Source organism: Bacillus sp. 95MFCvi2.1, assembly GCF_000374965.1.
Classification (GTDB): Bacteria; Bacillota; Bacilli; order Bacillales; family Bacillaceae_G; genus Bacillus_A; species Bacillus_A pseudomycoides.
Window position 1 is genome coordinate 173015 of record NZ_KB895693.1, and the last position, 57671, is coordinate 230685.

At 37.6% G+C, this 57671-nt stretch carries 51 protein-coding genes, 1 pseudogene and 1 riboswitch (1 of these 53 cut by a window edge); of the genes and pseudogenes, 34 read left to right on the forward strand and 18 right to left on the reverse strand.

Annotation, left to right across the window (positions count from 1 at the left end; all coding sequences use genetic code 11):
- Positions 1 to 3: 3 nt before the first annotated feature.
- Positions 4 to 1215 (reverse strand): NupC/NupG family nucleoside CNT transporter, encoded by a 1212-nt coding sequence (locus C568_RS0108465; RefSeq protein WP_006097494.1) that lies wholly within the window; start codon positions 1213 to 1215, stop codon positions 4 to 6.
- A 338-nt stretch (positions 1216 to 1553) separates the two neighbouring features.
- Between C568_RS0108465 and C568_RS34150 the strand changes: the two genes are divergently transcribed.
- Entirely contained in the window at positions 1554 to 1718 is a 165-nt protein-coding gene (locus tag C568_RS34150) for a hypothetical protein (RefSeq protein WP_018781252.1), read from the forward strand.
- A 366-nt stretch (positions 1719 to 2084) separates the two neighbouring features.
- Here C568_RS34150 and C568_RS0108480 read toward each other — a convergent pair whose 3' ends face one another.
- From C568_RS0108480 to C568_RS35255, 4 genes are all read right to left on the reverse strand, one after another.
- Complete coding sequence (locus C568_RS0108480) at positions 2085 to 3797, reverse strand: C40 family peptidase (protein WP_018781254.1); 1713 nt, start codon at positions 3795 to 3797, stop codon at positions 2085 to 2087.
- A gap of 210 nt (positions 3798 to 4007) precedes the next feature.
- Complete coding sequence (locus C568_RS0108485) at positions 4008 to 4892, reverse strand: D-amino-acid transaminase (protein WP_033794465.1); 885 nt, start codon at positions 4890 to 4892, stop codon at positions 4008 to 4010.
- 430 nt (positions 4893 to 5322) lie between these two features.
- The gene (locus tag C568_RS0108490) at positions 5323 to 7251 is read right to left on the reverse strand and encodes an LTA synthase family protein (RefSeq protein ID WP_018781256.1); all 1929 of its coding nucleotides are present in this window, start codon (positions 7249 to 7251) and stop codon (positions 5323 to 5325) included.
- Entirely contained in the window at positions 7220 to 7360 is a 141-nt protein-coding gene (locus C568_RS35255; RefSeq protein WP_003205072.1) for a hypothetical protein, read from the reverse strand. Before C568_RS35255 ends, C568_RS0108490 begins: the two co-directional genes overlap by 32 nt.
- Positions 7361 to 7574: 214 nt before the next feature.
- Between C568_RS35255 and C568_RS35260 the strand changes: the two genes are divergently transcribed.
- The 4 genes from C568_RS35260 (at position 7575) to lldP (ending at position 11009) form a co-directional block, all read left to right on the forward strand.
- A complete protein-coding gene (locus tag C568_RS35260; protein ID WP_018781257.1) occupies positions 7575 to 7838 on the forward strand; it encodes a hypothetical protein in 264 nt (87 codons plus the stop codon).
- Between the two features lie 216 nt (positions 7839 to 8054).
- Positions 8055 to 8420: a YkvA family protein gene (locus tag C568_RS0108505; protein ID WP_018781258.1), complete on the forward strand. Its 366-nt coding sequence runs from the start codon at positions 8055 to 8057 to the stop codon at positions 8418 to 8420.
- A 50-nt stretch (positions 8421 to 8470) separates the two neighbouring features.
- Positions 8471 to 8965 carry a metal-binding protein gene (locus C568_RS0108510; RefSeq protein WP_003209033.1) on the forward strand — a complete coding sequence of 165 codons (495 nt, stop codon included), beginning with the start codon at positions 8471 to 8473 and terminating at the stop codon, positions 8963 to 8965.
- Positions 8966 to 9347: 382 nt separating this feature from the next.
- Entirely contained in the window at positions 9348 to 11009 is a 1662-nt protein-coding gene (gene lldP / locus C568_RS0108520; protein ID WP_003205078.1) for an L-lactate permease, read from the forward strand.
- A 115-nt stretch (positions 11010 to 11124) separates the two neighbouring features.
- Here the strand turns inward: lldP and C568_RS0108525 are convergent, their stop codons facing one another.
- Positions 11125 to 11307, reverse strand: a complete 183-nt coding sequence (locus C568_RS0108525) for a hypothetical protein (RefSeq protein WP_003205080.1) — start codon at positions 11305 to 11307, stop codon at positions 11125 to 11127.
- A 426-nt stretch (positions 11308 to 11733) separates the two neighbouring features.
- Positions 11734 to 11849, forward strand: a riboswitch (TPP riboswitch).
- 266 nt (positions 11850 to 12115) lie between these two features.
- On the opposite strand from C568_RS0108525, the gene thiC reads away from it, so the two are divergent.
- Positions 12116 to 13876, forward strand: a complete 1761-nt coding sequence (gene thiC / locus C568_RS0108535; RefSeq protein ID WP_018781261.1) for a phosphomethylpyrimidine synthase ThiC — start codon at positions 12116 to 12118, stop codon at positions 13874 to 13876.
- Positions 13877 to 14027: 151 nt separating this feature from the next.
- On the opposite strand, the gene C568_RS0108540 is transcribed toward thiC, so the two are convergent.
- The 3 genes from C568_RS0108540 to C568_RS0108555 all read right to left on the reverse strand — a co-directional run bounded on the left by C568_RS0108540 (position 14028) and on the right by C568_RS0108555 (position 18256).
- Entirely contained in the window at positions 14028 to 15386 is a 1359-nt protein-coding gene (locus C568_RS0108540; RefSeq protein ID WP_018781262.1) for an arsenic transporter, read from the reverse strand.
- A 496-nt stretch (positions 15387 to 15882) separates the two neighbouring features.
- Positions 15883 to 16908: a cytochrome d ubiquinol oxidase subunit II gene (locus tag C568_RS0108550; RefSeq protein WP_018765147.1), complete on the reverse strand. Its 1026-nt coding sequence runs from the start codon at positions 16906 to 16908 to the stop codon at positions 15883 to 15885.
- Positions 16901 to 18256, reverse strand: coding sequence for a cytochrome ubiquinol oxidase subunit I (locus tag C568_RS0108555; RefSeq protein WP_018781264.1), 1356 nt, complete (start codon positions 18254 to 18256; stop codon positions 16901 to 16903). The genes C568_RS0108550 and C568_RS0108555 overlap by 8 nt, the downstream gene beginning before the upstream one ends.
- 281 nt (positions 18257 to 18537) lie before the next feature.
- Between C568_RS0108555 and C568_RS34650 the strand changes: the two genes are divergently transcribed.
- The 3 genes and pseudogenes from C568_RS34650 to C568_RS0108570 all read left to right on the forward strand — a co-directional run.
- Positions 18538 to 18681, forward strand: a complete 144-nt coding sequence (locus C568_RS34650) for a hypothetical protein (RefSeq protein ID WP_003205090.1) — start codon at positions 18538 to 18540, stop codon at positions 18679 to 18681.
- A gap of 108 nt (positions 18682 to 18789) precedes the next feature.
- Positions 18790 to 19875 (forward strand): hypothetical protein, encoded by a 1086-nt coding sequence (locus tag C568_RS0108565; protein WP_018781265.1) that lies wholly within the window; start codon positions 18790 to 18792, stop codon positions 19873 to 19875.
- Position 19876: 1 nt separating this feature from the next.
- Positions 19877 to 20206: pseudogene (locus tag C568_RS0108570) on the forward strand (YhgE/Pip domain-containing protein); the annotation flags it as partial.
- Positions 20207 to 20244: 38 nt separating this feature from the next.
- Here C568_RS0108570 and C568_RS0108575 read toward each other — a convergent pair.
- The 3 genes from C568_RS0108575 to C568_RS0108585 form a co-directional block, all read right to left on the reverse strand.
- Positions 20245 to 21414: an acyltransferase family protein gene (locus C568_RS0108575; RefSeq protein ID WP_003205094.1), complete on the reverse strand. Its 1170-nt coding sequence runs from the start codon at positions 21412 to 21414 to the stop codon at positions 20245 to 20247.
- Between the two features lie 202 nt (positions 21415 to 21616).
- Positions 21617 to 21820 (reverse strand): hypothetical protein, encoded by a 204-nt coding sequence (locus C568_RS0108580; protein ID WP_018781267.1) that lies wholly within the window; start codon positions 21818 to 21820, stop codon positions 21617 to 21619.
- Positions 21821 to 22035: 215 nt separating this feature from the next.
- Entirely contained in the window at positions 22036 to 23253 is a 1218-nt protein-coding gene (locus tag C568_RS0108585; protein WP_029427063.1) for a dicarboxylate/amino acid:cation symporter, read from the reverse strand.
- A 232-nt stretch (positions 23254 to 23485) separates the two neighbouring features.
- On the opposite strand from C568_RS0108585, the gene C568_RS0108590 reads away from it, so the two are divergent.
- The 10 genes from C568_RS0108590 (at position 23486) to chbG (ending at position 31195) form a co-directional block, all read left to right on the forward strand.
- A complete protein-coding gene (locus tag C568_RS0108590) occupies positions 23486 to 23788 on the forward strand; it encodes a PTS sugar transporter subunit IIB (RefSeq protein WP_003202011.1) in 303 nt (100 codons plus the stop codon).
- Between the two features lie 14 nt (positions 23789 to 23802).
- Positions 23803 to 25104 carry a PTS cellobiose transporter subunit IIC gene (gene celB / locus C568_RS0108595; protein WP_006096580.1) on the forward strand — a complete coding sequence of 434 codons (1302 nt, stop codon included), beginning with the start codon at positions 23803 to 23805 and terminating at the stop codon, positions 25102 to 25104.
- 9 nt (positions 25105 to 25113) lie between these two features.
- On the forward strand, positions 25114 to 25431 hold the full coding sequence (locus C568_RS0108600) for a PTS lactose/cellobiose transporter subunit IIA (RefSeq protein ID WP_003202017.1): 318 nt from the start codon (positions 25114 to 25116) through the stop codon (positions 25429 to 25431).
- A gap of 133 nt (positions 25432 to 25564) precedes the next feature.
- On the forward strand, positions 25565 to 26014 hold the full coding sequence (locus tag C568_RS0108605; RefSeq protein ID WP_018765138.1) for a LytTR family DNA-binding domain-containing protein: 450 nt from the start codon (positions 25565 to 25567) through the stop codon (positions 26012 to 26014).
- Between the two features lie 4 nt (positions 26015 to 26018).
- Positions 26019 to 26432, forward strand: a complete 414-nt coding sequence (locus C568_RS0108610) for a DUF3021 domain-containing protein (RefSeq protein WP_018781269.1) — start codon at positions 26019 to 26021, stop codon at positions 26430 to 26432.
- A 542-nt stretch (positions 26433 to 26974) separates the two neighbouring features.
- Positions 26975 to 27277, forward strand: a complete 303-nt coding sequence (locus C568_RS0108615; RefSeq protein WP_003202024.1) for a PTS sugar transporter subunit IIB — start codon at positions 26975 to 26977, stop codon at positions 27275 to 27277.
- 17 nt (positions 27278 to 27294) lie between these two features.
- Entirely contained in the window at positions 27295 to 28602 is a 1308-nt protein-coding gene (gene celB, locus C568_RS0108620) for a PTS cellobiose transporter subunit IIC (protein WP_018781270.1), read from the forward strand.
- Positions 28603 to 28783: 181 nt separating this feature from the next.
- Positions 28784 to 29107, forward strand: a complete 324-nt coding sequence (locus tag C568_RS0108625) for a PTS lactose/cellobiose transporter subunit IIA (protein ID WP_003202028.1) — start codon at positions 28784 to 28786, stop codon at positions 29105 to 29107.
- Positions 29108 to 29110: 3 nt separating this feature from the next.
- Complete coding sequence (gene celF, locus C568_RS0108630; protein ID WP_018781271.1) at positions 29111 to 30436, forward strand: 6-phospho-beta-glucosidase; 1326 nt, start codon at positions 29111 to 29113, stop codon at positions 30434 to 30436.
- A 54-nt stretch (positions 30437 to 30490) separates the two neighbouring features.
- Positions 30491 to 31195, forward strand: coding sequence for a chitin disaccharide deacetylase (gene chbG / locus C568_RS0108635; protein ID WP_018781272.1), 705 nt, complete (start codon positions 30491 to 30493; stop codon positions 31193 to 31195).
- A 210-nt stretch (positions 31196 to 31405) separates the two neighbouring features.
- On the opposite strand, the gene C568_RS0108640 is transcribed toward chbG, so the two are convergent.
- Positions 31406 to 32566, reverse strand: coding sequence for a chromate transporter (locus C568_RS0108640; protein ID WP_018781273.1), 1161 nt, complete (start codon positions 32564 to 32566; stop codon positions 31406 to 31408).
- Positions 32567 to 32791: 225 nt separating this feature from the next.
- On the opposite strand from C568_RS0108640, the gene C568_RS0108645 reads away from it, so the two are divergent.
- Positions 32792 to 33217 carry a CHRD domain-containing protein gene (locus C568_RS0108645; protein ID WP_018781274.1) on the forward strand — a complete coding sequence of 142 codons (426 nt, stop codon included), beginning with the start codon at positions 32792 to 32794 and terminating at the stop codon, positions 33215 to 33217.
- Positions 33218 to 33260: 43 nt separating this feature from the next.
- Here C568_RS0108645 and C568_RS0108650 read toward each other — a convergent pair whose 3' ends face one another.
- From C568_RS0108650 to C568_RS0108660, 3 genes are all read right to left on the reverse strand, one after another.
- The gene (locus C568_RS0108650) at positions 33261 to 35936 is read right to left on the reverse strand and encodes a PRD domain-containing protein (protein ID WP_018781275.1); all 2676 of its coding nucleotides are present in this window, start codon (positions 35934 to 35936) and stop codon (positions 33261 to 33263) included.
- A gap of 102 nt (positions 35937 to 36038) precedes the next feature.
- Positions 36039 to 36773 (reverse strand): polysaccharide deacetylase family protein, encoded by a 735-nt coding sequence (locus C568_RS0108655; protein WP_018781276.1) that lies wholly within the window; start codon positions 36771 to 36773, stop codon positions 36039 to 36041.
- A 199-nt stretch (positions 36774 to 36972) separates the two neighbouring features.
- Positions 36973 to 38043, reverse strand: a complete 1071-nt coding sequence (locus C568_RS0108660; protein ID WP_003202041.1) for a glycosyltransferase family 4 protein — start codon at positions 38041 to 38043, stop codon at positions 36973 to 36975.
- A 643-nt stretch (positions 38044 to 38686) separates the two neighbouring features.
- Here C568_RS0108660 and C568_RS0108665 point away from each other — a divergent pair.
- Together C568_RS0108665 and wecB are read left to right on the forward strand one after the other, a co-directional pair.
- Complete coding sequence (locus tag C568_RS0108665; RefSeq protein WP_018781277.1) at positions 38687 to 40012, forward strand: UDP-glucose dehydrogenase family protein; 1326 nt, start codon at positions 38687 to 38689, stop codon at positions 40010 to 40012.
- A gap of 458 nt (positions 40013 to 40470) precedes the next feature.
- On the forward strand, positions 40471 to 41589 hold the full coding sequence (wecB, locus tag C568_RS0108675) for a non-hydrolyzing UDP-N-acetylglucosamine 2-epimerase (RefSeq protein ID WP_018781279.1): 1119 nt from the start codon (positions 40471 to 40473) through the stop codon (positions 41587 to 41589).
- 69 nt (positions 41590 to 41658) lie between these two features.
- Here wecB and C568_RS0108680 read toward each other — a convergent pair whose 3' ends face one another.
- Both C568_RS0108680 and C568_RS0108685 read right to left on the reverse strand, forming a co-directional pair.
- Positions 41659 to 42759: an LCP family protein gene (locus tag C568_RS0108680; protein ID WP_006096566.1), complete on the reverse strand. Its 1101-nt coding sequence runs from the start codon at positions 42757 to 42759 to the stop codon at positions 41659 to 41661.
- Between the two features lie 27 nt (positions 42760 to 42786).
- Complete coding sequence (locus C568_RS0108685) at positions 42787 to 43428, reverse strand: YigZ family protein (protein ID WP_003202049.1); 642 nt, start codon at positions 43426 to 43428, stop codon at positions 42787 to 42789.
- Positions 43429 to 43668: 240 nt separating this feature from the next.
- Between C568_RS0108685 and C568_RS0108690 the strand changes: the two genes are divergently transcribed.
- From C568_RS0108690 to ftsX, 12 genes are all read left to right on the forward strand, one after another.
- Positions 43669 to 44511: a DegV family protein gene (locus C568_RS0108690; protein WP_018781280.1), complete on the forward strand. Its 843-nt coding sequence runs from the start codon at positions 43669 to 43671 to the stop codon at positions 44509 to 44511.
- 380 nt (positions 44512 to 44891) lie between these two features.
- Entirely contained in the window at positions 44892 to 45206 is a 315-nt protein-coding gene (locus C568_RS0108695) for a winged helix-turn-helix transcriptional regulator (RefSeq protein WP_016112543.1), read from the forward strand.
- Positions 45207 to 45482: 276 nt separating this feature from the next.
- The gene (locus C568_RS0108700; protein ID WP_018781281.1) at positions 45483 to 46775 is read left to right on the forward strand and encodes a C40 family peptidase; all 1293 of its coding nucleotides are present in this window, start codon (positions 45483 to 45485) and stop codon (positions 46773 to 46775) included.
- Between the two features lie 326 nt (positions 46776 to 47101).
- On the forward strand, positions 47102 to 48448 hold the full coding sequence (locus C568_RS0108705) for a DEAD/DEAH box helicase (RefSeq protein WP_018781282.1): 1347 nt from the start codon (positions 47102 to 47104) through the stop codon (positions 48446 to 48448).
- A complete protein-coding gene (locus tag C568_RS0108710) occupies positions 48448 to 49152 on the forward strand; it encodes a ComF family protein (RefSeq protein ID WP_042511394.1) in 705 nt (234 codons plus the stop codon). The genes C568_RS0108705 and C568_RS0108710 overlap by 1 nt, the downstream gene beginning before the upstream one ends.
- Positions 49153 to 49278: 126 nt before the next feature.
- The gene (gene cspC / locus C568_RS0108715) at positions 49279 to 49476 is read left to right on the forward strand and encodes a cold shock protein CspC (protein ID WP_001162040.1); all 198 of its coding nucleotides are present in this window, start codon (positions 49279 to 49281) and stop codon (positions 49474 to 49476) included.
- A 661-nt stretch (positions 49477 to 50137) separates the two neighbouring features.
- Entirely contained in the window at positions 50138 to 50680 is a 543-nt protein-coding gene (gene hpf, locus C568_RS0108720) for a ribosome hibernation-promoting factor, HPF/YfiA family (RefSeq protein ID WP_003201824.1), read from the forward strand.
- Positions 50681 to 51093: 413 nt separating this feature from the next.
- Entirely contained in the window at positions 51094 to 53604 is a 2511-nt protein-coding gene (gene secA, locus C568_RS0108725) for a preprotein translocase subunit SecA (RefSeq protein WP_006096559.1), read from the forward strand.
- 288 nt (positions 53605 to 53892) lie between these two features.
- Positions 53893 to 54994 (forward strand): peptide chain release factor 2 gene (prfB, locus tag C568_RS0108730; protein ID WP_097794513.1). Its coding sequence is split into 2 segments (ribosomal slippage): positions 53893 to 53964 and positions 53966 to 54994, totalling 1101 coding nucleotides; the frame shifts between segments, so codons are not numbered across the junction.
- Positions 54995 to 55448: 454 nt separating this feature from the next.
- Entirely contained in the window at positions 55449 to 55772 is a 324-nt protein-coding gene (gene cccB, locus C568_RS0108735; RefSeq protein WP_003201828.1) for a cytochrome c551, read from the forward strand.
- Positions 55773 to 56659: 887 nt separating this feature from the next.
- A complete protein-coding gene (gene ftsE / locus C568_RS0108740; protein ID WP_003209063.1) occupies positions 56660 to 57346 on the forward strand; it encodes a cell division ATP-binding protein FtsE in 687 nt (228 codons plus the stop codon).
- Positions 57336 to 57671, forward strand: partial view of a permease-like cell division protein FtsX gene (gene ftsX, locus C568_RS0108745; RefSeq protein WP_018765117.1) — the start only. 558 nt of this gene lie beyond the right edge of the window; the window shows 336 of its 894 coding nt (coding positions 1–336); its start codon is at positions 57336 to 57338; its stop codon lies off the right edge, out of view. The genes ftsE and ftsX overlap by 11 nt, the downstream gene beginning before the upstream one ends.

The following is a 57671-nucleotide window of genomic DNA, read 5'->3' on the forward strand; positions in this document are numbered from 1 at the left end:
TTATTATAAGAACATCATACCTGCAACTGCTGCATTTAAGAAGTTCGCTAGTGTACCAGCGATTACTGCTTTAATCCCTAACTGTGCAATTTGTTTACGGCGAGAAGGAGCAAGTGTCCCTGTTACACCTAATTGAATTGCGATAGAAGAGAAGTTTGCAAAGCCACAGATTGCAAATGTTAAGATCATATTTGTTTTATCAGACAGCTCTGACATGTGTGGACCTAAGTTTGCATATGCAACGAATTCGTTGATTGCAAGTTTTTGTCCGATAAAGCTAGCTGCTTGTACAGCTTCGTTTGGTGAAACACCGATTAGGATAGCAAATGGAGATAGAATATATCCAAAGATTAAATCAAGGCTAAGTTTAATATGGAACCAAGATCCAACCCATCCTAATAGGCCGTTTAATACAGCGATTAATGCGATGAACGCCATTAACATTGCTGCAACGTTAATAACAAGCTGCATACCTTCAGATGCACCGCGTGCTGCTGCATCGATAACGTTAGCATCTTCACGCTCTGTAGAAAGTTGTACATTGTTATCCGGTTTTTCTGTTTCTGGCATAATTAGTTTTGCAATTAATAAGCTTGATGGTGCTGCCATAATTGCTGCTGCTAATAAGTGCTCTAGCGGAATTCCCATTGCTGCATAACCAACAAGAACTGATCCTGCAACGGCCGTCATACCGCTTACCATAATTGTGAAGAATTCACTGTTTGTTAGACGAGTTAAGTACGGTTTAATTAAAATTGGTGCTTCTGTTTGTCCTAAGAAAACAGTTGTTACTGCATTTAAACTTTCTGCTTTAGAAGTGCCAAGAAGTTTGCTTAATGCACCACCAACGATACTAACGAACCATTGCATAATACCCAAATAATATAAAATTGCTACTAATGAACTAATAAATACAATTGGAAGTAGTGCTTGAATGACAAAAATGAATCCCCAAGGACCATCTTTATCTAATAAGTTACCAGCGACGAATTTAATTCCCTCATAAGAAAAATTGATTAAGCCTTGAACGCCGTCAGAAGCAACTTTTAAGCCAGCTTTTCCGGCATCCCATCGTAACACGATGAAAGAAAACGTAATTTGTAATGCTAGCGCAATTAAAATTGTGCGCCAATTAATAGCTTTGCGGTTGGAAGATAGTAAAAAAGCAACTGCTAAAATTCCAATCACGCCGCCAATTCCCCATAAAACATTCATGCAGTATAAATCTCCTCTCTCATAGTAAAAAAGTATACATAACAGATGTCTATACTCAACGAAAATAACATCTTAAGTAACGTATCATACCGGACATCAGAGGTCAAACGTCTATTGAAAAGTTTAAATAGAAAGAAAATTATTTAAGAAAACACATATCAATCTTATAGAGGTTAGGTTATGTTATTTTAGGGGAATGTATTCATTATTATAACGTTATGAGCTGTTTTTATAGAATACAGTGTATGAAATAAGAGGAGAGAAACATATTTGTAGCAATATGAATTGAAAAAATGATAAAGACTTTTCTTTTATAGGTAGGGAGAGAGCATCCGACCATGGATAGAAGCGGTCAGGGCCTTTTCTCGCCCCATGCCGAATTGAAAACAAAAGGAGAAAAAGAGAGCAGGTCACCTTTTGTTTTCATGGCAGGAACTTATCCTTCAAAAAACAAGGTGGGTGATGGAAGTTTTATTTTATATAAATACAAATTGAAAAAATGATAAAGACTTTTCTTTTATAGGTAGGGAGAGAGCATCCGACCATGGATAGAAGCGATCAGGGCCTTTTTTTGCCCCGTGCCGACTTGAAAACAAAAGGAGAAAAAGAGAACAGGTCACCTTTTGTTCTTCGTAGCAGCGACTTATATGTGAAAAATCAAAAAGGATTTATCCCGCATTAACGGGCAGTAATACTCCTACCTCAAAATTCGGCGAAAGCAAAGAGGTTAGGTGGGAGGTCAACTGCCCGTAAAAGCCCGATTGGTTCAACTAATAATCAGTGGGGGATGAAGAAAACCCCCACTGATTAAAGTTTCACTTTATATAAAAAGAGTCTTCTAATAATCTAGAAGACTCTGAAACTATGATTTAAGGTGCTTTTGTATATCCTAAGAAGTGGCTGCTCCAGTAAGAGTTATTCATTGAAACAATTTTAACTCCGTTGTCACCAGCTTGAATAAATGATCCGCCGCCAAGGTAGATACCCATGTGAGAAGGACCTGGCTTATAAGTGTTTTGGAAATAGATTAAATCGCCTGGTTGTGGATTTGAAGTTTTTGGTAGACTGCTCCAATATCCTGCTACAGTTTGACGGCTAATGTTGTGACCGAATTTGTTAAATACGTGGAAAATGTAACCACTGCAGTCAACACCATTAGCAGAAGTGCCACCCCATACATATGGTACGCCTTGCATTGATTTTGCATATGCAAGAATAGATGATGTATTACCACTTGTGTTGCCTGCGTTATTATTATTATTTTGGTTGTTGTTATTGTTACTGTTGTTAGGTTTATTGTCTACAGCGCCACCGACTGGTGTTTTAGATAGGAAACGAGTTCCTACATAGCCAGTGCGACCGTTGTAGTTAATTTTACTCCATCCATAATGTTCAGAAGTAACTTGTACTTTTTGACCTTGTGGAAGAGCACCGATTACGCTGTAATTTGTACCTTCACCGCTACGTACATTTAATGCTGCCGCATTAATGTAGTATTCACCAACAGATGTTTGTGGTTGCTCAGGCTGGTTTGGTTGTTCCGGTGTCGTTGTGCCACCTTTAACAAATTTCACAAATTCGCTACTTACATAGCCAGTTTTACCGTGATGATTAATTTTGTACCAACCATTTTCTACACCAGTTACATTTAATGTTTGACCGTTTAATACGCCACCAAGTACACCGTGGTATGTAGCTGGGCCTGTACGAACACGTAATGATGTTGTATTAACAACATAAGTACCGCCAGTTTGAACAGTTACATTATTATTGATTTCTTGTTGTTGATCATTACCTTGGACAACATCGTTACTAGAACCACCTTTTGTTACGTAGTCCTTGCTAAGGTAAGCAGTTTGTCCAGCATAGTTAATTTTGAACCAATCTTGAACTTCGCCAACAACTTGTACAACTTGTCCTTTATGAACAGATCCTAAAACTGTATGAGAAGCGCTAGGGCCTGTACGGACGCGAAGAGAAGATACATTTACTGTATAGTTTCCGCTTGCTGCTTGAACATTGTTGTTATTTGAAGAACCAGCGTTTGAAGAAATGCCAGATATGAATTGTCCACTAACGTAACCAGTTTTGCCGTTATGGTTAATTTTAATCCATCCGTTTTCTATGCTAATAACTTGCAATGTTTGTCCTTCATATACACGTCCCATAATGGAACTAGAAGTATTTGGGCTTGTGCGAACACGCAATACATCAGCAGTAACTTTGTTTTTGCCACCTGTGCTTACGTTTGGTGTTGTACCATTTTTTGATACGAATTGTCCACTAACGTAACCAGTTTTACCATTATGGTTAATTTTAACCCAACCGTTTTCTTCACCGATTACGTTTAATGTTTGACCCTCATATACGCGAGAGATGATGTCGTGAGAAGTGCTAGCTCCTGAACGAACGTGTAATACGTCAGCAGTAACTGTGTAGTTTGAATTGTTTTGTGGTGCAGCTTGAACAGTTTGTGTAGCAGGCTTTTGTGTATTTTCAGGTGCAGCTTGAACGCTATCTAATGTCGGGGCTGCTCCTCCTGCTACAGACACTGCCGCAAGACCGGCAAGATATTTTTTCATGTTTTGTCGATTCCTTTCTGTCTGTAATGTAGTGATGAAATATTTACCAACTGTTAAAAATTCTAAAAGGCATGTCGATTACTGTCAAGGCTTATGCGGGAATCTGAATATGTCAAAAATATTACGAAAAAAAATCAAGGTGCATGCTCCACCTTGATTTTGAACGAAAATACATACGTTGTTTTGTTGTTGAACTTAAAACGTTCGCGTTTAAGGTAATGAGATATTAGAAGTTGAAAAACTTTGGACAAATGTTTTTTGTAGTAGTTTGGTGATTGGCCCAACTTGACCATTTTGGATGGCAGTTCCATCAAGATGTGTCATAGGCAGCACTTCTACAGTTGTTCCTGTAAAAAAGCACTCGTCAGCGTTATAGACATCACGAATACTGAATAATTCTTCTTGAACAGGAATCTGTAGTTTATGGGCTAAGGAAAGAATATATTGACGAATAATCCCGTTTAGGATTAGGTGATTAGCAGGGTGGGTATAAAGGATCCCGTTTTTTACAAGAAAAAAGTTCGAGTGACTACCCTCTGTAACTATTCCGTTACGAACGAGAAGGGCTTCTTTACATCCTTTGCGTTCTGCTTTTGTGGCAGCCAATACATTTGGCAATAAATTTAAGGATTTAATATCACAGCGGAGCCAACGTGTATCAGGTTCTGATATGGCACGTATTCCGTATTCAATCCATAAAGCGGGTCGTTCTTTTTTTGAGATATAAGCATAAATCGTTGGGGTTACATTAAAAGAGAATGCGTGCGCACGATGCTGTACTCCTCGAGAAACTTGCAGGTAGATGGTACCATCTTCTTGGAAGTTATTATTTTCGAGTAATTTGTAAAGTAGTGTAATGAGTTCTGCTTTAGAGAAAGGTAGTGTTAGTTCTATTTCATCCATTGAACGGTATAACCGAGTTAAATGTGGATCTAATAAGTGGATGTTTCCTTTATAAATACGAATTACTTCATAGACACCATCTCCAAATTGTAAACCACGTTCTTCTAATTGTATGTACGGTTGTTTGTTATTTGTATCAATAATTGTGTCATTCCATAATACAAATCTTTCGTATGCCATTTTACTTCCCATCCTTTCTTAATTGTTTTAATGATGAGTGGTGAGAGCCCGTATGGAAACGTCAATTTATTGTATTTCGCATATACAAATTCGCAAATGAGAAATGAGAATCCTGCTTTTTAGAAATAAAAAAAGCAACATTCATATAGAACGTTGCTTGCAACAATGTTGCATAAGGAGGGTAGCTTGTTTCATAGGGATATTGTCTTGGTATAGCTTAGAAAGGTGACCAGTAAACCAAACGGCTTTACTAAGACAATGGATGTTACTTCCCGGTAACGTCAGGAAAATTGTTACAAAAATGATACTATTATTCCCCATGAGGAATGAACAGAACACTGTTTACAAATTCTATTATAGAGATGTTTCATGAATTTTATGTAAATATTTGGTGAAGATTGTGTAATTTTATCATACTAATGTAGAGAAAAAGACGCTGAGATTACTCAGCGCCTTTTTTGTCTTCTTTAATAATTGTTTTTACTTCGCCCGTTTTAATTTTGTTGCTTTCGGAGAAGCGAAGTAAGTCTCCCTCAATGAGTTTATCAGACATGTGCAGTTCATTTTGCGCCCGATCAATCATCGCTTGAGCTTCTTCTTTCGGTACTTCTACAATTTCGCCTGTTTCGCGGTTATAGAATGTATTGTTTGTATATATATATTGTTCTGTTATAAAACTTCCATCACGAAGAACAACGAATGATTTATAATCTGGTGAGAATACATCATGACCGAAGCTAATGTCATTGCTTGAATCAACACCAAGTAAGTTTAGAATTGTTGGTTTAATATCAATTTCACCTGTTGGTTTTGAAATTGTTTTACCTTCTTTTTGACCTGGAACGTGAATGAACATTGGTGTACGTTGTAAGTTCATATGATCAAATGTTGTAATTTCTTCTTTTCCTAAGAATTGTGCCATCGCACGGTTATGGTTTTCAGAAATACCATAGTGGTCACCGTAGAATACGATAACCGAGTTATCATAAATACCTTCTGCTTTTAGACGTTCAATAAAGTTTTTCAGTGCTTCGTCTAAGTAACGAGCTGTTACCATGTAACGGTCAAATACACCATCACCAGAGTTGTAAGGTTCGATTAGTTTTGTACCGTCATCATAAGTAAATGGATAGTGGTTGGTTAAACTAAGGAAGCGAGTGTAGAATGGCTTCTTCACTTGTTTTAACATATCCACGGATTGATTAAAGTACTCAATATCTTTTAATCCCCAGTTTAACTTTGTTTCTGGTGTGATTTTGTAGTCAAGTTCGTTATAGTAACGGTCGTAACCAAGTGCAGGATACATGATGTTACGGTTCCAGAATGTTGCGTTGTTCGCGTGGAATACAGCTGTGTAATACCCTTGCTGACGCAGGATTTCTGGTGTTGCAGTATATTCGTTATTACCATGTGTAAAGAATACAGCACCTCGGTCTAACGGATATAGTGATGTATCTACTAAGAATTCAGCATCCGATGTTTTTCCTTGTCCAGTTTGGTGGAAGAAGTTATCGAAGTAATAGCTTTCTTTTGTAAATTGGTTTAAGAATGGTGTAACTTCTTGACCATTTACTGTCGCACCAATTAAGAATGTTTGCAAGGATTCAAGAGAAACGACGATTACGTTTTTCCCTTTCGCAACGCCAAACATATTTGGATCTGGTTTCTCTTTGAGTGTCTTCACATAGTTTTCTGTTTCTTGTAATTTGCTACCATCAGCAAATGCTTTTTGTGAACTTGATTTCGCTTGTAAGCCAAGATCATATAATTGGTGAGTATATAAACCTAAGTTTTTTACGAGCATAACACGGTCAAATGAACGCGTTAATAGTTCCGGACGCTCAGTCTCTGCAAGACCTAAGTTTGCGAAGAAAATAGCAACCGTTGATACGAAGTATAAAGAACGCATTGGACGTGACACACGCTCCGTTTTTGCAAAGTCTTTCTTCTTTTTTAATAAAACGAAGAAAAGAATAATATCAGCAAATGCAACAATGATTTTGTAGTTGAGTAGTTCTTTTACACTAGAACCTAACTGTCCAAAGTTGGACGTTTGCCCAAGTACCGGTAAAGTAACGAAATCATTGTAGAATCCGTAGAACATTACGTTACCAACAAGAACGATTGTTAAAACAAAATCAATTCCAAGTGCTATATAATTACGTTTTTTTCCTTTTGCGAATAATGCAAGACCCACAAGCAGTAATGATGTTGCCAATGGACTAATGAATAAGATAAATTCTTGCATGAAAGATTCAAGTTTCAAATCAAAGCTCGTACGCGTTATGATGTAAGTTTTTAGCCATAAGGCCAAAGCGACGAACAAAGTAAAACGCACATTATGAAATTGTGATTTTAAAGATTCCTTCATCCATTTCCACCCTTTCTCTATCAGGCTTGGTCGATTTTTGAGAGAAAAATGCTAAAATAAAAAATACATAGTTTTCTTGGCCATGAGCAGGGTTTTCTATATCACCCATATACGACTTTAACTATGCATACCCTTTTGGTTTCCTGCCATTTCTTTTGTTGATCCATAAGCATAACGTCATTTCTGTATTATACAACAAAATTCAATTCTTAGAAACACTATAACATTTTACAGTTTTTGTATTTTCGTTGTTGCTGCCAGAGAAAACTTTAACATTGGTTTATATGCTCGTCAACTAGAAAATATAACAAAGATAAAAGAGAATGTTAAGAGAAATAGAACATTTTATATTGAGAAATATTGATAGGAAATATATAAACCCTTTCTTTTTAGATGGGAGAGAGCGTCCGGCTGAGCATAGAAGCGGTCAGGTCCTTTTTTCGCCCCATGCCGAATTTAAAACAAAGGGAGAAGGAGAGAGCGTCCGGCTGAGCATAGAAGCGGTCAGGCCCTTTTTTCGCCCCATGATGAGTTTAAAACAAAGGGAGGAGAAGAGAGCAGGTCTTCTTTTGTTCCCGAAGCCGTGATTTATATGTGAAAAATTTTATTATAATTAGAGTAAATAGCGGGAAATGATTTCGAACACTTGTTCTTTTTGGTGTTGTCTGTTACAATAAGTTTTCATCGATCGGTTATGTGTATATTTGATGAGCTTTTTATTGACTAATGAGGCTAGTTTTTTCTTTTTGAAGGCACATCTACTTTTGCGTATAGTGAAAAAACAAAATATGGGGGCTCTTTATATGGAACGAAAATTTTCAGTTGAAGCGTTTTGGAATAAAGTGAAACATGTAGCGAAACAAGCGGGACAATCGGTTATTTATGCAAGTTTATTGCTGTTTTACATTATGCAAAGACCGGATGTTCCAAAACGAGTAAAGGCAACCATTATCGGAGCACTTGCTTACTTTATTGCGCCAATTGATGCGATTCCGGATTTTATAGCTGGAATTGGTTATACGGATGATTTAGGGGCATTAACAGCTGCACTTTTGCAAGCATCCATGTATGTAAATGAAGATGTAAAAGAAAAAGCGCAGATGAAATTAGCGGATTGGTTTGGTTCGGATATAGACACATCGTTTATCGATCAAAAATTAGATCAATAGCTGAGAACTGTCATGTGCTGGCAGGGCAAACATAAGCGAGGAAGTGTACTATGCCATCAGGAAAAACACATACGAAAATAAACTTACTTTCTCTTCCGATTGTTTTATTTATGCTTGTTTCGTATGGATTAACAAATTTTGATTTTTTACTCACTTTTGCGATAGGCTTTTTAATCGGCACGTTTTTCTTAACACCAGATTTGGATATTCATAGTAACGCCTATAATAAATGGGGATTACTTCGTATTTTTTGGTATCCGTATCAATGTGTGATGCCGCATCGTTCTTTTTTAACGCATACGCTTGTAATCGGTGATCTCATTCGTATATTGTATATGCTTCTTGTCTTTTCTCCATTCCTATACATAGTAAATAAAATGGTGCTAGACGGAAGGTTGCTTGAGATTGCAAAGGAACATGATGTTGCTTTAACGACATTTGTAATTGGAGTTATCGCTGCGAGTGCACTCCATATTATAGCGGATCGATTGAATACGCGCCGGAAAAAGCTTATGAGAAAAAAGAAGAAAAGAAGAAGAAGGTAGGGCACTTGCGAATTGCGAGTGCTTTTTCTTTTTTAGTTGTGCTGAACGAGGCATAAGGCTTTTAATCAAACGTTTGTTTAAAGTGAAATACGCCAGAGTGACAGTCTTTTCTTTTGTTAATCAAACGTTTGTTTAAAATAATGAGGGAAGAATGAAACTTACTTTTTTCCTATTTATAGAAAGTGCAATTAAACGAAAAAATGGAAAAAATAATCAGAAAAATCTTTTTAAAATAAAAATGGTATGGTAAAGTATAAATACAATAATTGAAAACGTTTTCTTAAACGTTTTTTATTTTGGACTTAAAGGTATGATGACCGGATAGTCTATTGATAGGATTATAAGGATTTTAAAACAGGGGATTACAGAAAGGGAGAGGACAATGGGCACATGGACACAAGTTTACGATCCGTTCGGTAACATTTGGATTTCCGCAGCGGTAGCACTTATTCCAATTATCTTTTTTTTCTTGGCTTTAGCAGTCTTTCGTATGAAGGGCTATGTAGCAGGACTTATTACAGTTGTATTAACAATTTTAGTTGCGCTATTTGCGTATAAAATGCCGTTTACAATGGCGATGGCAGCAACCGGATATGGCTTTGCATACGGGTTATGGCCAATTGCATGGATTATTGTGATGTCGGTATTTTTATATAAAATTTCTGTCAAAACAGGACAGTTTGATGTGATTCGTGCATCGGTACTATCGATTACGAATGACCATCGTTTACTCGTTATTTTAATTGGCTTTTCATTTGGCGCATTTTTGGAAGGGGCAGCAGGATTCGGTGCACCGGTAGCAATTACAGCAGCGCTTCTTGCTGGTCTTGGTTTAAATCCGTTATATGCAGCAGGACTTTGCTTAATTGCAAATACAGCACCGGTAGCGTTCGGAGCGATGGGAATTCCAATTACAGTTGCGGGGCAAGTAACGGGTATTGATCCCCACAAAATTGGACAAATGGCTGGACACCAATTGCCGTTTTTATCATTGTTTGTTCCATTCTTTATCGTATTTTTAATGGATGGCTTCAAAGGTATAAAACAAACATGGCCTGCATTACTTGTAGCAGGTAGTTCCTTTGCAATTACGCAATTTATTACAGCAACGTTTTTAGGACCAGAACTTCCAGATATTACATCAGCACTTGTCAGCTTAGTATGTTTAGCATTATTCCTAAAAGTATGGCAGCCGAAAGAAATCTATCAATCTAATCAAGCAAATGCTGAAGCGGCAGCAACAACGACGGCTGCATCCATGCCGAAATTAACAGTAGGAAAAGTTGTAAAGGCTTGGTCACCATTTATTATTTTGACAGTGATGGTTGTTATTTGGAGTCAAAGTTTCTTTAAAGCATTATTTGCTCCAGGTGGGACGTTAGAAAGTCTTGTCTTTAAGTTTCAAATTCCAGGTCTGCATAATTTAGTCATGAAGGCAGAGCCAATTGTAAATAAACCAACGCCTTATGAGGCAGTATTCAAACTTGATATTTTATCAGCAACTGGAACAGCAATTTTAATCGCTTGTATCATTTCTATCATTATTTTAAAAATGAGTGCAAAACAAGCTATAGAAACATTTGCAGAAACGTTACAAGAATTAAAAATGCCAATTCTATCTATCGGTTTAGTATTAGGATTCGCATTCATCGCAAACTATTCTGGTTTATCCTCAACACTCGCGTTAGCATTAGCAGGAACAGGTGGATTATTCCCATTCTTCTCACCATTCCTTGGCTGGCTCGGTGTATTCTTAACAGGATCAGATACATCGGCAAACGCGCTATTCTCCAATTTGCAAGCTATTACAGCACAGCAAGTTGGTGTGAAAGAAGTATTGCTTGTTGCTGCAAATACAACAGGTGGTGTAACGGGTAAAATGATTTCTCCGCAATCGATTGCGATCGCGTGTGCAGCAGTAGGTCTCGCTGGAAAAGAATCTGACTTATTCCGCTTCACAGTAAAACATAGTATATTCTTTGTAGTTATTGTTGGTATTATGACATATGTACAAGCTTATTATTTAACGTGGATGATACCTTAAGTAGATAGCCACCAACTTAACACAAACAAGCCAGGTGCTGAAAGTACCTGGCTTGTTTGTGCCTAAAATGATACATACACTTAACCCGATGGTTACGCACGGCATGAAAGACTATTCATCCTCGAATAAATACCCTTCCAAGTTTATTGATCCCTCTATAAATAAGTATGCTGATGAAAAGAATAAAAATTGCAAAGAATTCTTCGCCTGCGTCCTCATCTTTCCAGTGAACTTCAAACAGCCAACCGATTCCGTAATTTGCAGTAATCCAGATAGAAAATAATGTCCAAAAATGCATCCAACTTCCCCAAAACAGAGCAGAAAAGAAGGCTATAATTGACGAGCCTCCAAACCAGAGGACAAAAATGATACATATTGCGAAAAACGTAAATCGGAAGATAGATCCCAAACAACCCATTATAATTTCACTCCTGATCTAAACTTTACTTTACATATGTGAATAAATAATATGACTAACTTTTTAGGTGTTCTGATTTTAGCTGAACATGGGTAAGTTTTGACCCCCACCTCAAAATTCAGTGGAAACAAAGAAGTTAGGTGGGAGATGAACTGCCTGTAAAAGCTCGATTGGTCGGGTTAATAATCAGTGGTTCAATAGGGAGTATCGACTAGCAGATAAAAAACGACATGTAAAAATTGTACTTCATGCCTTTGCATTTTTCTGATTATCGTGTATGATGGGAAAGTATTGAAAATTAAATCAGTGATAAACTAGGGGTGCCCAAGAGAAGCGTGGGCTGAGAGAGAAGTGCGAGAACTTCTTAACCCTCTGGACCTGATCTGGCTCGTACCAGCGTAGGGAAGTTAACGGCTTTACATAACTATGTCTTTATGAGCCAGGTCCTTGTTTTACTATGGACCTGGCTCTTTTTATTTTGGCATGCGCTGGTCACTAGTTCTTGTCCTTTTCACAAGTAAAGCGAAAGCGGCTCGGTCAGAATGGGAGGGGATGGAGCTTCAGCTGAAGAGGCGAAGCCACCGATCATTCTAGCTGCTGAAGCGGGAATCGAATTGCCCAGAAGGTGGCCCGAGATTCTGAGCAAGTTCGATTTGCCTGAAATGATAAAGGGGAGGAAACACAAATTATGAAGCAATCTGTTTCAGCTGAGCAAATTGAATTGAAGTCGAGTTTACCAGGAAGTCAGAAAGTCTATGTGGATGGCCCGCGTGAAGGTATGAAAGTACCAATGCGTGAGATTGAGCAAAGTGATACAAACGGTGTACCAAATCCGCCGATTCGCGTGTATGATACAAGTGGTCCGTACACAGACCCTGAGTACAAAGTAGAGCTGGAAAAAGGAATTCCAACACCTCGCCGTGCTTGGATTGTTGACCGTGGAGATGTGGAAGAGTATGAAGGACGTGAAATTAAACCGGAAGATGATGGCGTGAAGGCTGCTTCTCAGCATACACCTGTGTTCCCGCAGATGGATCGTAAACCACTTCGTGCAAAAAAGGGCGCAAATGTAACGCAAATGCACTATGCACGTAACGGTATCATTACATCTGAGATGGAATATGTTGCGATTCGTGAAGGTGTAGAGCCTGAGTTTGTTCGTAAAGAAATCGCAGAAGGACGTGCGATTTTACCAGCAAACATTAACCACCCAGAAGCAGAACCGATGATTATCGGACGCAATTTCCACGTGAAAGTAAATGCGAATATCGGTAACTCTGCAGTTTCTTCTTCTATCGCGGAAGAAGTAGAGAAGATGACATGGGCAACGCGCTGGGGTGCAGATACAATTATGGACCTATCAACAGGGAAAAATATTCATACGACTCGTGAATGGATTATTCGTAATGCTCCTGTACCAGTTGGAACAGTGCCGATTTATCAAGCGCTAGAAAAAGTAAATGGTATTGCTGAAGATTTAACTTGGGAAGTATACCGTGACACGTTAATTGAACAAGCGGAGCAAGGTGTGGATTACTTTACAATTCATGCAGGTGTACTACTTCGTTACATTCCAATTACAGCAAAACGTACGACAGGAATTGTTTCGCGCGGTGGTTCTATTATGGCGCAGTGGTGTTTATTCCATCATAAAGAAAACTTCTTATACACTCACTTTGAAGAAATTTGTGAAATTATGAAACAATATGATGTTTCCTTCTCTCTTGGAGATGGATTACGTCCAGGTTCGATTGCGGATGCGAATGATGAAGCGCAATTCTCTGAGCTTGAAACGCTTGGTGAGTTAACAAAAATTGCTTGGAAGCATGATGTTCAAGTTATGATTGAAGGACCAGGGCATGTACCAATGCATTTAATTAAAGAAAATATGGATAAAGAACTTGATATTTGCCAAGGCGCACCATTTTATACACTTGGACCTTTAACAACGGATATTGCACCGGGTTATGATCATATTACATCGGCGATTGGTGCAGCGATGATTGGCTGGTTTGGTACAGCAATGCTTTGTTATGTAACACCGAAAGAACATTTAGGCTTACCGAACAAAGATGACGTTCGTGAAGGGGTTATTACGTATAAAATTGCGGCGCATGCGGCTGATCTTGCGAAAGGACACAAAACAGCGCAGCAGCGTGATGATGCTCTTTCAAAAGCGCGTTTTGAATTCCGCTGGCGCGATCAATTTAACTTATCGTTAGATCCTGAACGGGCAATGGATTTCCACGATGAAACATTACCAGCAGAAGGAGCAAAAACAGCTCATTTCTGTTCCATGTGTGGTCCGAAGTTCTGTAGTATGAGAATTTCACATGACATTCGTGAATATGCAAAAGAAAATGATTTAGAAACAACAGAAGCAATTGAAAAAGGCATGAAAGAGAAATCAGAAGAATTTAAAGAAGCTGGTAGTCACTTATATCAATAATTGGATTTGAGATGGGGGTACGAATGCCCACAAATAGTGGGGGATATGTACGGCTTCCGAACACCTTTTAACTTGATTGATCACGTGTATCTAATTTAAATATAGAAGAAGCCTCCTTTGCTAAGACGGTAGCAAAGGAGGCTATGGTTTTTTAGAGGGAGAAGAAAAGTTGTACCCAGTAGAATAAGAGGAATAATGTTACGATTGTTGAGAGCGGGATGACGATAAGGGATACGCTTAAATAATCTTTCCACTTCACTTTAATTTTATTTTGTTTTAGGATGTACATCCAAATGAGGGAAGCAAGTGTACCGATTGGTAATAATAACGATCCCATGTCACTACCGATAATATTTGCAAGATAAATTGTTTTTAGAGTGACTGGATCGAGTCCCATCTCGGTTAATGTAATGGTACCAATCATTAATGCGGGGTGATTATTAAAGACGTTGGAGAGAAGTGAAACCAATCCACCCATTGTAAAGCTTGCGTATAGTAGATGCTGGTTAACAATCGGTTCGAGCCACTTTACAAGAAACGTTGTTAATCCTGCATTGTGAAGTCCGTAAATAATAACATACATGGAGAATGCGAAGATCAAAATGTGCCACGGTGTCTTTTTTAAGATATCGACAGGGTTTGTACGTAAATAGTACCATCTCCATACAAGGAGAACGAGTGAACCGAGTACAGCTACAATTTCAATTGGTATGGATAGGAAGGAAGCGACGAAGAGAAGACAGCGCATAAGGAATACGAAAAGTAATACCTTTAACATAAATTTTGTCCGTTTTTGTTTTGTATCAACGGAATTTTTTCCTTTTAGAGGATGGAAATTTTTTGTGAAGAAGATTTCTTCAATATCATAAGAGGAAACTGGTAATTTTTTAGGTAGTTTTCTCTTTAAAACAGTGTACATGAGCCATGACATAAATAGTAGTCCTAGTGTTGCAGGTACGAACATCATTGCAGTGTGCATATAAAGTGTCATGTGTACGATATTTAATGCGATTAAGTTTACGATATTACTTACACCAATTGGTGCACTTGAAGCAGTAGCAATTAAAGCACCACTTAGTAAATACGGAATTTGTTGGTGTGGTTTTAATTGAAGGTTTTTGAGAAGTAAAATTAAAATTGGAGTTGTAATTAAGATGCTGCCATCGTTGTTAAATAAAAGAGTCATGAGGAAGCATAGTAATTGAATATACCAGTATAAACGGTGACCAGAACCTTTTGCTAGATTTGCCAGTTTTGCAGCCGCCCAATGGAAGAAGCCGAAGCTTTCTAATATAACGGCCATAACGATGGTTGCTAAGATAGTTATGGAGGCGCCTCCTATTTTACTAATAATATCCATAACATCCGGTTTTGATACAAGTCCTGTAAGGAGAATGATACCGGCACCAATTGCAGCGGGCCATGCTTCATTCAATCCCCGTGGTCGCCAAAAAATGATGATCATGGTTAAGAAGAAGACGACGATTGTAATCAATATTTCAGTACTCATTGTTAGCCTACCTTTCTTTTTTACTTGAGCAAATAGATTTGAGCTTGTCTCAAGTGTATACAGCATTATATTCAAAAAAAAATAAGAAGAACTAGGCATGTACCTGAATCTAGTGAATATGTGTATTTGATGTTAAAAGGCAAATATAGATACGAGAGAGATAACTAGTGCTTTTTGATAGAGAGAAGAACCTATATAAATACAAATTGAAAAAACGATTTAAAACCTATTTTTCAGATGGGAGAGAGCGTCCGCCCGAGTGTAGAAGCGGTCAGGTCCTTTTTTGGCCCCATGCCGAGTTTAAAACAAAGGGAGAAAAAGAGAGTAGGCCACTTTTTGTTTTCATAGCCGCGACTTAGTATGAAGGAAAAACAAAATGGATATATATGGTGTTTTTGTTTGTAAAGATGTAGAAATTATTTAGGGAGTCATTATTATAAAGAGAAGCTACTCTAGACATTTTAGTAAATGTTTGGAGTAGCTTCTCTTTAAATCGTTATTTTTCTTTGAGGAACGTTCGATCCTTTAAGAATAAATTCCAGAAGAAGATAAAGCCTGGAAGCAAGATCGCGATGCCGATTGCATAGAGGATGAGCAGCGCATAGAATGTTTCTTTCGTTGTAAAGCTTGTAAATACAGTAACGTCCGGATAAATGATATACGGTAAATGCGCGACGCCGTAAGCGTAGCTAGCAAAGGCATATTGTGCAACAACTGCTAAAACAGCGATGCGAGGCCAGCCAAGTGAATCGTATTTTTTATTTGTCCACCAAAGGGAAGAATACCCGATTACAAATAAAAGAATGGAGACTGTGAACCATGGAAACTGCTTAATTAATCCTTGCATGAGCCAATGTGTTTCTGGTTCCATAACAACCAGGGCGATAATGGCTGTAACGAGCGTCGCCGGACCAAGTACGATGGCGTTTCGTCTGTAGAGTCGATACGTATCCTCTGAGCGCTGCTCTCTTGCAAAGTCAGCTAGAAAAAGAGAGGATAGGAACAACTCTGAAGTTAACCCAAATAACATATACCAATAGATTACAGGGCTTGATAGAAGTTTCCCGTATAATAGCACTTCTTTTCCACTAGAGGTCGTAATATAAGCACCTTCTGTTACTGGCAAAACTGTAATTAATAAGGCTGGAATTAAGAGCCCTGTAATACCAGAAATAAAGCGCAAGATATGCTCATACTTCGGTACGGAATATGCAAAAACCATGAATGTGCTACGAATGGCAACGAGAACTAAAATTAATGTCACCGGTACAAACATCACTGTTGCGAGTGTAAAAGCTGCTTTCGGAAAGAAGCCAAGAAATGCGACAACGACAAAGACGAGAAATGTATTCGTTACTTCCCATGTTGGTGATAAATAACGATTGGCAAGCTTTCCGGCTAGTGTCGGGTGCTTTGCGTATACCATGCCCCAAAATCCGGCTCCAAAATCAATGGAACCTAAAATGCTGTATACGAAGATGATGGCCCATAAGATGATAATCGCAATACTTGCCTCATGCACGAGGATCTCCTCCTTGCTGCCCTAGATCATTTTTTAATGGATGTCTTCTAAAGAACGTTCGTAGTACGAAAATCGTTAAAGCGCCAAGACCGATATACAAAATGATGAATAAAATAAATAAAGGCCCGACGAAATCAGCGCGCGTAGCAGCATCCATTGTGCGCTGCATCCCATAAATCGTCCAAGGTTGACGACCGCTACAACTGAAAACCCATCCAAATTCAATGCCGAGCATCATAATCGGTCCGCACGCAGCAGTGGCCCATAGAAGCCATTTTGGTAATTCTGCTCCTTTTTTTCGATAGATAAAGTACCAATATACAAGAGCGATTGCTGCTACAGCAAAAGTGAATGCAGCTGTACCAACCATTAAATTAAAGAACGTATGGGTATAAAATGGCGGCCACGTTTCTTGTGGAAATTCATTTAACCCCTTTACAACGGTATTAGGATTAAATCCAACTAACATACTTAGCATATTTGGGATTTCGAGGGCGTAGTTCAGTTCAAGAGTTTCAGGATTGACAACTCCGCCAATGGACAAAGGAGCATGTGATGTCGTTTCAAATAAAGCTTCTGCAGATGCTAATTTTTCCGGAGAATGTTCATGCAAAGCAATTGCCGATTCATGTCCAGAAAGCCACATCGTAGCACCTGTAATAAATGTAACGACAAGGCCTAAAAATAATCCTTTTTTATGATAAGCGATTTCTCTTGCACCCAGATTTCGTTTTAATAATTTAAACCCAGCGATAGAAGCAATGACTGCCGCTCCTGTTGCATAAGCCGTAATGACAACGTGAAGGGAGCTTGTGAAAAAGCTTGGATTAAAGAATGCTTTCCACGGGTCAACGTTAAAAACAGAGCCATCAGGATTCATAGAAAAGCCTGCCGGTGTATTCATCCATGTGTTTGCTGAGGTAATTAATACGGCAGATGCAGTGGCACCAAGCATGACAAAAAAGAGTGAGATTAATCTCATAAATGGTGGTAATTTATCTGCTGCATATACATAAATGGACATAAATAAAGCTTCTAAGAAGAAGGCGAAAATCTCAATCTGAAATGGAACAGAAATCACTTGACCGACAATTTTGGCGAATCCGGGCCAAAGAAGTGAAATTTGTACACCGACGATTGTTCCAGTAGGAATTGCGACACCAAGAAGGATGGCGAAAGCCTTTGTCCACCTTTTTGCCATAACGGCGTAATCAGAATCCTTTCTCCAGTGATATAATACTTCGCTTATAAAAATCATTAAAGATAGTCCGATTCCAAGTGTTGCAAAAATGATGTGGAATGCTAGTGATGACCCAAAGAAAGCCCGTGACAATGTAACAGTATCCATAATTCTACTCCTCTTCATTTTTGCCATTATTTTCTGATTGGATTGGAAAATTTATTCAAAAAAATGCCAAAAATATATATGTATTTTAAAAAGTGGATATGATATTATAATTTTGAAATCTTCAGAAAATAAAGAGGAGAATATTTTATTTGTGTTTTAGAACAAAATCTTTTATAATGCTTATGCGAACGTTAGTTCTATCTAAGGGGTTTTATTTGTAGAAGGACAAGCTAGAGTTTAACAGAATGTGGAAGTTCACGTAAAACGGAGGGGATGTTTGTATGTATCCTGAAGTCATTAGAAAAATGGCGTTTTCGAAAGAGCATAAAGATTTGTTATTAAAGTTATATAATAAAGAAATTACACGGCGTGAATATGATCACCTTGTGCAATTATTGTATCGCCCTACAAAAGAGGCTAATTAACGTGTGTAAAGGATAGAAAAGTGAGAGACAATCTAAAGGATTGTCTTTTTAATGTTTTCGTATGCTCTACTAAGATTACGGTTAGTCTTATTATAGAGGTGAGAAAAAGTGCGGAAACGTTTGTATATATGGATTGCGTTAACTTTATTTATGGTTTTAGGTGGAATTGTTTTTTGGACTGCACTACAAGGAAATCGAACAGAATATTTTATTATGAGACATATGATGAACGAGAATGGGACGCTCGCAACATATCGCATAGCTGATTCAAAGGTAGGAACGAACGAGGCTACCGGCCGTGAAGCATTATCAGAATCATCAGGGCTATGGTTACAATATACGCTTGATATGGACGATCAATCATTGTTTGATGAACAAGTAAAGGTGATCCAAAATTATTTTATACATCCAGTCCATATTGTTTTATGGAAGATTTCTGAAACAGGAGAAAGACAGGCTGGTACGAATGCTCTCATTGATGATCTCCGCATCATCGAACAGCTATATCGTGCTTATGACATGTATAAAGAAGAGCGGTATAAGCATCTTGCGGATCAAGTGAGTGATGCTGTACTACGCTATAATAAGAAAAAGAAAATCTATGTTGACTATTATGACGCAGATAAGGGTATGCAAAATAACATATTAACGACATCTTACATAAATCCAAGTGCATTCTCTTATATGAAAAAGTACGGAAAAATTTCAGAAACGCAGTATCAGGAAGCTATTCAATTTTTAACGGATTATCCAAGACGTGGCTGGGCATTCCCGAAAGAATACAAAGAGGATGGTACATTTACATATGAAAACCGGGTGAATCTCATTGATCAATCGCATATTGCTTACCATCGTAGTTTAGGAGGAATTTCCTCCGAAGCATATTTAGAGTTTATTAAAAAGGTATTCCGCAAAGATGGGAAGTTATACGGTCGCTATGATTTAGAAACAGGAAAACCAGTAGTAGATTTTGAATCACCAGCAGTATATGGGCTAACGATTTTATATGTATTACAAGTAGGAGATAAAAAATTTGCCCAAGAATTGTATGAGCGCATGAGTGAATTTCGGAATGACAATGTATTCAGCAGGTTTTATGGTGGATATGTGACTGGAAAAGAGAACAACACGCATATTTTTGATAATGTGTTGCCGCTATTAGCTGAGACGGAATTGAAAATGGATAAGAAGTAAGTTGTTTATTTTATCAAGTATCATTATTTTCTTTACATTCATGACATTTATTCTTATGTTAGTAATGGTATTTGGCATTGTTGGAAAGTTTTTAGCAGTGACTCTTCTTGTTCTTCAGCTTGCCACCAGCGGCGGAACATTCCCTGGAGAATGCCTTCCAATGTCTCATTCTCTCAGAGGGCTGCAGGATGTTATATCTCTAGGAGATTGGTCACAATTACAAATGCAAATTTTAATTTTATTATGTTATTTAGTTGTTGCTGGTGGAATTGCTTGGATTACAAGTCACATACAGCATAAAGAAACTTCTGCAGAGCAGGTTTCTTCCTAAAAAGAAGCTGTCCAAAAAATCTTTTTGGACAGCTTCTTTTACTTTTTACTTCTTAATAATGGCAGTAAAGGCAGGAGCGTTGGCCATTTTAATACAGGCGTGGGAGAAGGTCCTGTAATCCATGTATGGAATGGAATCGTGCTACATATAACCATTGTGATGATAGAGAATGTTGCCGTTAGAAGAAATAGTAATAGACTATATAGAATTGTATTTGCCTGTATTGTAAATAGAGATAGTAATTTCGTAATTAGCTGTAAAAAGAAAAAGTGTGCTAAATAGGCTCCGTACGTGTAGTTTCCGATAAAGCGTAATGTTTTATATAAAGCACCTCGCCGCTGTACAATCATGATAGATAGTACGTATAGTATTAAAATTTCACATACAATGTACAGAAACATGGATGGCTTTAAATAGGTAGATACAGTAAGGTGAATGGAATCTACACCATAAAAGCTAAATAGTTCATAGTTGATGAATAAGAATAGAATAAAAAACAAGATTGTTATAAGTGGTATGTGTTTCATTACAAATAAGCGCCAAGCTTGAAGTGCTACAGCAGCGATTCCTCCCATGACAAAGTAAAATGAATAGAAGAAGAAGGAACGATCTGTATAATGCAAAACAGTTGATTGAGTTAGCACTTCACCGTTAAAAATATAGTGAGAAGAATACCACATTAAGAGAAAATAAATGCTAGCGAAAGCGGCCATGTATCGGTATATATCTTGCTGATTTTGTGTTCTTTTTTTAAACCAATAAAATAAGGTGCATAATAAGGGAAACAGCAAATGGATTTGGAACATCATAATGACATACCAAAGATGAGGCGCAGCTGTTCCGAGCAATAGGCTTTTTATCCCGCTTTGCACTGTAACGACTTGGTTTGTTGTCAATAAGTACACGACGGACCAGAAGAAGTAAGGAGCAAGCAAGTGAGCTGTTTTTTCATAGATGTATTCTGTATAGACCATTTGTTTTGTGTATTGCTGAATTAAATGAAATCCAACAATGAAGATGAATGCAGGTGCTGAAAATTTTGCGAGATTAAATAGCATTCCCATAATGAGAGATTGTTCTAGTAGAATATGACCTTGATTCATTGTATATAGTAAGGAACTTTGCAAAACAACAGCAAGGAACGCAATGCTTTGCAAAACTTTAAACTCTGGGGCGCTGTGTGTCATAGTTTCCATCTCCTTTTCCATACATGATTATAGTACGAAGGAGAGGAAAGGGCTATGGAAACTTTGTGAAAGTTATAACAAATTTGTGGGTATAGTCTGATTAATTTGTAGTTATAAAACAAACTTGTAACATCAAAGAAGAAGCTAGAGTGAATATCTAGCTTCTTCTCAATTTAAGATAATTCATACATCAATGGAATAGGATCCATGATGCATGAATATATTAACCAATTGTATTAGAGATTCTATCAGGTGGTGGCGGATTAAAAGCCGTTAAGTCACTAGAAACTCTATCAGGTGGTGGTGGATTAAAAGCCGTTAAGTCACTAGAAACTCTATCAGGTGGTGGTGGATTAAAAGCTGTTAGATTAGTAGAAGCATTGCTAAAGCTGAAAGCAGGAAGTGCTAGCAGTGCTACGGCAGGCACTATCAAAAACTTTTTTTCATAAAAGAACCCCCTCATTAAGTATTCTCGCTAATTATCTTACTTTTTTTACTTTTTTCAATATTTTTACCAGGCGTTCCGTTTGATAAATAATTAACTTAATATTCAGTTAATTAAATGAAAAACCTTTCTTTATTTTAAAAGAAAAGGTTTTTGTTTCTAGCAATTTTTTATTTTAAAAGAATGATAAGAACTTATTACATTACTTTATTCTTAATCCAGTTTTTACCTTCAACAAGACGAGCTGTCATTACGGCACAAGCGTTATCTCCTGTTACGTTTAACATCGTTGCTGGTGGGTCAATGATTGTACTAATAGCTGCGATAATTGGCAAAGCTTCTGGTGGGAAGCCATATAGAGAAACAATTAACATTTCACCAATCATACCGCCACCAGGAATTGCACCCATTACTGTTCCAACTAATAGGGAAACAACAAGTGCGATTGCCAATGTTTTTGGACTTGAGAATTCCATATTGAAAATCCCGAATAAGAAAGCAATTTTAATTACGCCACCTAAAACAGATCCGTCTTTATGAAGTGTAGAACCAAGAAGGACAACTGTTTCACGAACGTCAGAAGAGATGCCCATTTTTTTCGTTGCTTCTAAGTTTGCTGGAATACTCGCGGCACTACTACAAGTTGCAAGTGATGTAACTGTAGGAGAGACCATGTTTTTCCAAAAGATTTGTACACCTTGTTTGCGTCCTGCAAGGTATGCGTAGAAGGTAAAGAAGACAAAGAAGTATACAAGAGAAGCTGGATAGTATACCATTGCTGCCCGGAAATATGTTCCAAGAAGCTGTGGCCCAAATTCCCCAACTAAGGCTGCAAAGTAAGCAGCTAGTCCAATTGGAGCATAGTACATAATGAAAGAAACAACTTTCATTGAAATTTCTGCACCAGATTGTAAGAAGGTAGCGAATGGTTTTCCTTTTTCGCCAACTGCTGAAGTTGCGATTCCCATTAAAATAGAGAAGAAAATAAGAGCTAGCATATTTTCACGAGAAAGTAACTTTGAGAAATCTGATACTGTAAGGATGCCAACAATTTGATCAGCAACGCTAATGCTTTTTTCAGCCTTATCAGGTTGTGTTAACTCTAGTACAACACCTTGTGCGGGCGGGAATACTTTCACAACAATAATCATAAAAATTGCAGCGATAATACTTGTAAATAAGAAAGTTCCTACCATGCTAGACATGATTTTTCCGAAACGTTTTAATCCATCCATATTGGCAATAGAGGAAGCAATGCTAAAGAACACAAGAGGTACAACAATCGTAAACATTAAGTTTAAGAAAATGTCACCAAGCGGTTTTAAAGCAACTGCATCGGTACCCATGAAATAACCAATGAAACCACCAATTAGGATGGAAGATAATAAAATAATTGGAAAGCGATAAGTCTTCATCATATATCTCCTCCTATTTAATGTAAAAAATCATACTGAATCATTATAGCGATTTATGAGGCAGTTTACTAGGAAAATACAGATAGATGGAATAGAGTGAAAACGAGGAAAATTTTGTTTTTATGCTCGTCATATGGAAACCAATATAGACATATACATTGGTAACCTAGTAGTGGATATGAAGAGAAATGTGGATAGGATTCCAGCTGATTAAAAGTAAGGAGGGAGTTTAATGAACATTTTACTTTGCTGTGCAGCAGGAATGTCTACTAGTTTGCTTGTAACGAAAATGGAGAAAGCGGCACAGGCAAAAGGGTTAGAAGTAAAAATTTGGGCTGTATCGGGTTCGGAAATACGGAATCATATTGACGAAGCGGATGTGCTCTTGCTTGGACCTCAAGTGCGTTATTTATTACCGAAGATGAAGGAAATGTGTGAAGAAAAAGGGATACCTGTTGATATTATTCACTCTGTACATTATGGGCTTTGTAACGGAGAAGCCGTATTAGAGGCAGCATTGTCAATGAGAGCATAAGGAGAGTGGAGTAGATGGTCCGGTTTTTAGAGAAATATGTTATGCCAGTAGCAGGGAGAATTGCGCAGCAGCGGCATTTACAAGCAATTCGTGATGGGATTATTTTAACGATGCCTTTCTTAATTATCGGTTCATTTTTTCTTATTATCAGCGCTTTACCAATACCTGGATATAACGATTTTATGGAAAGTTTATTTGGAGGGAATTGGCAGAAGGCGTTAGGGTATCCAGTTAGCGCAACATTTAATATAATGTCTTTAATAGCTACTTTTGGAATCGCTTACAGATTGGGAGAACAATATAAAGTAGATGCATTAGCAGCAGGAGCATTGTCACTTGTATCCTTTTTACTAGCAACTCCATTTCAAGTGACACATATTATACCTAGTACGAAGGAAAGTGTAGTAGTAGATGGGGTTATACCTGCTGCATTGATGGGGAGTCAAGGGCTATTCGTGGCGATGATTATAGCACTTATATCTACCGAAATTTACAGGTTTATTATCCAGAAGAAGATGATTATTAAAATGCCGGAAACGGTTCCACCAGCTGTAACACGTTCATTTACTGCACTCATTCCAGGTTTTATCGTTGTGACGGTTGTTTGGATTCTGCGCTTAATTTTGGAGCAAACCACTTTTGGTAGTATTCATAATATTGTAGGGCAGCTTCTGCAAGCTCCGCTTAGTGTACTTGGAGCAAGTCTTTTTGGCGCGGTGGCAGCGGTTATTGTTGTTCATGTGCTTTGGGCATGTGGGATTCACGGGGCCGCAATTGTAGGCGGTGTTATGAGCCCGGTTTGGTTATCATTAATGGATCAAAATCGTATTGCTTTTCAGGCGGGGCAAGATGTCCCAAACACGATAACAGCACAATTCTTTGATTTGTGGATCTACACAGGTGGATCTGGTGCAACGCTTGCACTTGTTGTAGCGATGTTATTATTTGCACGGAGTCAGCAATTAAAAAGTTTGGGTCGGCTATCAATCGCACCAGGCATTTTTAATATTAATGAAATGGTCACGTTTGGAATGCCAATTGTACTGAATCCACTTTTGCTCATTCCATTTATACTTGTTCCTGTCGTTATGACATTTGTTTCTTATTTTGCAATGGAATGGGGGCTTGTTGCTCGGCCAAGCGGTGCGGCAGTACCGTGGACTACACCAATTCTTTTTAGTGGATATTTAGGGTCGGGTGGGAAAATTTCAGGAGTTGTCTTGCAAATTGTTAACTTTATACTTGCATTTTTGATTTATTTACCGTTCTTGAAAATGTGGGATAAACAAAAAGTAGCCGAAGAAAAAGGGGAGTAGGCAATTAAGATGGATATATTAGAGACGCAAGCCTTTCATTTAATTTTACATGGGGGAAATGCGAGAAGTTGTGCGATGGAAGCCATTGATTATGCAAAGCGCGGAGAATTTCAAGAAGCGGAGGCGAAATTGCAGGAGGCCTTACAAGAACTACAAGAGGCACATCGTTTACAAACGGATTTAATACAGAGGGAAGCTGGGGGGGAAAAGACAGAGATTACACTGCTCATGGTTCATGCACAAGATCATTTAATGAATGCGATTATGGTGAAGGAATTAGCGAGTGAATTTGTAGAGTTATATAAGAAAATGTTAGCGAAAGAATGAGGCCTTGCGTATGCAAGGTTTTTTTATGTTTGAAAAAGAGTCAGTTATGACGTAAAGAATACCACTTATGTACCAATCTATTTCTTTTTTTGAAATATATGTAACAATAAGGGCGTAAGGGAGGTGGAAGGCAGTGAAAATTCACCTTGAATTAAATCCATCACAAGATGAGATAGAGATTATTGTTAAAGCAAAAGAAGTGACAGATGAAGTTCAGCAACTTTTAAAAAGGATAGAAGGGGGGAATGTGAAGCAAATTGTTGGAGTATTGAAGCAACAATATTATTTGTTAGAGCCAAAAGATATTTATTGGTTTTATACAGAGGGGCGAAAGGTAATGGCGCAAACGATGAAAGGAAGTCTTGAAGTGAAATCTCGTTTGTATGAGTTAGAAACAAAATTACAGGGTGATCGCTTTGTACGATTTTCAAAGTCTACACTCGCTAACTTGCAACATGTAATAAACTTTGAAATGTCATTTAGCGGCAGTATGTGTGCACACTTTTCAAATGGAATGAAAGAATACGTTTCAAGAAAATATGTACCGTTTATTAAAGAAGCTTTGAATATGGGAGGAGGCTAGGAATATGGTTACTTTGTTTGATAGGATAGGTGCCAAGGTTATCGCAGGAATGGCGATGGCGATGCTTTATAGCTTATTGTTTTTAGGAATTAGTTATGTAAATGGAATGGATGTATTAGAGACAAAAACACTGCTTACTCACCTTGTAGTATCAAATATTGTAGGGCTGATTTTCTCGTTTGCTTCCTTTGTATTTGAGAAAGAAGAATGGGGCATTTTAAAGCAAACAATCATTCACTTCATCATTTTATTAGGCACATTTTTACCGACTGCAATTTGGGTTGGTTGGGTTCCAAATCATCTCGTTCCGCTTCTCATTTGCACAGGTAGCTTCATCGTTATTTACTTCATTATATGGTTTGCGATGACAATGTATTGGAAAAAGAAAATTGAGGGATTGAATAATAGCTTGAAATAAAGGAATCGAAATGAAGTAGGCCATTTAGTGAAAATCATATTGTTTTGGTGGAGTTCAATGATAAATCGAGAGTCGGTTTAATCACATTTAGTCTTGTATGAATCATAACAGTACCATCAGTGAATCCACTGATGGTACTGTTATGACTGAAAGTCCTCGTTTTTCATAGTTGACATATATGAGTTCTTTCCTCTTAATTTATCCTTTTGTATATTGAAAAATATAATTCCCATAAATTTTTTCTTATTACAAAGAAAATGAATGTTTTTTATAAACATATTTTATTTTATGTTTTAAGCACAACTAGACAACTAAACACTAACCTATTTTCATACAGATATGTGTTACAAGCGTGTTGTTTTATAACACACTATCAATATTTTGGGTAACACACTTTTTGAAAGCGATAACACACAATGAAAACACAGAGAAAAACGTTAATTTTAGGCGGTTTAAAAAGTTGGCACGGAAGTTGCATTAATAAAAGGCGTAAAGAAAAACAAATAAACAAAAATAGTTTACATGCATAGGGGGACTAATTAATGAATATTTTACTTTGTTGTTCAGCAGGAATGTCTACAAGTTTACTAGTTACAAAAATGGAAGCAGCTGCAAAGGCTCGCGGGTTAGAAGGAAAGATTTGGGCTGTATCTGGGGATGCAGTAAAAAACAATATTGATGAAGCAGACGTATTATTACTAGGACCACAAGTTCGTTATATGCTGTCTTCGATGAAAGCGCTTGCTGATGAGAGGAACGTTGGTATCGATGTTATTAATCCAATGCACTACGGCATGATGAATGGAGAAGCAGTTTTAGATCACGCTTTAACACTTAAAAAATAATTAGGGAGGGAAAGAAAATGCAAAAGTTTATCGCATTTATGGAAAAATATATTGTTCCAGTCGCTGGTAAAATCGGGTCACAACGTCATTTAGCTGCGATTCGTGATGGGTTTATCGCGGTTATGCCACTTATCTTAGTTGGTGCATTTGCATCACTTATTAATGGTTTTCCATCCGAGGCTTTCCAAAACTTTATGAAAGGTACATTCGGAGAAGTTTGGAAAGACGTCGGCGGTGGAATGTGGACAGGGTCTTTCGCAATTTTAGCACTAATTATAGCGTTTACAACAAGTTATAACTTAGCAAAATCTTACGGTGTTGATGGATTGTCAGCGGGTATTATTTCATTTGGTGCGTTAATTATTCTTACACCAACAACACCGAAAGAGGGCGGATTGAACTTAGCTTGGACAGGGTCACAAGGCTTATTCGTAGCAATCATTGTAGCGCTTCTTGTTACTGAAGCATTCCGCTTCTTTGTACAAAGAGAAATTACTTTCAAAATGCCAGACGGAGTACCACCAGCAGTTTTAAGATCATTTGCAGCATTAGTTCCAGCGTTTGTTATTTTAACAGTAGTTGCGGGTATTCAATTAGCAGTGAAATTAGCAGGTACAAGTGTTCATGAATTTATCTTTAATACAATTCAATTACCATTACAAGGTTTAGCAGGTACATTACCAAGTGCGATTGTAATTGTAATTCTTGTTCACGTTCTTTGGTTCTTTGGTTTACATGGTCCAAACATTGTTGGTGGGATTATCGAGCCATTATACTTACCGGCATTAGAAAAAAACATCAAGATGTTCCAAGATGGCGTGTCTTCATTTGATGTGCCAAACATTATTACAAAACCATTCTTTGATACTTTCGTATATCTTGGTGGTTCTGGTGCAACATTAGCATTCTTAGTGGTTGTATTAATTGTGGCAAAAAGTGCGCAATTGCGCGGGGTATCCCGATTATCAATTGGACCTGGTGCGTTTAACATTAACGAACCAGTAATCTTTGGTACACCAATTATTTTAAACCCAATTTTATTCGTTCCGTTTATTGTGACACCAGTTGTATTAGTAATTACTTCTTACATGGCTATATCTCTTGGATTTGTTCCAAAAACAGTTGCGATGATTCCATGGGCAACACCACCAATCATTAGTGGTTATCTTGTAACAGGCGGACACATTTCCGGTGCAATTCTACAGTTATTCAACTTTGTAATTGCGATGGTTATTTATTATCCATTCGTTGTATTATGTGACCGTTCTATTGTTAAAACTGAAAAAGCAGCGGCACAAGGAAATAATCAATCTGTACCTATGTAATACATGATTGTTCTCACGGGTGAAACGAGCTCGTGAGAACAATAACTTTATATCTTGTTCAGAAAGATGGCACACATCTAGAAGAACACCAAAACCAATTTAAGAAAATAATATTTTCATAGACACGTTCAAACTGAAGGGGTATTTTAATCGGTTGAACTATATAGAGAGGGCGGTATTTATGATGACTACAGCAGAACAAATCCCATTCCAATTAATTTTACACAGCGGTAACGCAAGAAGCTATGCGATGGAAGCACTGCAATATGCAAAACAGGGGAAATTAGGGGAAGCAGATGAAGCGATGGCAAAAGCGAAAGAAGCGATTAATGAAGCACATCATTTCCAAACAGAACTCATACAATCAGAAGCAAGAGGAGAAAAAACAGAGATTAGTGTTCTTTTAATTCATGCACAAGATCATTTAATGAATTCAATGACTGTGAAAGAATTAGCAGCGGAATTTATCGACCTTTATAAAAAGCTTGATGCGAAAGGGGAATAAGGTATGAGCGGAATTAAAATTGCTACAATCGGTGGTGGCTCTAGTTATACACCGGAGTTAATTGAAGGGTTTATTAAGCGTTATGATGAGCTTCCTGTTCGTGAAATTTGGTTAGTAGATATTGAAGCGGGAAAAGAGAAGTTAGAAATCGTTGGTAACTTAGCAAAACGTATGGTGAAAAAAGCAGGTTTATCAATTGATATTCACTTAACACTTGATCGCCGCGCAGCATTAACAGATGCTGACTTTGTAACAACGCAGCTTCGCGTTGGTTTATTAGAAGCGCGCGCGAAAGATGAAGCAATTCCATTAAAATATGATGTGATTGGTCAGGAAACGAATGGTCCTGGTGGTTTATTCAAAGCATTGAGAACGATTCCTGTTATTTTGGATATTTGTAAAGACATGGAAGAGCTTTGTCCGAATGCTTGGCTGATTAACTTTGCAAATCCAGCTGGTATGGTAACAGAGGCTGTACTGCGTTATACAAGTATCAAAAAAGTAGTTGGATTATGTAACGTTCCAATTGGTATTCGTATGGGACTTGCAAAGATTCTTGAAGTAGATGCGAGCCGTGTTCATGTTGACTTTGCTGGTTTAAATCACATGGTCTACGGATTAGATGTGTATTTAGATGGAGTAAGTGTGATGGATCGCGTGTTAGAACTTGTAACAGATCCGGAAAAGCAAATTACGATGGAAAACATCGCTGCACTTGATTGGGAGCCAGATTTCATTCGCGGACTTCGTGCAATTCCATGTCCATACCATCGCTACTACTATAAAACACGTGAAATGCTAGAAGAAGAAAAACAAGCTTCTATTGAAAAAGGGACACGTGCAGAAGTGGTGAAAAAATTAGAAGATGACTTATTCGAGTTATATAAAGACCCGAATTTAGATAGTAAGCCACCACAATTAGAAAAGCGCGGCGGAGCTTACTACAGTGATGCAGCATGTAGTTTAATTACGTCTATTTATAATAATAAAGGTGATATCCAACCTGTTAATACAAGAAACAATGGTGCAATTGCAAGCTTGCCACATGATTCTGCTGTTGAAGTAAACTGTATTATTACGAAGGATGGTCCAAAGCCGATTGCAGTAGGTGATTTACCGGTTCCTGTTCGCGGTTTAGTTCAGCAAATTAAATCATTTGAGCGCACGTCAATTGAAGCTGCTGTTACAGGGGATTATCATAAAGCGCTGCTTGCTATGACAATTAATCCACTTGTACCATCAGATAAAGTAGCAAAACAAATTTTAGATGAAATGTTGGAAGCACATAAAGAATATCTTCCGCAGTTCTTCAAAAAAGTAGAAAAGTAAAAAGCGGCGCTGACTCAGCCTGCTTTTTTTCATTTTGCAGGAGGGAAAAAATCTATGATTCGATTAATTGTAAATGCAGATGATTTTGGTCTTACAGAAGGTACAAATTACGGCATTATTGAAGGACATGTAAACGGGATTGTGAATTCTACGACGATGATGATGAACATGCCAGGGACGGAGCATGCAGTACGCTTAGCAAAAGAATATAAGACATTAGGAGTAGGGGTGCATCTCGTCTTAACTGCGGGAAAACCTCTTCTTACAGATGTTCCGTCTCTTGTAGGTGAAGGTGGATTGTTTCATAAGCAAAGTGTAGTAAGAGAAGGAAACATAAACCCTGAAGAAGTTGAAAGAGAGTGGACGGCTCAAATTGAAAAGTTTCTATCTTACGGATTAAAGCCAACACATTTAGATAGCCATCATCATGTACATGCATTGCCTATTTTGCACGATGTTCTTGAACGATTAGCAGATAAATATAATGTGCCAATCCGCCGCTGCGCAGAAGAGAGGGCGGTACGTCCATTTTCTGATGTGTTTTATAGTGACTTCTATAGCGATGGCGTGCAGGAAGATTACTTTGTCAAATTAGCAGAGCGTGTACAGGATGGAAAAACAGTAGAGGTTATGGTGCACCCTGCTTACATTGACCCAGAGCTTGTGAAGCGTTCTTCTTATGTAATGGATCGTGTGAAGGAGCTACGAATTTTAATGGAAAGTGTTTTACCAGAAGGGATAGAACTAGTGAGATTTTAATATATATGACGACATAAAACCTTTCTTTTTGGATGGGAGAGAGGATCCGGCCATGCATAGAAGCGGTCAGATCCTTTTTTAGTCCCATGCCAAGTGAAAACAAAGAGAGAAAATGAGTACAGGTCACTTTTTGATTTCCATGGCCGCGATTTAGACGTTTGAAAATCTATAGTAGAAAAGACGGTTTAGTAAGACCGTCTTTTTGTATGGCTAGATAATAGAAAGAATATAACCGCTTAAAGCACCAAGAACAACAACGATCCATGGAGGTGCTTTCCAAAATGCTAATAGACAAAATAAGAGAGAAGCGATAACAAAATCAGTTTTACTCATGATTGTGCTTGTCCAAATAGGGTCATAAAAAGCAGCTAGTAAAATACCGACGACGGCGGCATTAATGCCAAGGAGTGCCCCTTGTACATAAGACAAGCGTCTCACTTGATCCCAAAATGGTAATACACCAATGACAAGTAAGAATGCCGGGAGAAAGATAGCGATTGTCGCAATAGTAGCTCCTAGTGCCCCGTCTAGTACCGTTCCTATGTAAGATGCAAATGTAAAAAGAGGACCTGGAACTGCTTGTGTTAAGCCGTATCCTGCTAAAAACTGTTCTTTTGTCATCATGCCATTTAATACAAATTCATTTTCAAGAAGGGGAAGAACGACATGTCCTCCGCCAAACACGAGTGAGCCAGAGCGATAGAAACTATCAAACATGGTAATCCAGTGCGAAAATGGTCGTAATAGTGGTAACAAGAATAATAAACTAAAGAATAGTAAGAGACAAAGGACAGCTGTTATACGTGAAACAGGAATATGTGTTTTGCTAGCAGATGGGATTTCATGCTTACGATATAAGACCCAACCGAGAAGACCAGCAAGTAGAATAAGCGTAACTTGTGTCCAAGCGCTTGGAAATAATAACGCAATTGCAGCAGTAATAATTGCAATTGTTGCTCGGTTACGGTCCGGTGTTAATTTCTGTGCCATTCCCCATATTGCATGTGCGACAATCGTTACTGCTACAAGTTTTAATCCATGAATCCAGCCAGCTTCCACCACATGAAATTGCTGGAGTAGTGAAGCGAAAAAAACAAGAACGAGAACTGACGGGAGTGTAAAGCCAATCCAAGCGACTACAGCTCCAAGGAGCCCGCCTCGTGATAAACCGATGCCAATTCCAACTTGGCTGCTTGCAGGACCGGGTAGAAATTGACAGAGTGCCACTAAATCCCCATAGCCCCGCTCATCCATCCATTTTCGTTTTTGTACATATTCGTGATGAAAGTACCCAAGATGAGCCACGGGTCCTCCAAAAGAAGTAAGGCCTAACTTGAGTGATACGAGAAAGATTTCTATTATTGTTTTCAAGAAGAACCTCCTAAAGAAATTTTAAATCTACGAGCATTATATAGTAAGCAGTGTGCTGTCAGGAATGATTGTTATGTAATATTTTTGTAAATATTTCTTGAGTAGAATAACCATCATGAAAAAGCATTTCTGAAAGAGTCATAATTAATCGTGTCCCGGCAATAAATTAGTTAAAGAGATACCAGCTATTCAAATTGAAATTTATATAAGGAGAATGTTGCTAGTATGACAAAACATTTTGTTGCTAAGCTGAAAGGCGGTAATGAATTACCTCCTGTAAAATCGAAAGCCTATGGGGTCGCGGAGCTTATTTTTAATAGCGACTTTACGAAACTACATTATAGGGTGATATTGAAAAATATTGAGAAGGTAATATCTTGTCAAATTCATTTAGGGAAAGGGAATCAGACCGGGCCAGTAGTTGTGTTTTTATATGGACCTGTGAAGCATGGAATTAGCGTAAATGAAGGAACGATAACGGGTGTGGTGTCCACTGAAGATTTAGAGGGACCTTTGCAAGGGAAGACGTTTGAAAATCTTGTGCAGGCAATTGATGAAGCGAATGCATATGTAAACGTTCATACAAAAGCACATGCAAGCGGAGAAATTCGTGGGAAGGTAAAAGAATATATCAGGTCCATGAGCCGGTAAATAAACATGCCCATGAATTTTGAAGTTCATGGGCATGTTTACGTTACTCTTTTTTTTCTGGTTGATTCTTTATGAAGAAGTCCATTACATAAAAAACTTCATCATCTGGAATTTGTATTTCAAATGTATTTTCAATTGGTTGCAATGCTTTTTTTACTTTCATATACATCCAATATTCATCTTGTCTACGTGCTTCTTTATCAGGATAAGGGAGGAGCTTTTCTCCCTTTTGTAGCCGGTCAATCATACAGCTCATATGCAAAATAACTCCCATTAAACTATCGGGGTTTAACTGTAAGGAGATGAGCTCTTGAATTGTATTGAGCGCGTACCGTATTGTTTTAATCATCAGTGCCCCATCATCGCGCTGCATTTGTTGTCCGAGAATATCAGCCATTTTTGCATATGTTTCTTCATAGGTGATTAATTCTTGAATCGGTTGAATGGCTTTGTAATTTACAATATCTTGGAAATGATAAGTTAAACATGGTACTTGTACATCAAAGTTTGTCACAATACAAATCATATTGCGTTCTTTCTTTATATTTTCGATCATTTTTGTTAAATCTTTTTCATGAACGATACTAATCGGAATAATTTCTATTAAATCTTTATCGAATCGTAAATAGTTTTCAAGCATTTTTTGAATGGCCAGTGCGCTTCCTTCTCCTGTTAAACAAGCTGTTAAAATGACTGATTTCATTGGAGCGAGTGGCTTTTTCTTTTCTTCTTGTACATTAAGGTAAAACGGTGTTAAGTTTTTCACGGTTTCGTATAATGCATCTAATGAGTACCCGAGCTGAGCTTTTCTTGCTGCTTCTAATGCGTGCGGCGTACTTGTCATCGAAAGAACGCGTACAGGGATATGAAATTCTGTCTCTAGTATATCCCCGATATAGGCGAGTGAACCCATATCGACAAGTAAGAGAAGACCATTTATATGTCCCAGTGTTTTCATGTACACTTTTACTCGTTCTAAGAAATCTTTCGGTGATTCATGAAGCGGCATATCAATTCCTGTTACTTCATCAATACCGAGGAGTTCATTCGCGACATTTGCCATTTCTGTTGCGATACCATTACCGTGGGCTAAAATTAATACTTTTACTTCTGTTTGGGAAGCAGGAATGGGATCAACAACGAAAAACATCGTTAAGAATCCAGCTTCATCAATTGGCATCGTTACTTGTAATTCTTCTTCTAATAGTTGAATACATTGCATGGCAACTGAGAAAGCTTCTTTATATTTCGTACGAATTTGATTCAGCTGCGGATGATGAATTTGTTTCCCGCCCTGCAGTCGTTGTAAAGTTGTCTGTACATGTAAATTTAAAGCAAGAAAGACTTTTTCATCAAATGTCTTAGCTAAATGTTTTTCGGCTAGTTCAGCGATTTTTTCGCATACAGAAACAATATTGCGATCGACAATTTTAAAGACATTTTCATGACTTGTCTTTTGTGACATTTGATTAAAATACTGAACGAAAAAGCTTTGGAGATCATTGTCTATTAGTAATTCTAATTCTTCTTCTTCAATACCGCGTGCTTGTAATTCTTCATATTTATGATCAATGTAATCATAAATGGAAGAACGTGAATCTTCTGTTTTATGTTTGCTCCATCCTTCGTCACTCGTAAATACAAATGTTTCGTTTGGCACTTGATACAGATGACGGCTTTTTCTTTCAATAAACAAGCCTTCCTTCATGTACCATGGCAAGTCAGCACTTGAAACGCGGACATGGTCTCTTTTCTTTGTTACGAAATCAGAATAGGCTTTCGCACAGGCAATTTGTACATCGGTTTTTAATTGTCCGATATTGTTTGGACATTGATAAAAGACGAAAGCACGTATTGCGTTCGGACTGACATGAATTTTTTTTCGCAGACGAATTGCTTCATTTGTAAAAAAGAGCTGCAAGAGGGCGAAGCGTTCCTGATGCGTTCGCTCACGAAGTGGTGGAAGCGTTACGGTCATCGGAATCCGTCTTGTAAAGGTTTTGAGTAAAAAAGAGTTTGGTTCTTCTGTTGTTGCAGTAATAATTAATACGCGTGCTCGGCGCTCGTTCTCTGTTTCTCCAAGGCGACGATACACACCGCGGTCAATAAATGTGAATAACATTTCTTGACCTTCTGGCGGGAGGCGGTGCACCTCATCTAGGAAGAGAATTCCTTCGTGGGCTTTTTCGATTAACCCTTTTTGGTCACCTGCACCAGTGTAAGCCCCCTTTTTTATCCCGAAAAGTTGTCCAAGCAGGAGCTGTGGATTATTTGCGTAATCCGCACAGTTAAAAACGGTAAACGGTGCATCTTTTGGGAGCTGATTTACTTCAATTGCATATTCGTGCATTAAAGAGGCAAACATAGATTTCCCGACACCCGTTTCTCCAAGTAGTAATGTATGCATACCATTTGGAGGATAGAGTACAGCAGCCTTTGCTTTTTCAATCGCAATTTTGAGGCTTGTGTTTTTTCTTGCAAAGGCATCGAGTGAAGTGTTATTTTGTGAATGCGTTTCCACGTGGGAGTTGGCTCCTAAATAGAAACGGACAGGGCGTGTTCCCGTTTTGGATAAACGACCATCTTTCACAAGTTTATTTAAATCGCTGCTTACATTTGCACGGTCTAGCTGTAGAAGTGTAGCGAGTTCAGATGCTGTTACACCTTCTGAGTAATTCCCTTTTTGCATTGCATTATAAATGAGGTCCATTCGTTTCATTTTTCTTCACCTCGAAACTTCGTCACTATTTAAAATTTTACACAAAAATGGGAAGTGTGGGAAGAGAAAAAGAATAAACAGCTCTAGTATATACTAAAGCTGTTACAATCTTGCGTCCTTCCAGAAATTCACTTCTGAATGAGAGGAAGGATTATAGGGAAGAAGTGTGTATCCTTTCGCCTTAAGGTAGTCAATTACCTTTGGAAGAATTTTCACTGTAACGCTAGAATCATGCATTAAAATAACTTCAACTTGTTCGTCGCTTTGGTTCATAACACGCTCTAATATAGCAGAAGGATTATGATAACTTTTCCAGTCATATGTATCGATTGTCCAATCCCACATTTTGTACTGAGCGGAAACAAGTGCATCACGATAATTCTTTTTTAAATAAGGCATACTACCATATGGAACGCGAACAAGGTGTGTATCTAAATTTGCTATATGGCGGACAATAGAGCGGGCCTGCTCCATTTCGGTAATTAAAACGGATGGATCACCAGTATATAAACGCTTTACGTCATGAGACATGCTGTGAAGACCGATATAATGACCTTCTTGTATGAAACGTTTCATTGTTTGTGGATAATGTGAAGCCTTGCCACCAATTACAAAGAAGGTTGCCTTTCCCTGCTTTTGCTTTAAGATGTTTAAAATTTGTGATGTGTATTTGTTTGGCCCATCATCAAATGTTAAGTATGCAATTTTAGGCGGAAGGGCCGCGTTCTGAATCGTAGATTGATGTGTAAGTGGGGAGTTAGCGGCTGCTTCAGTATAAGATACCGAACATGTAGTAATACTTAAAAATATAATAATACATTGAAACATTTGCTTCATCAAAATACTCACCCTCAGTCTAACAGTCATGGAGAAGGAGTTAAGATTGTAGTCTCATTATCCTCTTTACATGTATATCTTTCTCCAATAGAAGAACTCTCAAACAAACTATATTTTGGAAATAAAAAATAGCACTCTTTCTTAAGAAGAAAGAGTGCTATTTGAATATTTTACACTAATAAAGGCTATACTACAGTTATTATTCGCGTTTTTTTACTTTTTTATAGAAGGAAATAATTGGTTTGTAACGTTCGTGCACAAGACCAATTACTTCTGCTACGATTTCAGTAAAGAAGATTAAAGCGAACAGAAGGATAATGGATAACCACAATGTTGCGCTAGTGAAAATAATTGCATTTACGCTAAAGAAAATACCAAATGCGTAAATGATAAGTACCGTCGTACGATGAGAAAAGCCCATTGCCAATAGACGATGATGTAAATGCGATTTATCTGGTGCAGAAATTGGTTTTTTATTCACAATTCGTCTGATAATTGCAAATGTGGTATCAAAGATAGGTACACCTAAAATGATAATAGGAACAAGGAAACTGAATAACGTTACACTTTTGTATAATCCCAGTAACGATATAACAGAAATACAATATCCTAAAAATAATGCACCTGTGTCTCCCATGAAAATTTTTGCTGGATGGAAGTTATAGAATAAAAATCCAAGTGTACTTGCAAGTGCAATGAGTGCTAGTGGCAGAATAATAACAGCACCAGTACCCATAGGGCTAGTAAAGGCCATATATGCTAATGTTGCAAGGACGATAGATGAAATCCCAGCGGATAATCCATCTAATCCATCAATTAAGTTAATGGCATTTGTAATACCTACAATCCAAAATACTGTAATTGGATATGCAAGGATACCAAGTTCAGTATCTCCTAAGATTGGAATATACAACACCTGTACTAATAATCCACTTTTTACAATAAGTACGGCAACTAACAGTTGTCCACCGAACTTTACCTTTGCTGATAATTCGTACATATCATCTAAAATACCGATGATGATAATGATAACAGCACCTATAGTAATCGACATCATTCTTTGTTCATATAATCCACTAACAAAGAACCCAACGGCTACACCAATGAAAATTGCCAGTCCACCTAGACGAGGCATAATTTTTTGGTGTACTTTACGTGCGTTTGGCTTATCAGTTGCTCCAATCTTAAATGCTAATTTGATAACGAAAGGAGTAACAACTAATACGGTAATGAAAGATGCCAAAACAGCATAAATCACTTGTGAGTCCATTAATACCCCACCTTTTATATTTTAACGTAATTTTTGAACAAGTTATCTGAAAATTATGATGATTGTTTGCAGGCTCATAACATATGGTATCACAAAAAGATTAGAATTCAATCTTTTTTTCTATTCACTGTAATTGGAAATAGATAAAATATATGACAAGTTTATAATAAATACGATGTCGCACAAGAAGGTTATAATATATCTTATCATTAACTTGTATTGCATAGTTTTTAAATTGTGGTACAGATTTATGACATTTACATATAAGTCTGTTCCTAGTAGGGATGGTAGGATGTGACCGATTCTCTTTACTATAAGTGTTGCACGTTAAAATACGTACGTTTCGCGTTAAAATATGGAAATATGAAATGAGCCAGTAATAAAGCGGTTTGTAAAGAAAAATGTCCAATTGGAGGGCGTTATTTTACAAAATCTTAAAAAAGGAAAGGGCAAGTGTCTCATATAATAGGGAGTGAGAGCTTGCATGCTATCTCATTTTTATATATTTAAAAGCAACAACTTCATGTCTTAGTATGGGAAAAAGAGTGCCTTAAAGACATCGACATATATTCAGTTTTAGTATGAAAGGGGGAAGCCCAGAATATCTAAACTATAATCTTAGGTATTCTGGGCGGAACATCTAATGAAAATTACGGTGATAGGTACTGGATATGTAGGATTAATTACTGGAGTAGGATTAGCCACATTAGGTCATTCGGTTACTTGTTTTGATATAAATCAAGGGAAAATAGCGAAAATGAAGCAAGGGGAAATGCCAATTTATGAACCTGGTCTGGGGCAATTAGTAGATGCAGCAGTCCAAGAAAAACGATTAGCATTTACATCAAGTCAAACAGAGGCATTTAAACATTCAGATTTCATATTTGTAGCAGTAGGAACACCATCTTTACCGGATGGAACGGCAGATTTAACATATATTCGTAATAGTTGTTATGAAATTGGTATGTGTGCCAATTCAGATATAATTGTGGTTACAAAAAGTACGGTTCCTGTAGGTACGAACGATCAAATGAAAGAATGGATTCAGGAGAAGCTACAAGGGCGGCATATGATACATATGGTATCGAATCCGGAATTTTTACGTGAAGGTTCTGGTATACATGACTTTTTTCATGGTGATCGCATCGTCATAGGAGCGGAGACAGAAGAAATCGCGCAGAAGGTAGAGAGGCTATACAGTAAGCTGTTAATTGAAACGTTTGTTACAGATATCCGCAGTGCGGAGATGATTAAATATGCTTCAAATGCTTTTTTGGCTACGAAAATTAGCTTCATAAATGAAATTTCTAATATATGTGAGAAAGTGGGCGCAGATGTGTTAGAAGTAGCAGGTGGCATGGGAATAGATCGGCGAATCGGTCCCCATTTTTTACAGGCAGGTATCGGTTATGGGGGTTCATGTTTCCCAAAAGATACAAATGCTCTCGTTCAAATTGCAGGTAATGTTGCGCATGATTTTAGATTGTTAAAAGCAGTAATTGAAGTGAATAACAAACAACAGATGTTGCTTGTTCGGAAAGCTAGAAGCGTAATGGATATGTGGGGAAAGCAGGTTGCGGTGTTAGGAGCAGCCTTTAAGCCGAATACAGATGATATTAGGGAAGCACCGTCTCTTCTTATTATAAAAGAGTTATTAGAGATGGGAGCAAATGTAATTGTATACGACCCGCAAGCTATTTTGCATGTGCAGCAGTTGTTTGGAGAAGAAATAAAATATACAACTGATTTAGATGAGGCAATCACAGAAGTGGACGCGGCGTTTATTGTAACCGATTGGGAATGCATACGAACGTATCCATTAGAAAGGTATGTGCAACTTATGGGTGAACCTATTTTATTTGATGGGAGAAATTGTTATACTGGGAAAGATGTTGAGAAACATAGAATGGATTACTATTCCGTTGGCAGAAAGAGCATTCGTAATAGGAAAGTTTCTACCGTCTGTTAAGAACGCTTTTTTTGTCCTTTTATCTTCTCAATATATAATGGTGAGTGTAACAATACTATATAAATCCATGTTGATTAGCTGGCATATAAGTTGCGGTTATGAAAACAAAAGGCGATCTCCACTCGTTTTCTCCGTTTGTTTTCACATGGTATGGGGGCTAAAGGGTCTGACCGCTTCTATGCGTAGCTGGACGCTCTCTTCCACCTAAAAGAGAAGATTTTATGTTAGTTTTTCAATTTGTATTTATATAAATCCATGTTGATTAGCTGGTATATAAGTTGCGGCTATGAAAATAAAAGGAGATTTCCACTCGTTTTCTCCGTTTGTTTTCACATGGCATGGGAGCTAATGGATCTGATCGCTTCTATGCATAGCCGGACGCTCTTTCCCACTCAAAAGGGGAGGTTTTATGTTAGTTTTTCATATATCGTAACTAGTGAAAGAAAAGAGGCATTGAAATGACTGAACGTTTAAAAGTAATGACGATTTTTGGAACACGTCCAGAAGCGATTAAAATGGCACCTCTTGTGTTAGAGTTGCAAAAACATCCTGAGAAAATTGAATCAATTGTAGCAGTGACAGCACAGCATCGCCAAATGTTAGATCAAGTATTGAATATCTTTGGTATTACGCCGGATTTTGATTTGAATATCATGAAAGACCGTCAAACATTAATTGATATTACAACACGTGGTTTAGAGGGCTTAGATAAAGTAATGAAGGAAGCAAAGCCACATATCGTTCTTGTACATGGTGATACAACAACTACTTTTATTGCGAGCCTTGCTGCTTTCTATAATCAAATTCCGGTTGGCCATGTTGAAGCTGGACTTCGTACATGGGATAAATATTCTCCATATCCGGAAGAAATGAACCGTCAATTAACAGGTGTAATGGCAGATCTTCATTTCTCGCCTACTGCAAAATCAGCAACGAACTTGCAACAAGAAAATAAAAATGAAGCACGTATTTTCGTAACAGGAAATACAGCGATTGATGCACTAAAAACAACAGTGAAAGAAGAATATAGTCATCCAGTACTAGAGAAGCTTGGAAATGACCGACTTGTACTTATGACAGCACATCGTCGTGAAAATTTAGGTGAACCAATGCGCAATATGTTCCGTGCAATTAAACGCCTTGTTGAAAAGTACGAAGATGTACAAGTTGTGTACCCAGTTCATATGAATCCTGTTGTTCGTGAAACAGCTAACGATATTTTAGGAGATCATAATCGTATTCACTTAATTGAACCACTAGATGTAATTGATTTCCATAACGTTGCAGCACGTTCATACTTAATGTTAACAGATTCTGGTGGTGTACAGGAGGAAGCACCTTCTCTTGGCGTACCGGTTCTTGTTCTACGTGATACGACAGAACGTCCGGAAGGTATTGAAGCAGGTACATTAAAATTAGCAGGTACAGACGAAGAAACAATCTTTACACTTGCAGACGAATTATTATCTAATAAAGAAGCACATGATAAAATGGCGCAAGCATCTAATCCTTATGGTGATGGCCTTGCTTCAGAGCGTATTGTAGAAGCAATTTTACAATATTTTAATAAAAAATAAGTAGAAAAAAGAGCCGCTCCTCATATCTGTTGATATAAGAAGCGGCTCCTTTCTTTTAAGTAGTAATCTCTACTGATGATTTCGCATTAACCATTCCGCGTTAGCGTTCGTAGACGGAGATTCCTGTTCTTTTTTCTTAGTAGATGAATTTGTTGAATTCGTATCAGAATTAGAACTTGTATTGGTTGTAGAATTCGTGTCTGTTTTATCTTGTCCTAAGTTTTTCAAAATTTCATTACGAACATTTTGAACGCTCATTTCATCTGGAATAAAGTAATAGATATCATTTAGTTTTTTATCTTCACCTTCTAATTTAATCGTTTTTATGTTAGAAGGATCGAATCCAGATAACTTATTATATAAGGCAAGTCCATCGGATACAGGTATATCAGTTTTTACATATTTTCCAACAACCTCCGCTAAATCTTTAATCTTAAAGACTGTAGAAGCGGAATTTAGTTTATGGACAACCGCGGCAAGTACTTGTCGTTGTCTTGCAGCTCGGCCATAATCTCCATTTGGGTCTTGCTTTCGCATACGGACATAAGCGAGTGCTTCTTCGCCATTTAATTCTTGCTGTCCTTGTTTAAATTGAATCAGCTTGTAGTAATCTATATCAGATCGTTCCTCGAAATTAAATGGAACATCGACTGTAATGCCACCAACGGCATCGACAATTCCTTTAAAGCCTTTGAAATCAATTTTTACGTAGTGGTCAACAGGCACACGTAAAAAATTCTCGACTGTGTCTAATGCCATTTTTTCTCCGCCGTAAGCATGCGCCGCGTTAATTTTATCTTTTTTATTTTTTCCAGCAATCGTAACACGTGAGTCACGCGGGATACTCATGAGTGAAACATTTTTTGTTTTTGGGTTAATTGTTGCGAACATAAGAGAATCTGTTCGTCCATTTTGTCCATCCGTTGCATAATCTTCAATTCCCATAATAAGGACGCTGAAAGGTTCTTTTGTAATTTCTACATCTACCGCACGTAATTTTGATTTATCACGAGTAAAGCCACTATACATCTCCATGAGTGAAGAGTAAGAGTTAAACATGTAAAGTCCTACACTACCAATTAAGGACATAAAAATGAGGTAGATAAACAATCTACGTCTGCGCTTTTTTTTCACTCTTCTTTTCTGGAGATGATGATAACGCTCTTCCATACATAAACTCCTTTTAATATATATATGTTATTGTTGCACAATGTCTTGTTCTAAATACAGCATGTCATCTTCTTGTATTGTACATTTCCCATTTGTTAGTTCAATCATCCACTCTGTGAAAGTTTGTTTTTGATCTTCTTCCACATAAGTGTCAAATGTCACATTTTCTAGGTAATGAATCTCTTTAATAGCATATTTTGAGTGGCGTAATTCATTTTCAATTTTTCCAAGTAGTGTGTAATCAATTTCTGTCTTCGTAACTCGCATTAATTTTCGTTCGACAACACCTACATAGTTAATTCCTTCACTTGTACATTTTCCATATGCACGAATTAAACCACCGGCACCAAGTTTAATGCCGCCAAAATATCGTGTGACAACAACAACGGTATCTTTCAATCCACGTTTTTTTAATACTTCTAGCATAGGTACACCAGCTGTACCGCTTGGTTCACCGTCATCATTTGCCTTTTGAATTTGATCTTGCTCCCCAATTAAATAGGCTGAGCAGTTGTGTGTTGCGTTCCAATGCTGCTTTTTTATCTTTTGAATAAATTCTTGTGCTTCTTCTTCTGTTTTCGCTCGACTTATATAGCAAATAAACCGTGACTTTTGAATGACAATTTCGTGCTCACCGTAGCCTTTGATTGTTAAATATTGTAATAACAATGATATACGCCCCTACCTTTCAATATTACTAGTACTTTTTATTGTAAAAGGGGGAGTTTTCAGATTCAAACATTTTTTGTAGGAAAATAGCAAATTCTATTATAAATTTAATATTTTTGTTGTAAATTGTCCAAGTGTTTATTATAATCTTACCCCGGCATTTTTCATACATTAATGCACCTTTTCCTATTTTCGTGTAAAATTAGGAAATAAAAACTTTTTTATAAGGCAGGTACGAAAATGAGAACAGCTATTGTTACTGATAGTACAGCATATATACCGAAGCATATTCGTGAAGAACTCAATATACATATGATTCCATTAAATGTGATTTTTGGAACGAATTCTTATCAAGAAGAAGCGGAAATTACAGCGGATGATTTTTATGTAAAAGTACGTGAACATGAAGAACTTCCAAAAACTTCTCAACCAGCAATTGGAAAATTTATGGAGCTATTTGAAGAACTGGCAAAAGAATACGATGCGGTGATTTGTATCCATCTTTCAAGCGGAATTAGCGGTACATATCAAACAGCAACGACAGCTGGGCAAATGGTCGAAGGGATAAACGTATATACGTATGATTCTGAAATTAGTTGTGAAGTACAAGGGTTTTATGTGCGTGAAGGTGCAAGAATGGTAAGCGAAGGAAAGGCGCCAGAAGAGATTTTAGCTAGGTTTGATGAAATGAAGCAAACGATAGATGCTTATTTTGTTGTTGATGATCTCCATCATTTGCAACGCGGTGGCCGTTTAAATAGCGCGCAAGCATTTATTGGTAGCTTATTGCAAGTAAAGCCAGTTTTATATTTTAGAGATAAAGTTATTATCCCGTTTGAAAAAATTCGCACACGCAAAAAGGCACTAAAGCGTATCGTTGAAATTTTCGATGAACATGCGAGTAAAGGTATGCCGATGGAAGCTGTTATCATTCATGCAAATCGTGAAGAAGAAGCGAAAGAGTGGCAGCAAGAATTAGAGGAAAAGTACCCTCATGTTACAATCCGCATCAGTTATTTTGGTGCTGTAATTGGAACGCACTTAGGAGAGGGATCACTAGGTCTAGGGTGGTATACAAAATAATAAAAATGTAAAAGCTCTCTTTTTGTAGAGAGTTTTTTACGGATATACGTATGCCTATTTGACAAGTTAATATTTTGAAGTGATAAAATTTAATTTATATAAATACGGATTGAAAGACCGACATAAAGTGAAACTTTAATCAGTGGGGCTCCATCCCCCACTGATTATTAGCCCTCGCCAATCGGGCCTTTAGGGACAGTGCCTTTTTTAGCCCTATTCCATGTGAAAACAGAAGGAGAAAATGAGTGGGAGTCTCCTTGTGTTCTTCATAGTCGCAATTTATATGTTGGGAAATCAAAATGCATTTATAAAAAATAAGGAAAGTTTTATTACTTACTTTTTATAAGAAACTATTTTATAATAAAGGAGAGGTGAAACATATGGAGCATAATTCTTGTTTATGTCCAAAGTTTGAGTCGGCTTTTACACTTCTTAGTAAAAAGTGGACGGGTTTAATTATTAAATCTTTGTTAGAAGAGCCGAAGCGATTTAGAGAAATTGCGGATATTATCCCAAATATGAGTGATCGTATGTTGTCAGAGCGTTTAAAAGAATTAGAGAGCGAAGGTGTAGTCGTTCGTAATGTGTATCCAGAAGTACCTGTTAGAATCGAATACGGATTAACAGACAAAGGAAAAGCATTAGAAAGTGTTATGAATGAAGTCCAAAATTGGGCTGAAAAATGGGTGAAATAATAGATTGTTCGATGAATAGAGAGAAAAAAGCACAAGGAGTGTTCCTTGTGTTTTTTTTTATAACAAATGTATGACAATTGTACAAAAAAATAGCGCGATTCCCTTAAGATTCTACAAGAAAATACAGGATTAGAAGGAAAATGTCAGGAAATTACAAACGTAATATTACATTTATTTTACAAAATCGTAACATTGATAAAATATCTCCCGAAATATGGTATAAATTTTAATAGATTATATACGGAAAAGAAAAAAAGAAAGCGGTGTAAAAACAAAATGAAAAAGCTAAAAATGGCATCTTGCGCATTGGCTGCAGGATTTATGATGTTTTCAGTGGTAACACCAAATGTATTTGCGGAAAAGATTGAGGATGTAAAAACACAAATTAATACACAAAATGATACTTTACATAAGCAACAACAAGAACGTGACGAGCTTCAAAAACAAATGAACGATTTAAATAAAACGGTTCAAGATTTAGATACGTCTGTTCAAGAAAATGCAGCAAAACTTGATGAAACAACGAAAAAAGTTGAAGAAACACAAGCATTAATCGAGAAGAAAAATCAAAACATTGCAGATTTACAAACGAAAATTGCAAAACGTGAAGAGTTATTAAGAAAGCGTTTAGTAGCGCTTCAAGAGCAACCAAATACAAACGTTGTAACAGAAGTTGTTGTAAACTCTAAAAACATTGCAGATTTAGTAGATCGTTTAACTTCTGTTTCGAAAATTCTTGAATCTGATGAAGATATCATGACAACACAACAACAAGATCAAGCAACTGTGAAAAAAGATGTTGAAACGGTAAAAGAAAAACAAAAAGAATTAAAAGAAGCGCAAGTAAAAATCGAAACTGCAAAGAAAGAACTTGATGCTGAAAAAGCGAAAAAACAAGAAGCAGTGAACGATTTAAGCGGTAAAATGGATACAGTTGTAAACAGCATGACAAGCACAGAAGGTCAATTAAAAGAGCTTGAAAAGCAAGCATTATACTTACAACAACTAGCTGAAAAAGAAGCACAAGAAAAAGAAGCGCAAGAAAAAGCAGCACAAGAAGCTGCTGCGAAGAAACAAGCAGAGCAAGCTCAGCAACCAGCACCGGCACAACAAACTGCACCAGCAAATAATGGTGGACAAGCTAAGAAAGAAGATGTTAAGCCAGCACCAGCATCAGCACCAGCATCAGCACCGGCTCCAAAACCAGTTCCAGAAACGGGTGTAATTGGAAAAGCAAAAAGTTTAATTGGTATGAAGTATGTATGGGGAAGCTCTTCACCGTCAAACGGCGGATTTGACTGCAGCGGTTTAGTCTCTTATGTGTATGGATTAGGGCATCAAACTACTTCTAGTTTATGGGGTTCTGTACAAAAAATTAGCGCATCTGAAGCGCAACCAGGTGACCTTATCTTCTTGCAAGGTACTTACAGAGCAGGTGTATCACACGTTGGTATTTACATTGGTAATGGCCAAATGATTCATGCTGCGGATGAGAGAACTGGTGTTACGTACGGTAATGTAAATAGCAGTTATAACACAGCTCATTTCTTAGGTTACGGTAGATTATAAGATTTTTAACTAAATAAAACATGTGTATAAAGTCGATAGCTTACTATTTTAAAAGTAGGTTATCGGCTTTTTTGAGTTTTTACGAGAGAAAGAGAAGGGATTATAGTAGAGCTATATAAATATAAATACGCATAGAAAGACCGACATAAAACCATTCCTTTTAGGTGGGAGAGAGTATCCGCTTATGGATAGGAGCGGTCAGTGCTTTTTTTAGCTCCATGCCAAGTGAAAACAGAAGGAGAAAATGAGTGAAGAACTTCTTTTGTTTTCATAACCGCGACTTATATGCTGAAAAATCAAAACGGATTTATATAGGGGGCGTTACTATGCTAGTAGGAAGACAAATGCTACGAGAAGAACTTCCATTTTCGAAAGATGAACTAGATCGTTTGGAAAGACAAGGAGATATTTCTTTGGAAAGAGGTGTAATAAAGAAATCGTCACATTATGTATGTCAGCGCTGCGGAAATGCAGAACCGCGGTTATTTGCATCATTTCTATGTAAACGATGCAACCAAATGTGCACGTATTGCCGAAAGTGCATCACGATGGGGCGAGTGGGAGAATGTACAGTGCTCGTTCGAGATATACGAGATGTAGTATGGGAAAGTTTGCCGAATCCTTTACGGTGGGAGGGCCATTTATCAGCTGGGCAGGAGAGAGCAGCTAGCGAAGTAACAGAAGCAGTACACCAAAAAGAATCTTTTTTTATATGGGCAGTATGTGGAGCTGGTAAGACAGAGATGCTTTTTTATGGTATAGATGAAGCTTTACAAAAAGGCGAGCGGGTTTGTATTGCAACGCCGCGGGCTGATGTGGTGTTAGAGCTCGCACCCCGTTTGCAAACTGTTTTTCCAGATGTACCGATTGCTGCGTTATATGGTGGTAGTTTGGACCGTGAAAAGGAAGCAAGGCTCATCGTTTCTACAACGCACCAGTTGCTTCGTTATTATAGAGCATTTGATGTTATGATTGTGGATGAAATTGATGCTTTTCCATATGCGATGGACAAGATGCTTCATCATGCAGTAGAGCAAGCGAGTAAAGAGCGAGCTGCGCAAATTTATTTAACTGCAACTCCGGAAGAAACATGGAAACGTAAGCTATGGGGTGGTAAACAAAAAGGTGTAATCATTCCGGGGCGTTATCATCGTCAGCCTTTGCCAGTCCCAAGGTTCCGGTGGTGCGGTAATTGGAAAAAGGCGCTAAAACGAAAAGAAATCCCGCATGTTGTTTTTGAATGGCTAAAGTATTATCTCCTTAAACAATCTCCTATTTTTCTATTTGTTCCTCACGTACGTTATATTGATGAAGTAAGTGTATTATTAAAAAAATTAGATGATCGCATTGAAGGTGTTCATGCTGAGGATCCAAAGCGAAAAGAAAAGGTAGCTTCGTTCCGCAAAGGAAATATCCCATTATTAGTAACGACGACGATTTTGGAACGCGGCGTGACGGTAGAGAATTTACAAGTAGCGGTGTTAGGGGCGGAAGAGGTCATTTTTTCGGAAAGTGCACTTGTACAAATTGCTGGCAGGGCCGGCAGAAGTCATCGCAGGCCAGATGGTGATATTCTTTATTTTCATTATGGAAAAACAGAAGCAATGATACGCGCAAAAAAACATATCCAATTTATGAATAAAAAGGCAAAGCAAGAAGGGTTGATACATTAATGCATTGTCTACTTTGTCATGATTTTATTTCAGAAAGCGTTAGCTGGTATTCTTTTTTTATTCAGTCTGACAGGCGGTGTATATGTGAGCGATGTGAACGGAAACTTTCCTATATTATAGGAGAAATTTGTGATGACTGCGGCAGACCATTTGAGTCTCTGTCAGAGGAGTATAGAGAAGGTAACCTTTGCAAGGATTGCGTAAGATGGCAGGAAGAGAGAAAGTTTCTACCTATAAAAAATCGATCTGTGTACGTCTATAATGATTGGATGAAGGAAGTATTAGCTCAGTTTAAATTTCGTGGGGATGCTGAGCTTGTTCGTATTTTTCATGCGCACTTTGTAGCTACATTTCGTAAGTATTTTTCAGACTATCATGCGATGATTCCGATTCCGCTTAGTAAGGAGCGAGAATACGAGCGTGGTTTTAATCAAGCGGAATTGTTAGCATCTTGTTTACCACTTAGTTTTCTACAAACATCTTTAAGTAGAAAAGACACGGAAAAGCAAAGTAAAAAGAAACGTATAGAGAGGCTTTCAGTAGCGAATCCCTTTTATTTTCACAAAGAAGAAATGTTTATTGGGCAGCATCTTTTACTCATTGATGATGTGTATACGACAGGAATTACGGTTAGGCAAGTTGCAAAGTGCCTGTATGATGCAGGTGCTCGAAAAATTTCTAGCCTTACTCTTTGCCGTGGGTAATATATGTATGTCGAAAGATACAATAAAAAGGCGACAAGACTTCTTTGACTTGATATGTTGTCATTCGTTATAGTCAAATTATGGGGTAAATGCCCTTATTTTTAGAGTGAAGGGAATGGAACGAACATGCAAGGAAGAGTAAAGTGGTTTAATGCAGAAAAAGGATTTGGGTTTATCGAGCGTGAAGACGGTGATGATGTTTTTGTTCATTTTTCTGCAATTCAACAGGATGGGTATAAGTCGTTAGAAGAGGGACAAAAAGTAGAATTTGACATTGTAGATGGTGCGCGTGGACCACAAGCAGCGAATGTTGTGAAATTATAATTTCGAACGAAGAGTTTTGTGAGAAACATAGAGCTGGGGTTGTGGCAACGGTTTATATATATTCAATTTGATCTTCCAAAATATAAATTGCGGCTATGAAGAACAGAAGGAGACTTTCACCTATTGTCCCCTTCTGTTTTTTTTGCGTGGCATGGGGAAAAAGTCCTGTCCGCTCTTATGCAAAGACGGACGCTCGTTCTCACCAAAAAGAAATGGTTGTATATGGTTCTTTCAATTTATAACTTTAATTTGATTTCACGGCACATAAATTACGGTTATGAAAGACAAACAGAGACTTCCGCCCATTGTCTCCTTGTGTTCTTACATGGCACGGGGCTAAAAAAAGTCCCTGCCCGCTACTAGCCATGGGCGGATGCTCCCTCCCACCTAAAAGAGATGGTTGTGTTTTCGGTCGGTCTTTCCGTTCAAATGATAAAAATGTTGTCAAAAAGTTGTTTCTTTTCTGTAACGAATTGTCCATACTTATATTCGTTATTTACGATGTTAATAGGGTAAAATGTAAATAGAAACGATGCATCTTTTCTTTTCAACAAAAAACGATAAAAAATTTCAATTTCCCTAACTTTTTCAAAAAAGTTAGCAGGATTTTTTAAGCCATTGTCGAAATTGTATACATAGGCTTGAAAGGAGGAATTCATCTATGAAATTCAACATTCGTGGTGAAAATATTGAAGTAACTCCAGCATTAAAGGAATATGTAGAGAAAAAACTTAGCAAATTAGAGCGTTATTTTGATACATTCCCAGAGGTTAAAGTTAATTTAAAAGTATACTCTGACAAGCAACGTGTCGAGGTAACAATCCCATTTACAGATTTATTACTTCGTGCAGAAGAAACTCATAGCGATATGTACGCTGCAATTGATTTAGTGGTTGATAAAGTTGAGCGACAAATTCGTAAACATAAAACAAAAGTAAATCGTAAATTACGTGAAAAAGGCTCTCCGAAAACTGCATTTATCCTTACAGAGCCAGCGGCAACGTTGGAGGAAGTGAAAGAGGATGAATTAGAGCTTGTACGTACAAAACGATTTGATTTAAAACCAATGGATGTTGAAGAAGCCATTTTACAAATGGATATGTTAGGTCACAACTTCTTCGTCTTCACAAATGCGGATACAAATGAAACTAATGTTGTCTATGGCCGTAAAGATGGAAAATATGGATTAATTGAAACAAAATAATAAGTAAAGAACGCAGCTGTAAAAGGCTGCGTTTTTTTATTGTTTATAAAATGTTTTACGTGTAGACTGATGAAACATATGAAAGTCTTTGAGTTTTCACTCTGTTATTTTTGGGAAGACATACCGCTGTCTCAGAATGGAACAGGAAACAAAGAAGTTTAGTAAAGGATGAAATCGCTATAAAACGCCTATTAATCAAAATTTCAGCTAATTTAGGCTATGCGTTTGGCCAGTTGTTGTCATAGCTATAAAACAAGTGTTACAATTATCATTAGGTTTATACTTTTTTTGTTTTTTTAATTAGGAGAGAAAATGCTAGAAAATAAATTTGCGTTTTATAACGACTGATTAGTGAGCAGAAATATAGAGCACGATCGGAAGTTTTATTTTAATAAAAGAGGAGCGTATTTCCTATGATCGGTATTTTAAAAAAGGTGTTTGATGTAAACCAGCGCCAAATTAAACGTATGCAGAAATCTGTGGATCAAATAGAAGGGTTTGAATCATCGATTCAATCGTTAACTGACGAACAATTAAAAGGGAAAACAATTGAATTTAAAGAGCGTCTTACGAAAGGCGAGACAGTAGACGATTTATTACCAGAAGCTTTTGCGGTTGTTCGTGAAGCAGCGACACGCGTTCTTGGTATGCGCCCCTATCCTGTGCAATTAATGGGTGGTATTGCCTTACATGAAGGGAATATCTCTGAGATGAAAACAGGGGAAGGTAAAACATTAACTTCTACTTTACCGGTTTATTTGAATGCTTTAACAGGTAAAGGTGTTCATGTTGTTACAGTCAATGAATATTTAGCGCAGCGTGACGCAGGGGAAATGGGACAACTACATGAGTTCCTTGGCTTAACAGTAGGAATTAACTTGAATAGCATGTCACGTGAAGAAAAGCAAGCTGCTTACGCTGCTGATATCACATATAGTACAAACAACGAGCTTGGTTTTGACTATTTGCGTGATAACATGGTGCTATATAAAGAGCAACGTGTTCAGCGTCCGCTTCATTTCGCAATCATTGATGAAGTCGATTCCATTTTAGTTGATGAAGCGCGTACGCCGCTTATCATTTCTGGACAAGCACAAAAATCAACAGAACTATATATCTTTGCAAATGCATTTATTCGTACGTTAGAAAATGAAAAAGATTACTCATTTGACGTGAAAACGAAAAATGTCATGTTAACAGAAGACGGGATTACGAGAGCAGAGAAAGCTTTCCATATTGAAAACTTATTTGATTTAAAACACGTTGCACTTCTTCACCATATTAATCAGGCGCTTCGTGCACACGTTGTAATGCACCGCGATACAGATTATGTTGTACAAGAAGGCGAAATTGTAATTGTAGACCAATTCACTGGTCGTCTTATGAAAGGCCGCCGCTATAGTGAAGGTTTACACCAAGCGATTGAAGCAAAAGAAGGCGTAGAAATTCAAAATGAAAGTATGACATTAGCAACCATTACATTCCAAAACTATTTCCGTATGTACGAAAAGTTATCAGGTATGACTGGTACAGCGAAAACGGAAGAAGAGGAATTCCGTAACATTTATAATATGAATGTTATCGTGATACCAACAAACAGACCAGTTGTTCGTGATGACCGTGCCGATTTAATTTTCAAAACGATGGAAGGAAAATTCAATGCGGTTGTTGAGGATATTGTAAAACGCCATAAGCAAGGGCAACCAGTTCTTGTTGGTACAGTTGCAATTGAAACATCTGAACTTATTTCAAACATGTTAACACGTAAAGGTGTACGTCATAACGTCTTGAATGCGAAAAACCATGCGCGTGAAGCAGATATTATTACAGAAGCAGGATTTAAAGGCTCTGTAACGATTGCGACAAACATGGCTGGTCGTGGTACGGATATTAAACTAGGCGAAGGTGTAAAAGAAGCTGGTGGCCTAGCGGTTATCGGTACAGAACGTCATGAAAGTCGTCGTATTGATAATCAGTTACGTGGTCGTTCTGGTCGTCAAGGAGACCCTGGTGTGACGCAGTTCTACTTATCAATGGAAGATGAATTAATGCGCCGCTTCGGTGCAGATAATATGAAAGCGATGATGGATCGCCTTGGTATGGATGATTCACAGCCAATCGAAAGTAAAATGGTATCTCGTGCTGTAGAATCTGCGCAAAAACGTGTAGAAGGAAACAACTACGATGCACGTAAACAGCTCTTGCAGTATGACGATGTACTTCGCCAACAACGTGAAGTAATTTATAAGCAACGTCAAGAAGTAATGGAATCTGAAAACTTACGAGGCATTATCGAAGGTATGATGAAATCTACTGTAGAACGTGCTGTTGCCCTTCATACGCAAGAGGAAATTGAAGAGGATTGGAACATTAAAGGTCTGATTGACTACTTAAATACAAACCTTCTTGAGGAAGGTGATGTTAAGGAAGAAGAATTACGTCGTCTTGCACCAGAAGAAATGAGCGAGCCAATCATTGCAAAATTAATAGAGCGTTATGATGAAAAAGAAAAACTTCTACCAGAAGAACAAATGCGTGAATTTGAAAAGGTTGTTGTATTCCGCGTTGTAGATACAAAATGGATGGATCATATCGATGCGATGGATCATCTTCGTGAAGGTATTCATTTACGTGCTTACGGTCAAATTGACCCGCTTCGTGAATACCAAATGGAAGGATTCGCAATGTTTGAATCCATGATCGCTTCCATTGAAGAAGAGGTTTCTCGTTACATTATGAAAGCAGAAATCGAACAAAACTTAGAGCGCCAAGAAGTAGCTCAAGGTGAAGCAGTTCATCCGAAAGATGACGGTGAAGAAGTGAAAAAGAAACCAGTCGTAAAAGGTGAACAAGTAGGACGTAACAACCTATGCAAATGTGGCAGTGGTAAGAAATATAAAAACTGCTGTGGTATTGGGAAATAAGGAAAAGTGGCGCCGACTGTTCAGCCCCGTTAGCTAAGGTTCTTTCTTGTGGGGAAGGTTCTTAGACATGAGGGGCTAGGAGGCAGAACTGGATCAAAAGAAAAGCGGAAGCGGCTCGTTCAGAATATCAGGCGCTCCAAATCGATCTTACACGAAATTTTATTTTCAAAATGGAAAAGTTTTAAAAATATCCATATAATAAAAAGGGACAAACTCTCTCTGTAATAAGCGGAGGGAGTTTCCCTTGTTTTATATAAAAGCGATAGCAATTACATAGAGGTGAAGAGCATGGAATTAGTAGAAATTAGGCAAGAATTAGAGAAAATGGCTAAGAGATTAGCGGCTTTTAGGGGGTCTCTTTGACCTTCCTACAAAGGAAAAACGCATTGCAGAATTAGAAGAAACAATGATGGGTGCAGGCTTTTGGGATGATCAACAAGGCGCACAAACTGTAATTAATGAAGCGAATGCGTTAAAAGAAATGGTTGGGAAGTTTCGTCAGTTAGATGAAACATTCGAAAATTTAGAAGTGACACATGAACTTTTAAAAGAAGAATATGATGAAGATTTACATGAGGAATTAGAATCTGAAGTGAAATCTTTAGTTCGAGAAATGAATGAGTACGAGCTTCAGCTATTATTAAGCGATCCTTATGATAAAAATAATGCAATTTTAGAACTACATCCAGGTGCTGGTGGAACAGAATCACAAGACTGGGGTTCTATGCTATTACGTATGTATACACGCTGGGCTGAAAAACGCGGGTTTAAAGTAGATACAGTCGATTATTTACCAGGCGATGAAGCAGGAATCAAAAGCGTAACATTGTTAATTAAAGGTCATAACGCTTACGGTTACTTGAAAGCAGAGAAAGGTGTACATCGTCTTGTACGTATTTCACCGTTTGACTCTTCAGGCCGTCGTCATACATCGTTCGTATCTTGTGAAGTTGTACCTGAATTTAATGATGATATCGAGATTGAAGTGCGTACGGAAGATTTAAAAATAGATACGTACCGTGCAAGTGGTGCGGGTGGACAGCACATTAATACGACGGATTCAGCGGTTCGTATTACACATACGCCAACGAATACGGTTGTAACATGTCAATCCGAGCGTTCGCAAATTAAAAACCGTGAACATGCGATGAAAATGTTAAAGGCGAAATTATATCAAAAGAAATTAGAAGAACAGCAAGCGCAGTTAAATGAAATTCGTGGTGAACAAAAAGAAATTGGCTGGGGTAGCCAAATTCGTTCTTACGTATTCCACCCATACTCTCTAGTGAAAGACCACCGTACAAATACGGAAGTTGGTAATGTACAAGCGGTTATGGATGGAGAAATTGATCCGTTTATTGATGCATATTTACGCTCTCGTATTTCTTAAGAAAAAAAGCCAACGGACTGTTGGCCTATCGTTGAGGAGATAGAGGGGAATAATGAGGTACATCTTGTCTATATTGATAAGAGAAGGAGGAAGAGGAGTTGGGTGACAACTTCTCTTTTTGATGAGCTTGGTTTTATGATACAAGGTCGTATATTGTTTTGTAAAAAGTAAAAAATATTAAGAAGCAAGCTATAAATGATAAGGAAGCCGTATAGAATTTTTCCTTTTCTGTTTTGTAAAAACAGTATCTTTATAGTAATTTACATTTGTTCACAGAATTGAAACAATTGGTGAAAGCTTTATATGAGTAGGGTTCTCATCCCTTTTGTAAAAAATATCCTATGGAGGTTGGTTTTTCTATAAGGGGATAATTATTATAATGGCAAGTGAGAGCTATGTGAAAGTATGGCTATATCAATAATAAGAAGGATATCAACAATGGGGAGCGATATAAGTGAAAAAGAAATTGTTGGCTATTGCATTAGGAACATCATTAGCTTTTACTATAGGAGCATGTGGAAAGAAAGAAGAAAATAAATCTTCTAATCAATCTGCAAGTACAGATAGTGCAGAGCAAATTTTCAAAAAAAGTTGTGCAGGTTGTCATGCTAGCGACTTATCTGGTGCAACTGGACCTGATTTACGAAAAGTAGGCGGTAAATACGACGCGGCGGAGATTGAAAATATTATCAAAAAAGGACGCGGTTCAATGCCAGCGGAACTTATTCAAGGTGAGGATGCAAAAAAAGTATCAGAGTGGTTAGCAGAACATAAGTAAGAAAAGCGGAAGTGGCTTGTTTAAAATCGTAGGACGTTGGAACCCCCGACAGAGAGGCATTTTTTGTCTCGTCCGAGGGAGTGAAACGGCCGGAGATTTTAGCCACTGCAGCTAGACAAAAGAAAAGCGGAAGTGGCTTGTTTAGAATAGAAGGAAGAAGCAAAGCCACTGAGCATTCTAGCCGCTAAAGCTAGAACGTAAAAAAAGTGAAGCTGACTGTTTAGCAGTGTTGGCTAAGGGGCTTTTTTGTGTGGAAGGTTCTTAGACATGATGGGCTAAACAGTCAGTTTTTTGGGCTATTTTATAAAAGGCTAGACTTATAAGATGATTCATAAAATGATATAGACTTGTTTATGATATATATGTATCTATTTTGATTTTAAAATAGATAAACTGCTGCTATGAAGAACAAAAGGTGACCTGTACTCGTTTTCTCTCTTTGTTTTAACTTGGCATGGGGTAGGAAAAGGATCTGACTGCTTCTATGCATGGCTGGATGATCTCTCCCATCTAAAAAAGAAAGGGTTTATGTTTGTTTTTTCAATTTGTACTTATATAGTTAGGAATTAACCTTTTATCGAGGAAAGGGAGCTTTGAATAACTGCTTTTTCTTGTTTCTTTTTGCGCTGTAACATAACTGTAACAAAATTGTATCCGAATTGGAAACCTAATGATGTTACAATGTAGTTTGTAGAATTTTGCTGAAACATGTACATAAGCAACAGTGATAGACTGAAACTGCTGTTACTGTTATTTGAAACAACAGAAATACTTTAATAGGTTTGTAGTACAGCAGAGTGTAAGTAAGAGTGGGAGCTTTTGCTTTCATATTCAGATAGACAGAAAAAGTATGTCGAAAAAAATCATTAAGTATTGGGTGATAAATAATGATAAAAATGACGAATGTTTATAAGGAGTATCCAAATGGTATGAAAGCCATCGATGGACTCACAGTTAGCATTAAGCAGGGTGAATTTGTATACGTAGTTGGACCGAGTGGAGCCGGAAAATCTACATTTATTAAGATGATGTATCGTGAAGAAAAACCAACAACAGGATCTATCAATGTGAATGGACTTGTAATTGAAACGTTAGCAGAGCGAGATGTACCATATTTTCGCCGTCAGCTAGGCGTAATTTTCCAAGACTTTAAATTGCTACCTAAATTAACGGTATATGAGAATGTAGCGTTTGCTTTAGAAGTAATTGAAGAAGAGCCTGATGCAATTCGTGAGCGTGTTACTGAAGTACTGGGTCTTGTAAGCCTTGAAGATCGTGCGGACGCACTTCCAACTGAACTTTCAGGTGGAGAACAACAGCGTGTGGCGATTGCAAGGGCGATTGTAAATAAGCCAAAAGTTGTGATTGCCGATGAGCCGACAGGAAACTTAGATATTGATACGGCACTTGATATTATGAGTATCTTTAAACGTATTAATGAGCGCGGTACAACAATTGTTATGGCAACACATAACGCAGATATCGTAAATACAATTCGTCATCGCGTAATTGCGATTGAAGGCGGAAAAATTGTTCGAGATGAGATTGAGGGAGGATACGGATATGAAGACTAAAACCCTTAGTCGGCATTTACGAGAAGGTGTAAAAAATCTATCCCGTAACGGATGGATGACGTTTGCTTCTGTAAGTGCAGTAACAGTTACATTATTACTTGTAGGTGTCTTTTTAACAGCGATTATGAATATGAACCACTTTGCAACGAAAGTGGAGCAAGATGTAGAAATTCGTGTACACATTGATCCAGCGGCGAAAGAAGCGGATCAAAAGAAATTGGAAAAAGATCTTAGCAAAATTGCAAAAGTGGATTCTGTTAAATATTCTTCTAAAGAAGAAGAGTTAAAACGTTTGATTAAAAGCTTAGGTGACAGCGGAAAAACG

Excerpts from the sequence above, each read along its gene's own strand:
- C568_RS34150 (WP_018781252.1), top strand. The coding sequence starts at position 1,554 with ATGGATAGAAGCGGTCAGGGCCTTTTCTCGCCCCATGCCGAATTGAAA.
- celB (WP_006096580.1), top strand. The coding sequence starts at position 23,803 with ATGGTCCGGTTTTTAGAGAAATATGTTATGCCAGTAGCAGGGAGAATT.
- C568_RS0108655 (WP_018781276.1), bottom strand. The coding sequence starts at position 36,773 with ATGAAGCAAATGTTTCAATGTATTATTATATTTTTAAGTATTACTACA.
- celB (WP_018781270.1), top strand. The coding sequence starts at position 27,295 with ATGCAAAAGTTTATCGCATTTATGGAAAAATATATTGTTCCAGTCGCT.
- C568_RS0108585 (WP_029427063.1), bottom strand. The coding sequence starts at position 23,253 with ATGAAGACTTATCGCTTTCCAATTATTTTATTATCTTCCATCCTAATT.
- C568_RS0108700 (WP_018781281.1), top strand. The coding sequence starts at position 45,483 with ATGAAAAAGCTAAAAATGGCATCTTGCGCATTGGCTGCAGGATTTATG.
- hpf (WP_003201824.1), top strand. The coding sequence starts at position 50,138 with ATGAAATTCAACATTCGTGGTGAAAATATTGAAGTAACTCCAGCATTA.
- C568_RS0108610 (WP_018781269.1), top strand. The coding sequence starts at position 26,019 with ATGGTTACTTTGTTTGATAGGATAGGTGCCAAGGTTATCGCAGGAATG.
- C568_RS0108525 (WP_003205080.1), bottom strand. The coding sequence starts at position 11,307 with ATGCATTTTTGGACATTATTTTCTATCTGGATTACTGCAAATTACGGA.
- secA (WP_006096559.1), top strand. The coding sequence starts at position 51,094 with ATGATCGGTATTTTAAAAAAGGTGTTTGATGTAAACCAGCGCCAAATT.
- C568_RS0108705 (WP_018781282.1), top strand. The coding sequence starts at position 47,102 with ATGCTAGTAGGAAGACAAATGCTACGAGAAGAACTTCCATTTTCGAAA.
- C568_RS0108680 (WP_006096566.1), bottom strand. The coding sequence starts at position 42,759 with ATGGAAGAGCGTTATCATCATCTCCAGAAAAGAAGAGTGAAAAAAAAG.
- C568_RS0108590 (WP_003202011.1), top strand. The coding sequence starts at position 23,486 with ATGAACATTTTACTTTGCTGTGCAGCAGGAATGTCTACTAGTTTGCTT.
- C568_RS0108690 (WP_018781280.1), top strand. The coding sequence starts at position 43,669 with ATGAGAACAGCTATTGTTACTGATAGTACAGCATATATACCGAAGCAT.
- C568_RS0108510 (WP_003209033.1), top strand. The coding sequence starts at position 8,471 with ATGCCATCAGGAAAAACACATACGAAAATAAACTTACTTTCTCTTCCG.
- C568_RS0108695 (WP_016112543.1), top strand. The coding sequence starts at position 44,892 with ATGGAGCATAATTCTTGTTTATGTCCAAAGTTTGAGTCGGCTTTTACA.
- lldP (WP_003205078.1), top strand. The coding sequence starts at position 9,348 with ATGGGCACATGGACACAAGTTTACGATCCGTTCGGTAACATTTGGATT.
- C568_RS0108600 (WP_003202017.1), top strand. The coding sequence starts at position 25,114 with ATGGATATATTAGAGACGCAAGCCTTTCATTTAATTTTACATGGGGGA.
- C568_RS0108615 (WP_003202024.1), top strand. The coding sequence starts at position 26,975 with ATGAATATTTTACTTTGTTGTTCAGCAGGAATGTCTACAAGTTTACTA.
- C568_RS0108540 (WP_018781262.1), bottom strand. The coding sequence starts at position 15,386 with ATGAGTACTGAAATATTGATTACAATCGTCGTCTTCTTCTTAACCATG.
- ftsE (WP_003209063.1), top strand. The coding sequence starts at position 56,660 with ATGATAAAAATGACGAATGTTTATAAGGAGTATCCAAATGGTATGAAA.
- C568_RS0108505 (WP_018781258.1), top strand. The coding sequence starts at position 8,055 with ATGGAACGAAAATTTTCAGTTGAAGCGTTTTGGAATAAAGTGAAACAT.
- C568_RS0108660 (WP_003202041.1), bottom strand. The coding sequence starts at position 38,043 with ATGGACTCACAAGTGATTTATGCTGTTTTGGCATCTTTCATTACCGTA.
- cspC (WP_001162040.1), top strand. The coding sequence starts at position 49,279 with ATGCAAGGAAGAGTAAAGTGGTTTAATGCAGAAAAAGGATTTGGGTTT.
- celF (WP_018781271.1), top strand. The coding sequence starts at position 29,111 with ATGAGCGGAATTAAAATTGCTACAATCGGTGGTGGCTCTAGTTATACA.
- C568_RS0108710 (WP_042511394.1), top strand. The coding sequence starts at position 48,448 with ATGCATTGTCTACTTTGTCATGATTTTATTTCAGAAAGCGTTAGCTGG.
- C568_RS0108480 (WP_018781254.1), bottom strand. The coding sequence starts at position 3,797 with ATGAAAAAATATCTTGCCGGTCTTGCGGCAGTGTCTGTAGCAGGAGGA.
- C568_RS35260 (WP_018781257.1), top strand. The coding sequence starts at position 7,575 with ATGTTAAGAGAAATAGAACATTTTATATTGAGAAATATTGATAGGAAA.
- C568_RS0108665 (WP_018781277.1), top strand. The coding sequence starts at position 38,687 with ATGAAAATTACGGTGATAGGTACTGGATATGTAGGATTAATTACTGGA.
- C568_RS34650 (WP_003205090.1), top strand. The coding sequence starts at position 18,538 with ATGTATCCTGAAGTCATTAGAAAAATGGCGTTTTCGAAAGAGCATAAA.
- C568_RS0108490 (WP_018781256.1), bottom strand. The coding sequence starts at position 7,251 with ATGAAGGAATCTTTAAAATCACAATTTCATAATGTGCGTTTTACTTTG.
- C568_RS0108465 (WP_006097494.1), bottom strand. The coding sequence starts at position 1,215 with ATGAATGTTTTATGGGGAATTGGCGGCGTGATTGGAATTTTAGCAGTT.
- C568_RS35255 (WP_003205072.1), bottom strand. The coding sequence starts at position 7,360 with ATGGGTGATATAGAAAACCCTGCTCATGGCCAAGAAAACTATGTATTT.
- C568_RS0108485 (WP_033794465.1), bottom strand. The coding sequence starts at position 4,892 with ATGGGAAGTAAAATGGCATACGAAAGATTTGTATTATGGAATGACACA.
- C568_RS0108625 (WP_003202028.1), top strand. The coding sequence starts at position 28,784 with ATGATGACTACAGCAGAACAAATCCCATTCCAATTAATTTTACACAGC.
- C568_RS0108650 (WP_018781275.1), bottom strand. The coding sequence starts at position 35,936 with ATGAAACGAATGGACCTCATTTATAATGCAATGCAAAAAGGGAATTAC.
- thiC (WP_018781261.1), top strand. The coding sequence starts at position 12,116 with ATGAAGCAATCTGTTTCAGCTGAGCAAATTGAATTGAAGTCGAGTTTA.
- wecB (WP_018781279.1), top strand. The coding sequence starts at position 40,471 with ATGACTGAACGTTTAAAAGTAATGACGATTTTTGGAACACGTCCAGAA.
- C568_RS0108645 (WP_018781274.1), top strand. The coding sequence starts at position 32,792 with ATGACAAAACATTTTGTTGCTAAGCTGAAAGGCGGTAATGAATTACCT.
- C568_RS0108555 (WP_018781264.1), bottom strand. The coding sequence starts at position 18,256 with ATGGATACTGTTACATTGTCACGGGCTTTCTTTGGGTCATCACTAGCA.
- chbG (WP_018781272.1), top strand. The coding sequence starts at position 30,491 with ATGATTCGATTAATTGTAAATGCAGATGATTTTGGTCTTACAGAAGGT.
- C568_RS0108575 (WP_003205094.1), bottom strand. The coding sequence starts at position 21,414 with ATGGAAAAGGAGATGGAAACTATGACACACAGCGCCCCAGAGTTTAAA.